This is a genomic window from Sphingopyxis sp. P1IMeth2 (genome assembly GCF_900185685.1).
Lineage (GTDB): Bacteria > Pseudomonadota > Alphaproteobacteria > Sphingomonadales > Sphingomonadaceae > Sphingopyxis > Sphingopyxis terrae_A.
In genome coordinates, this window is sequence record NZ_FYAT01000017.1 from 55,604 (window position 1) to 111,401 (window position 55,798).

At 64.2% G+C, this 55,798-nt stretch carries 53 protein-coding genes and 3 tRNA genes (1 of these 56 only partly in view); 28 read left to right on the forward strand and 28 right to left on the reverse strand.

From position 1 onward, the window contains the following. Nucleotides 1-21 precede the first annotated feature (21 nt). From P1IM2_RS17025 to P1IM2_RS17050, 6 genes are read left to right on the forward strand one after another with little or no spacing between them, the layout of a single operon-like run. Nucleotides 22-1,884, forward strand: coding sequence for a 2-oxoacid:acceptor oxidoreductase subunit alpha (locus tag P1IM2_RS17025; protein WP_186403225.1), 1,863 nt, complete (start codon nt 22-24; stop codon nt 1,882-1,884). Then, entirely contained in the window at nt 1,881-2,918 is a 1,038-nt protein-coding gene (locus P1IM2_RS17030; RefSeq protein ID WP_186403226.1) for a 2-oxoacid:ferredoxin oxidoreductase subunit beta, read from the forward strand. The genes P1IM2_RS17025 and P1IM2_RS17030 overlap by 4 nt, the downstream gene beginning before the upstream one ends. A 40-nt stretch (nt 2,919-2,958) precedes the next feature. Then, nucleotides 2,959-3,906 carry a metal-dependent hydrolase gene (locus tag P1IM2_RS17035; protein WP_186403227.1) on the forward strand — a complete coding sequence of 316 codons (948 nt, stop codon included), beginning with the start codon at nt 2,959-2,961 and terminating at the stop codon, nt 3,904-3,906. Further along, entirely contained in the window at nt 3,906-5,294 is a 1,389-nt protein-coding gene (locus P1IM2_RS17040) for a deoxyribodipyrimidine photo-lyase (protein ID WP_186403228.1), read from the forward strand. The genes P1IM2_RS17035 and P1IM2_RS17040 overlap by 1 nt, the downstream gene beginning before the upstream one ends. Before the next feature lie 35 nt (nt 5,295-5,329). Beyond that, nucleotides 5,330-6,613 (forward strand): SAM-dependent methyltransferase, encoded by a 1,284-nt coding sequence (locus P1IM2_RS17045; RefSeq protein ID WP_186403229.1) that lies wholly within the window; start codon nt 5,330-5,332, stop codon nt 6,611-6,613. Nucleotides 6,614-6,643: 30 nt separating this feature from the next. Then, nucleotides 6,644-7,816, forward strand: a complete 1,173-nt coding sequence (locus P1IM2_RS17050; protein ID WP_186403230.1) for a serine hydrolase — start codon at nt 6,644-6,646, stop codon at nt 7,814-7,816. A gap of 131 nt (nt 7,817-7,947) precedes the next feature. Here the strand turns inward: P1IM2_RS17050 and P1IM2_RS17055 are convergent, their stop codons facing one another. The 3 genes from P1IM2_RS17055 to purF all read right to left on the reverse strand — a co-directional run bounded on the left by P1IM2_RS17055 (nt 7,948) and on the right by purF (nt 10,595). Continuing rightward, nucleotides 7,948-8,334 (reverse strand): hypothetical protein, encoded by a 387-nt coding sequence (locus P1IM2_RS17055; RefSeq protein WP_260834184.1) that lies wholly within the window; start codon nt 8,332-8,334, stop codon nt 7,948-7,950. A gap of 64 nt (nt 8,335-8,398) precedes the next feature. Further along, complete coding sequence (locus tag P1IM2_RS17060; protein WP_186403324.1) at nt 8,399-9,127, reverse strand: SDR family NAD(P)-dependent oxidoreductase; 729 nt, start codon at nt 9,125-9,127, stop codon at nt 8,399-8,401. 10 nt (nt 9,128-9,137) lie between these two features. Continuing rightward, nucleotides 9,138-10,595 (reverse strand): amidophosphoribosyltransferase, encoded by a 1,458-nt coding sequence (gene purF / locus P1IM2_RS17065; RefSeq protein WP_062764792.1) that lies wholly within the window; start codon nt 10,593-10,595, stop codon nt 9,138-9,140. A 144-nt stretch (nt 10,596-10,739) separates the two neighbouring features. Between purF and hisI the strand changes: the two genes are divergently transcribed. The 5 genes from hisI (at nt 10,740) to P1IM2_RS17090 (ending at nt 15,561) form a co-directional block, all read left to right on the forward strand. Further along, a complete protein-coding gene (gene hisI, locus P1IM2_RS17070; RefSeq protein WP_186403232.1) occupies nt 10,740-11,114 on the forward strand; it encodes a phosphoribosyl-AMP cyclohydrolase in 375 nt (124 codons plus the stop codon). After that, the gene (locus tag P1IM2_RS17075; protein WP_186403233.1) at nt 11,107-11,655 is read left to right on the forward strand and encodes a hypothetical protein; all 549 of its coding nucleotides are present in this window, start codon (nt 11,107-11,109) and stop codon (nt 11,653-11,655) included. The genes hisI and P1IM2_RS17075 overlap by 8 nt, the downstream gene beginning before the upstream one ends. A gap of 63 nt (nt 11,656-11,718) precedes the next feature. Then, nucleotides 11,719-12,150 carry a MerR family transcriptional regulator gene (locus P1IM2_RS17080; RefSeq protein WP_003051357.1) on the forward strand — a complete coding sequence of 144 codons (432 nt, stop codon included), beginning with the start codon at nt 11,719-11,721 and terminating at the stop codon, nt 12,148-12,150. A gap of 68 nt (nt 12,151-12,218) precedes the next feature. Continuing rightward, nucleotides 12,219-14,021 carry an acyl-CoA dehydrogenase C-terminal domain-containing protein gene (locus P1IM2_RS17085; RefSeq protein ID WP_186403234.1) on the forward strand — a complete coding sequence of 601 codons (1,803 nt, stop codon included), beginning with the start codon at nt 12,219-12,221 and terminating at the stop codon, nt 14,019-14,021. Between the two features lie 46 nt (nt 14,022-14,067). Beyond that, nucleotides 14,068-15,561 carry a phospholipase D-like domain-containing protein gene (locus P1IM2_RS17090; RefSeq protein WP_186403235.1) on the forward strand — a complete coding sequence of 498 codons (1,494 nt, stop codon included), beginning with the start codon at nt 14,068-14,070 and terminating at the stop codon, nt 15,559-15,561. A 10-nt stretch (nt 15,562-15,571) separates the two neighbouring features. Here P1IM2_RS17090 and P1IM2_RS17095 read toward each other — a convergent pair whose 3' ends face one another. Genes P1IM2_RS17095 through P1IM2_RS17115 form a run of 5 tightly spaced genes read right to left on the reverse strand, consistent with a single transcriptional unit; the run spans nt 15,572 to nt 20,775 of the window. Then, entirely contained in the window at nt 15,572-16,423 is an 852-nt protein-coding gene (locus P1IM2_RS17095) for a CoA ester lyase (RefSeq protein ID WP_186403236.1), read from the reverse strand. Next, nucleotides 16,423-16,875 (reverse strand): MaoC family dehydratase, encoded by a 453-nt coding sequence (locus tag P1IM2_RS17100; protein WP_186403237.1) that lies wholly within the window; start codon nt 16,873-16,875, stop codon nt 16,423-16,425. Before P1IM2_RS17100 ends, P1IM2_RS17095 begins: the two co-directional genes overlap by 1 nt. Before the next feature lie 2 nt (nt 16,876-16,877). Further along, nucleotides 16,878-17,336 carry a GNAT family N-acetyltransferase gene (locus tag P1IM2_RS17105; protein WP_186403238.1) on the reverse strand — a complete coding sequence of 153 codons (459 nt, stop codon included), beginning with the start codon at nt 17,334-17,336 and terminating at the stop codon, nt 16,878-16,880. Continuing rightward, nucleotides 17,333-19,171, reverse strand: a complete 1,839-nt coding sequence (locus tag P1IM2_RS17110) for an acetyl/propionyl/methylcrotonyl-CoA carboxylase subunit alpha (RefSeq protein ID WP_186403239.1) — start codon at nt 19,169-19,171, stop codon at nt 17,333-17,335. Before P1IM2_RS17110 ends, P1IM2_RS17105 begins: the two co-directional genes overlap by 4 nt. A gap of 5 nt (nt 19,172-19,176) precedes the next feature. Then, entirely contained in the window at nt 19,177-20,775 is a 1,599-nt protein-coding gene (locus P1IM2_RS17115; RefSeq protein WP_186403240.1) for a carboxyl transferase domain-containing protein, read from the reverse strand. A gap of 145 nt (nt 20,776-20,920) precedes the next feature. Between P1IM2_RS17115 and P1IM2_RS17120 the strand changes: the two genes are divergently transcribed. After that, nucleotides 20,921-23,005 carry a M13 family metallopeptidase gene (locus P1IM2_RS17120; protein ID WP_186403241.1) on the forward strand — a complete coding sequence of 695 codons (2,085 nt, stop codon included), beginning with the start codon at nt 20,921-20,923 and terminating at the stop codon, nt 23,003-23,005. Between the two features lie 108 nt (nt 23,006-23,113). On the opposite strand, the gene P1IM2_RS17125 is transcribed toward P1IM2_RS17120, so the two are convergent. Genes P1IM2_RS17125 through P1IM2_RS17140 form a run of 4 tightly spaced genes read right to left on the reverse strand, consistent with a single transcriptional unit; the run spans nt 23,114 to nt 25,321 of the window. Continuing rightward, nucleotides 23,114-23,395 (reverse strand): hypothetical protein, encoded by a 282-nt coding sequence (locus tag P1IM2_RS17125; protein ID WP_186403242.1) that lies wholly within the window; start codon nt 23,393-23,395, stop codon nt 23,114-23,116. After that, entirely contained in the window at nt 23,392-23,811 is a 420-nt protein-coding gene (locus tag P1IM2_RS17130; protein ID WP_186403243.1) for a VOC family protein, read from the reverse strand. Before P1IM2_RS17130 ends, P1IM2_RS17125 begins: the two co-directional genes overlap by 4 nt. Next, on the reverse strand, nt 23,808-24,155 hold the full coding sequence (locus tag P1IM2_RS17135; RefSeq protein WP_186403244.1) for a hypothetical protein: 348 nt from the start codon (nt 24,153-24,155) through the stop codon (nt 23,808-23,810). The genes P1IM2_RS17130 and P1IM2_RS17135 overlap by 4 nt, the downstream gene beginning before the upstream one ends. Next, nucleotides 24,152-25,321: an isovaleryl-CoA dehydrogenase gene (locus P1IM2_RS17140; protein WP_186403245.1), complete on the reverse strand. Its 1,170-nt coding sequence runs from the start codon at nt 25,319-25,321 to the stop codon at nt 24,152-24,154. Before P1IM2_RS17140 ends, P1IM2_RS17135 begins: the two co-directional genes overlap by 4 nt. Before the next feature lie 136 nt (nt 25,322-25,457). Between P1IM2_RS17140 and cysD the strand changes: the two genes are divergently transcribed. From cysD to P1IM2_RS17165, 5 genes are all read left to right on the forward strand, one after another. Continuing rightward, nucleotides 25,458-26,363, forward strand: a complete 906-nt coding sequence (gene cysD / locus P1IM2_RS17145) for a sulfate adenylyltransferase subunit CysD (protein ID WP_186403246.1) — start codon at nt 25,458-25,460, stop codon at nt 26,361-26,363. Between the two features lie 117 nt (nt 26,364-26,480). Further along, nucleotides 26,481-28,382, forward strand: coding sequence for a sulfate adenylyltransferase subunit CysN (gene cysN / locus P1IM2_RS17150; protein ID WP_186403247.1), 1,902 nt, complete (start codon nt 26,481-26,483; stop codon nt 28,380-28,382). Between the two features lie 3 nt (nt 28,383-28,385). Next, nucleotides 28,386-28,673 carry a DUF2061 domain-containing protein gene (locus P1IM2_RS17155; protein ID WP_186403248.1) on the forward strand — a complete coding sequence of 96 codons (288 nt, stop codon included), beginning with the start codon at nt 28,386-28,388 and terminating at the stop codon, nt 28,671-28,673. Beyond that, nucleotides 28,670-29,413, forward strand: a complete 744-nt coding sequence (locus P1IM2_RS17160; protein ID WP_186403249.1) for a 3'(2'),5'-bisphosphate nucleotidase CysQ — start codon at nt 28,670-28,672, stop codon at nt 29,411-29,413. The genes P1IM2_RS17155 and P1IM2_RS17160 overlap by 4 nt, the downstream gene beginning before the upstream one ends. Before the next feature lie 80 nt (nt 29,414-29,493). Then, complete coding sequence (locus P1IM2_RS17165) at nt 29,494-30,630, forward strand: zinc-binding dehydrogenase (protein WP_186403250.1); 1,137 nt, start codon at nt 29,494-29,496, stop codon at nt 30,628-30,630. 79 nt (nt 30,631-30,709) lie between these two features. Here P1IM2_RS17165 and P1IM2_RS17170 read toward each other — a convergent pair whose 3' ends face one another. From P1IM2_RS17170 to P1IM2_RS17180, 3 genes are all read right to left on the reverse strand, one after another. Continuing rightward, a complete protein-coding gene (locus tag P1IM2_RS17170; protein WP_234179037.1) occupies nt 30,710-31,795 on the reverse strand; it encodes a cell wall hydrolase in 1,086 nt (361 codons plus the stop codon). A gap of 66 nt (nt 31,796-31,861) precedes the next feature. Beyond that, nucleotides 31,862-32,782: a cysteine synthase A gene (gene cysK, locus P1IM2_RS17175; RefSeq protein WP_186403252.1), complete on the reverse strand. Its 921-nt coding sequence runs from the start codon at nt 32,780-32,782 to the stop codon at nt 31,862-31,864. Next, nucleotides 32,779-34,068, reverse strand: a complete 1,290-nt coding sequence (locus tag P1IM2_RS17180; RefSeq protein ID WP_186403253.1) for an MFS transporter — start codon at nt 34,066-34,068, stop codon at nt 32,779-32,781. Before P1IM2_RS17180 ends, cysK begins: the two co-directional genes overlap by 4 nt. Nucleotides 34,069-34,196: 128 nt before the next feature. Between P1IM2_RS17180 and P1IM2_RS17185 the strand changes: the two genes are divergently transcribed. Together P1IM2_RS17185 and P1IM2_RS17190 are read left to right on the forward strand one after the other, a co-directional pair. Continuing rightward, nucleotides 34,197-35,915: a DUF885 domain-containing protein gene (locus P1IM2_RS17185; protein ID WP_186403254.1), complete on the forward strand. Its 1,719-nt coding sequence runs from the start codon at nt 34,197-34,199 to the stop codon at nt 35,913-35,915. Between the two features lie 182 nt (nt 35,916-36,097). Then, nucleotides 36,098-37,093 carry a glycosyltransferase gene (locus P1IM2_RS17190; RefSeq protein WP_186403255.1) on the forward strand — a complete coding sequence of 332 codons (996 nt, stop codon included), beginning with the start codon at nt 36,098-36,100 and terminating at the stop codon, nt 37,091-37,093. 6 nt (nt 37,094-37,099) lie between these two features. Here the strand turns inward: P1IM2_RS17190 and P1IM2_RS17195 are convergent, their stop codons facing one another. Next, the gene (locus P1IM2_RS17195; RefSeq protein WP_186403256.1) at nt 37,100-38,395 is read right to left on the reverse strand and encodes an RsmB/NOP family class I SAM-dependent RNA methyltransferase; all 1,296 of its coding nucleotides are present in this window, start codon (nt 38,393-38,395) and stop codon (nt 37,100-37,102) included. Nucleotides 38,396-38,450: 55 nt separating this feature from the next. On the opposite strand from P1IM2_RS17195, the gene P1IM2_RS17200 reads away from it, so the two are divergent. Beyond that, entirely contained in the window at nt 38,451-38,660 is a 210-nt protein-coding gene (locus P1IM2_RS17200; RefSeq protein WP_058811901.1) for a DUF1674 domain-containing protein, read from the forward strand. A 21-nt stretch (nt 38,661-38,681) separates the two neighbouring features. Here the strand turns inward: P1IM2_RS17200 and P1IM2_RS17205 are convergent, their stop codons facing one another. The 3 genes from P1IM2_RS17205 to P1IM2_RS17215 form a co-directional block, all read right to left on the reverse strand. After that, complete coding sequence (locus tag P1IM2_RS17205; protein WP_186403257.1) at nt 38,682-39,236, reverse strand: cytochrome b; 555 nt, start codon at nt 39,234-39,236, stop codon at nt 38,682-38,684. A gap of 12 nt (nt 39,237-39,248) precedes the next feature. Further along, nucleotides 39,249-40,025: a SapC family protein gene (locus P1IM2_RS17210; RefSeq protein ID WP_186403258.1), complete on the reverse strand. Its 777-nt coding sequence runs from the start codon at nt 40,023-40,025 to the stop codon at nt 39,249-39,251. A gap of 92 nt (nt 40,026-40,117) precedes the next feature. Beyond that, a complete protein-coding gene (locus P1IM2_RS17215; protein ID WP_186403259.1) occupies nt 40,118-41,560 on the reverse strand; it encodes an FAD-binding oxidoreductase in 1,443 nt (480 codons plus the stop codon). A 177-nt stretch (nt 41,561-41,737) separates the two neighbouring features. Here P1IM2_RS17215 and P1IM2_RS17220 point away from each other — a divergent pair, with 177 nt between their 5' ends. Together P1IM2_RS17220 and P1IM2_RS17225 are read left to right on the forward strand one after the other, a co-directional pair. Beyond that, nucleotides 41,738-42,268 carry a hypothetical protein gene (locus P1IM2_RS17220; RefSeq protein WP_186403260.1) on the forward strand — a complete coding sequence of 177 codons (531 nt, stop codon included), beginning with the start codon at nt 41,738-41,740 and terminating at the stop codon, nt 42,266-42,268. Nucleotides 42,269-42,402: 134 nt separating this feature from the next. After that, nucleotides 42,403-43,764, forward strand: a complete 1,362-nt coding sequence (locus P1IM2_RS17225) for a DEAD/DEAH box helicase (protein ID WP_003051464.1) — start codon at nt 42,403-42,405, stop codon at nt 43,762-43,764. Between the two features lie 30 nt (nt 43,765-43,794). Here the strand turns inward: P1IM2_RS17225 and P1IM2_RS17230 are convergent, their stop codons facing one another. Continuing rightward, nucleotides 43,795-44,811 carry an NADP-dependent oxidoreductase gene (locus P1IM2_RS17230; protein WP_186403261.1) on the reverse strand — a complete coding sequence of 339 codons (1,017 nt, stop codon included), beginning with the start codon at nt 44,809-44,811 and terminating at the stop codon, nt 43,795-43,797. A 90-nt stretch (nt 44,812-44,901) separates the two neighbouring features. Here P1IM2_RS17230 and P1IM2_RS17235 point away from each other — a divergent pair. After that, nucleotides 44,902-44,977: transfer RNA gene (locus P1IM2_RS17235), tRNA-Ala, on the forward strand. Nucleotides 44,978-45,000: 23 nt separating this feature from the next. On the opposite strand, the gene P1IM2_RS17240 is transcribed toward P1IM2_RS17235, so the two are convergent. The 5 genes from P1IM2_RS17240 to cpdR form a co-directional block, all read right to left on the reverse strand. Continuing rightward, nucleotides 45,001-46,053, reverse strand: coding sequence for an aspartyl/asparaginyl beta-hydroxylase domain-containing protein (locus tag P1IM2_RS17240; RefSeq protein WP_186403262.1), 1,053 nt, complete (start codon nt 46,051-46,053; stop codon nt 45,001-45,003). Further along, entirely contained in the window at nt 46,050-48,359 is a 2,310-nt protein-coding gene (locus tag P1IM2_RS17245) for an ATP-dependent helicase (protein WP_186403263.1), read from the reverse strand. The genes P1IM2_RS17240 and P1IM2_RS17245 overlap by 4 nt, the downstream gene beginning before the upstream one ends. Nucleotides 48,360-48,372: 13 nt before the next feature. Beyond that, complete coding sequence (locus P1IM2_RS17250) at nt 48,373-49,263, reverse strand: Rossmann-like and DUF2520 domain-containing protein (protein ID WP_260834185.1); 891 nt, start codon at nt 49,261-49,263, stop codon at nt 48,373-48,375. Nucleotides 49,264-49,338: 75 nt separating this feature from the next. After that, a tRNA-Val gene (locus tag P1IM2_RS17255) sits at nt 49,339-49,413 on the reverse strand. Between the two features lie 73 nt (nt 49,414-49,486). Continuing rightward, complete coding sequence (gene cpdR, locus P1IM2_RS17260) at nt 49,487-49,864, reverse strand: cell cycle two-component system response regulator CpdR (protein ID WP_003051480.1); 378 nt, start codon at nt 49,862-49,864, stop codon at nt 49,487-49,489. A 151-nt stretch (nt 49,865-50,015) separates the two neighbouring features. On the opposite strand from cpdR, the gene P1IM2_RS17265 reads away from it, so the two are divergent. Continuing rightward, nucleotides 50,016-50,891 carry an N-formylglutamate amidohydrolase gene (locus P1IM2_RS17265; protein ID WP_260834186.1) on the forward strand — a complete coding sequence of 292 codons (876 nt, stop codon included), beginning with the start codon at nt 50,016-50,018 and terminating at the stop codon, nt 50,889-50,891. Nucleotides 50,892-51,072: 181 nt separating this feature from the next. Here the strand turns inward: P1IM2_RS17265 and P1IM2_RS17270 are convergent. The 3 genes from P1IM2_RS17270 to P1IM2_RS18995 all read right to left on the reverse strand — a co-directional run bounded on the left by P1IM2_RS17270 (nt 51,073) and on the right by P1IM2_RS18995 (nt 51,684). Next, nucleotides 51,073-51,149: transfer RNA gene (locus tag P1IM2_RS17270), tRNA-Pro, on the reverse strand. 106 nt (nt 51,150-51,255) lie between these two features. Beyond that, nucleotides 51,256-51,450: a JAB domain-containing protein gene (locus P1IM2_RS18990; RefSeq protein WP_313906826.1), complete on the reverse strand. Its 195-nt coding sequence runs from the start codon at nt 51,448-51,450 to the stop codon at nt 51,256-51,258. Nucleotides 51,451-51,456: 6 nt separating this feature from the next. After that, nucleotides 51,457-51,684: a hypothetical protein gene (locus P1IM2_RS18995; RefSeq protein WP_260834187.1), complete on the reverse strand. Its 228-nt coding sequence runs from the start codon at nt 51,682-51,684 to the stop codon at nt 51,457-51,459. 131 nt (nt 51,685-51,815) lie between these two features. Here P1IM2_RS18995 and thyA point away from each other — a divergent pair, with 131 nt between their 5' ends. The 4 genes from thyA to P1IM2_RS17295 all read left to right on the forward strand — a co-directional run. After that, nucleotides 51,816-52,751 (forward strand): thymidylate synthase, encoded by a 936-nt coding sequence (gene thyA / locus P1IM2_RS17280; protein WP_260834188.1) that lies wholly within the window; start codon nt 51,816-51,818, stop codon nt 52,749-52,751. 94 nt (nt 52,752-52,845) lie between these two features. Continuing rightward, a complete protein-coding gene (locus P1IM2_RS17285) occupies nt 52,846-54,141 on the forward strand; it encodes a 3-methyl-2-oxobutanoate dehydrogenase (2-methylpropanoyl-transferring) subunit alpha (RefSeq protein ID WP_186403265.1) in 1,296 nt (431 codons plus the stop codon). 26 nt (nt 54,142-54,167) lie between these two features. After that, the gene (locus P1IM2_RS17290; RefSeq protein WP_003051495.1) at nt 54,168-55,172 is read left to right on the forward strand and encodes an alpha-ketoacid dehydrogenase subunit beta; all 1,005 of its coding nucleotides are present in this window, start codon (nt 54,168-54,170) and stop codon (nt 55,170-55,172) included. Nucleotides 55,173-55,177: 5 nt separating this feature from the next. Continuing rightward, on the forward strand, nt 55,178-55,798 hold the 5' portion of the coding sequence (locus P1IM2_RS17295; protein WP_186403266.1) for a dihydrolipoamide acetyltransferase family protein. It continues 690 nt past the right edge of the window; the window shows 621 of its 1,311 coding nt (coding positions 1-621); its start codon is at nt 55,178-55,180; the stop codon falls past the right edge of the window.

A 55,798-nucleotide genomic window follows, 5' to 3' on the forward strand; every position in this document is an offset into this window, starting at 1 on the left:
ACTCTAAAGGCAGAACAGAAAATGGCGACAGTGGTCGAGGACCGGGCCGAAGATCGGCAGTCCCCCCGTTCCGACGCAGTGGTGGTTCGTTTCGCAGGCGACAGCGGCGACGGGATGCAGCTTACCGGTGGTCAGTTCACGCTTTCGACCGCGCTCGCGGGCAATGACCTGGCGACTTTCCCCGATTTTCCGGCCGAAATCCGAGCGCCGCAGGGGACGTTGTTCGGTGTTTCGGCGTTCCAGATCAATTTCGGGTCGAGCGAGATCACGACCGCGGGCGACGCCCCCGACGTGCTCGTCGCGATGAACCCCGCGGCGCTCAAGACCAATGTCGGCGTGCTCAAGCTGGGCGGCCTGATCATCGCCGACGAAGGCGAATTCAACGACCGCAATCTCGCCAAGGCGAAATATGACGCCAATCCGCTCGAGGATGGCAGCCTTGCGAAATGGCAGCTGCTGAAGCTCAACATCAGTCAGGCGACGATGGATGCCGTCAAGCCGTTCGGGCTCGGCAACAAGGAAGCGCTGCGCTGCAAGAATATGTGGACGCTCGGCCTTGCGCTGTGGATGTTCGACCGCGACCGCCAGCCGCTGACCGAGTGGCTGAAGGCGAAATTCGCCAAGGATCCCAATCTTGCCGAAGCGAATATCGCGGCGCTTAATGCGGGCCATGCCTATGGCGAAACCGCCGAACTCGCGGGACCGCTCAAGCAGCATCATGTCGCGCCGGCGCCCGCCGAACCCGGCCTCTATCGCACGCTGACCGGCGCCGAGGGCATCGCGCTCGGTCTTGTCGCCGGGGCGCAGCTTGCGCATCTGCCGATGTTCTTCGGCGGTTATCCGATCACACCCGCATCGGCGATCCTCCACCATCTGTCGCGGCTCAAGGAATATGACGTCACGACCTTCCAGGCCGAGGATGAAATCGCCGCAATCTGTTCGGCGATCGGTGCGAGCTACGCAGGGTCGCTGGGCGTCACTAGCTCGTCGGGTCCGGGCATCGCGCTGAAGGGCGAGGCAATGGGCCTCGCGATCATGACCGAACTGCCGCTCGTCATCGTCAATTCGCAGCGTGGCGGCCCGTCGACGGGCCTGCCGACCAAGACCGAACAGTCGGATCTCTATCAGGCTGTCTATGGCCGCAACGGCGATGCGCCGATGCCGGTGATCGCCGCGCGCTCGCCTGGTGACGCGTTCGAATGCGCGATCGAGGCGTGCCGGATCGCGGTCCAATATATGACGCCGGTGATGTTGCTGACCGACGGCTATATCGCCAACGCGGCCGAGCCGTGGAAAGTCCCCGACCTGACCGCCTATGAAGCCTTCCCGGTCGAATTTCTGACCCAGGTACCCGAAGGCGGCTTCAAGCCCTATGGCCGCGACGAAAAGCTCGCGCGCCCCTGGGTGAAGCCGGGTACGCCCGACCTGCTGCACCGGATCGGCGGGATCGAGAAAGAGATCGACACCGGTCACATCAATTATGCGCCCGAAAATCACCAGGCGATGACCGACATTCGCAAGGCGAAGATCGACGGGGTCAAGGTTCCCGACCAGATCGTCGAACTCGGCGCCGAAGGCGGCAAGCTTGCCATCGTCGGCTGGGGATCGACCTATGGCCCGATCCATCAGGCGGTGCGCCGCAAGCGCGCCGAAGGGAAGGACGTCAGCCAGATTCACCTGCGCCATATCTGGCCGCTCCCCGCCAATCTGGGCGAATTGCTCAAAAGCTATGACAAGGTGATCGTGCCCGAAATGAACACGGGCCAGCTCAAGACGGTGCTGCGCGACCAGTATCTGGTCGATGCCAAGCCGCTCAACAAGGTGTCGGGCCAGCCCTTCCGGATTGCCGAAATCGAAGCTGCCATCGAGGAGGCGCTCCAGTGAACGAGATGACGACCATCGCCCGCACGACGACGCTCAGGGATTGGGAAACCGATCAGGAAGTGCGCTGGTGCCCCGGCTGCGGCGACTATGCGATCCTGAAGGCGGTGCAGCGCACCCTGCCCGAAATCGGCGCGGTGCCCGAAAGCACCGTGTTCATCAGCGGGATCGGCTGCTCGTCGCGCTTTCCCTATTATGTCGAAAGCTATGGCTTCCATACGATCCACGGCCGTGCGCCGGCGTTCGCGACGGGGCTGAAGCTTGCCAATCCCGAACTCGACGTGTGGATCGTCACCGGCGACGGCGATGGTCTGTCGATCGGCGGCAATCACACGATGCACCTCATCCGGCGCAACCTCGATTGCCAGATCATGCTGTTCAACAACGAGATTTACGGGCTGACCAAGGGCCAATATTCGCCCACCAGCCGCGTCGGCACCAACAGCCCGTCGACCCCGTTCGGCTCGGTCGACCGCCCGGCGCAGCCCTGCGCCTTCGCACTCGGCGCGGGCGCCCGCTTCGTTGCGCGCGGCTTCGATGTATCGAAGGAACTGCCGAATGTTCTGAAAGCGGCCCATGCGCACAAGGGCGCGGCCTTTATCGAAATCTTCCAGAACTGCATCGTCTATAACAAGGACGTGTTCCAGGATTTCGCCGCGCCGAAGGGTGCTGAAGACCGCCAACTCTGGCTCCAGAACGGGGAACCGATGCTGTTTGCCAAGGGCGCGAAGGGCATCGCGCTCGATCAGGAGGCGCTGACGCTTAAGGTCGTCGATGTCGTCGATGGCGACTGGCAGGCAGCGGGCGTGATCGTCCACGACGTCACCAACCGCAGCGTCGCGCACATGCTCGTGGAAATGCGCTTCGGCGAATTCCCGATGGCGCTCGGTGTCCTCTACGACGATCCGCGTCCGACTTTCGAAGCCGACGTATGGCGCCAGAACAAGGCGGCGGCCGAGGGCAAGAAGGCCGATCTGCAGAGCCTGCTCAAGAAAGGGCAGACCTGGACGGTCAGCGAAGGCGGGCCCGATCTCTGATCGCTTGCGGTCGATGCGCGCGTCGGCTTTATAAGGGCGCATGGACAATCTGACCCACAGCCTCGTCGGCGCGGCTCTTGGGCAAATGGGGCTCAAGAAAAAGACCGCGCTGGCGATGCCGACGCTGATCCTCGCCGCGAACCTGCCCGACATCGATGCAAGCTGCGCCTTTTATGGCGTCGAATCGCTCGCGATGCGCCGCGGGATCACCCATGGGCCGATCGCACTGCTTTTGCTGCCGGTCCTGCTCTGGACGGCGATGATCGCCTTCGACCGCTGGCAGACGCGGCGGGGAACGCGGCCCGCTACAAGGCCGCCCTTGCATCGCGGCTGGTTGCTCGCGCTCGCCTATATCGGGTGCCTCAGCCACCCGGCGCTCGACTGGCTCAACAACTATGGCGTGCGACTGCTCGAACCGTTCAGCCACCGCTGGTTCTATGGCGATACGCTGTTCATCATCGACCTGTGGATATGGCTGGCGCTCGGCCTGTCGGTCTGGCTGTCGCTGCGACGCGAACGGCGCGGGGCGCCTGACTGGCAACGACCGGCTTGGATCGGTTTCACCGCCGTTTGCGCCTATATCTTCGCCAACGGTGTCATGACGGGGCAGGCCGAGGCGCAGGCGGCCGACCTGCTGCGCCGGAGCGGACAAGGCGGCGCGCTGGTCGTCGCGAGCCCGCCGCCGATCGCCTTCTGGCGGCGCGATATCTTTTGGCGCGGGGGCGGGCGCTATGGCAGCGGCGCCTACGCGCTGGGGCAGGGGAGCACGGTGGAGCCGGGGGTTCCGACGGGCATGGACGACATGCGTCTTCGCGCGTGGCTGAAGTCCGATCCGCCCGCGCGCGCCTTCCTTTTCTGGGCGCGGATGCCGGTCGCGACGCGCGACGGCGATGCGATCGTCCTGCACGATCAGCGCTACATGCAGCCGCTGGCGCGCGACAACTTTACGGTGCGCGTGACCGCACCCGATACCGCCAGCTATCCCTGATGGCACCGCCGACGATCCTGTGGTTTCGCCGCGATCTGCGGCTCGCCGATCAGGCGGCGCTAGTCGCTGCGGCGGCATCGGGGCCGGTCATTCCCGTCTATATTCTTGACGACGAAACGCCGCGGCATCGCGCGATGGGCGGCGCGTCGCGCTGGTGGCTGCATCACAGCCTCGCGCGGCTCGACGAAAGCCTGCGCGCGCGCGGTTCGCGGTTGATCCTGCGGCGCGGCAAGTGCGAGGACGAACTGGCGAAGATTGCCGAGGAGGGCGGGGCCGGCGCCGTGCATTGCCTCCGTCATTACGAGCCGTGGTGGCGCAATGCCGAGCGCGCGGTCGCGAAGCGCCTCGATCTTAGATGTCACGACGGCAATTACCTCGCGCCACCGGGCTCGGTGAAGACCGGCAGCGGCGGTCTCTATAAAATCTACACGCCTTTCTGGCGCGCGCTGCGCGATCATATGCCGCCGCCTGTGCCCGTGGATGCGCCCGAAGGCCTCGATGCGCCCGACCGCTGGCCCGCGTCGGACCGGCTGGACGATTGGAGACTGCTGCCGTCCCGGCCCAATTGGGCGACTGGGTTCGAAGGCGAATGGACGCCGGGCGAAACGGGCGCGCAGGTGCGACTCGGCGCTTTTGCCGAGATCGCGGCGCGTTATGACGAGCAACGGAACCTGCCCGCGATCGAAGGCAGTTCGCGCCTGTCGCCACATCTTCACTTCGGCGAGGTTTCGCCCGCCGCGATCTGGCATGCCGTCGCAGACGCGGGGGGATCGGTCGATGTGTTCCTCGCCGAGATCGGGTGGCGCGACTATGCGCAGACGGTGATCTTGCAATATCCCGATTACGGCGGCCGCAGTGCCCGCGAAGCCTTCGATACCACGCTGCCCTGGCGGAGCGGCAAGGAGGCCGACGCCGATTTCGCCGCCTGGCAACAGGGACGCACGGGCTATCCGATCGTCGATGCCGGCATGCGGCAGCTCTGGGCAACCGGCTGGATGCACAATCGCGTCCGGATGATCGCCGCGAGCTTCCTCATCAAGCATCTGCTCATCGACTGGCGGCGCGGCGAACAATGGTTTTGGGATACGCTGGTCGATGCCGATTACGCGTCCAATGCGGTGAATTGGCAGTGGGTCGCGGGGTCGGGTGTCGACTCGAACATGTTTCCGCGGATCATGGCGCCGCTCAGTCAGTCGGAGAAATTCGATGCCGCCGCCTATATCCGCCAATGGGTGCCCGAACTGGCCGACATTGGCGAGCCCGCAATCCACGATCCTGACGAATTCGGCCGCCGTCCGCGAAGCTATCCCCCGAAAATCATTGGGCATCGCGAAGCCCGCGCGCGGGCGCTGGCGGCTTATGACGTCATGAAGGCCGACGACAACTGATTGTCATGGCGCAGGTTTTGCGGCAGGGAATGCTAATGAACACCCATGTCAGCCCCCGTCGCGGCAAAGCGCTTCTTCGCGCCGACAGGGCTTTTCGGTCGGGTGGTTTCATCGCGCGCCTCGTCGGTCGCGCGCCGTCGGCGCTGTTCCATCGCCTGCTCGACCGCATCGATGCCGGGCTGGGCAAGGGGACGCTCGAGGGACATCTGCCCGACGGCAGCGTGCGCATCCTGGGCGGGCGGGGCAAGGGGCCGACCGCAATCGTTCATCTGAAAAGCTGGTCGGCGCTGGTGCGTCTGGCGATGTCGGGATCGGTCGGCTGGTACCGGGCCTGGGATCTGGGCGAATGGAGTTCGCCCGATCCGGTCCCGCTGTTCGATCTGTTCATGCGCAACGGTGAAACACTGGGCAATGTCGCGCGCTCGCGCGGGCCGCTGCACTGGATCAATCGCGCCGCCCATATCGTCAACCGCAACAGCCGCAGCGGTTCGAAGCGCAATATTCTGGCGCATTACGATCTGGGCAATGATTTCTACCGGCTGTGGCTCGACAGCGGACTCAATTATTCGAGTGCGTTGTTCACCGACCTTAGCATGACGCTGGAAGAGGCGCAGGAGGTCAAGGTCGATGCGATCCTCGACCGGCTCGACCTGCGGTCGGGGACGCGACTGCTCGAAATCGGCTGCGGCTGGGGCGCGCTCGCCGAACGCGCGGTCGAGCGCCACGATGTTCTCTACACCGGTATCACCCTGTCGCCGTCGCAGGCGGAGGTGGCCGAGGCGCGATTGCAGGCGGTCGATCTTTCGGGGCGCTCGCGTGTCGAAATCTGCGATTATCGCGACGCCAAGGGTCCCTATGACGCGATTGCGAGCGTCGAAATGGTCGAGGCGGTGGGGCAGGCCTATTGGCCAGCCTATCTCGACGCGATCGCGCGGCTGCTCCGCCCCGGCGGCAAGGCGGCGATCCAGTATATCGCGATCAACGACGCGCTGTTCGAACGCTATGCGGCGAGCAGCGACTTCATTCAGGCCTATATTTTCCCCGGCGGTTGCCTGATTTCCGAAAGTCGCTTCCGCGCCTTGGCCGAAGCGCGCGGGCTGGCATGGGGCAATGTGCGTCACTTCGGCGGCGACTATGCCGAAACGCTGCGCCAGTGGCGCGAACGTTTCGACGAGGCGGTGTCGGCGGGGCAACTCCCGTCGGGCTTTGACGAACGCTTCATCCGCCTGTGGCGCTATTATCTGCAATATTGCGAAGGCGGCTTTCGCGGCGGCGGGATCGACGTCGCGCAGGTCACGCTGGAAAAGATCGACGGATAGTCGCCTGTAATCGAGAAGAGGGAGAGGGGAATGCGACGACGATTGGCCGCCTTGCTATTGCCCGTGGCGCTGGCCGGCCTTGCCGCGCCCGCCGCGACACAGACCACCGACGCCATGCCAAAGGATCAGAATGTGCTGTTTTGGAGCCAGGATCAACGCGACGCTGCTTTCCGTACGATGGAATCGGTGCCCAAGGTCGTCGTGCACACCATTGCGGCGGGCGGCCCGGTCTATCCGCTGCCCGAAGGACGGCCGATCGATGTCGGGGTCGACATCGACGCGCATATGGCGCGCCAGCGCAATGCGGGGCTGATCATCGTTCAGGACGGCAAGATCCGGCTCGAAAAATATGCTCTCGGCTATGGTCCTGCGGGGCGGTGGACGAGCTTTTCGGTCGCGAAGAGCTTCACCTCGACGCTCGTCGGCGCGGCGGTCAAGGACGGCTATATCAAAAGCCTCGACGACAAGGTGACGCAATATATCCCCGGACTTCGCGGTTCGGCCTATGACGACGTCAGCGTGCGCCAGCTTCTCACGATGACCTCGGGCGTGCGCTGGAACGAGGATTATACCGATCCCAAATCGGACGTCGCGCAGTTCAATCTGCAAAAGCCCATCGCGGGTGAGGATATTACCATCAGCTATATGAAGACCTTGCCGCGCGAAGCGCCGGCGGGGTCGAAATGGGTCTACAAGACCGGCGAGACCAATTTGATTGGCGTCCTCGTGTCGAGCGCAACGGGCAAGACACTGTCAGCCTATCTGTCCGAAAAAATATGGAAGCCGTTCGGCATGGATCAGGACGCCGTCTGGATGCTCGGGCCGACGGGGCACGAGATCAGTGGTTGCTGCGTATCGGCCAGCCTGCGCGATTATGCCCGCTTCGGTCTGTTCATTCTCGGCGGCGGCGTGGCTGGTGGGGAGAAAGTTCTGCCCGACGACTGGCTCGCCGCCGCGACGACCAAGCAGGCCGCGATCGACCAGCCGGGGCGCGGCTACGGGTATCAATGGTGGACCAACGATGACGGCAGCTTCGCCGCGCAGGGCATCTTCGGGCAGGGCATCTTCATCGACCCCAAACGACGGCTCGTCATCGCATCGAACGGCAACTGGCCGACCGCAACCGACCCCGAAGGCGTGGGCGCGGCGCGCGAGGCCTTTTACAAGGCGGTGCAGGCCGCCGTGGACAAGGAAAGCCACTGATTTTTCGGTGCGTCATTGCGAGCGGCGAAGCCGCGCGGCAATCCAGAGCGGGCGTAACCGCCCTGGATTGTTCGCAGCGCCGGCAATGACGATTTGAAGACCCTTCTCGCCCTCTTTCGCTACAATGACGTTCAGGCGATCGGTGCGGCTGTCGCGCGCTGGGCGAGCCAGGCGGCGGCAACCGGGATCAGGACGCCTAGCGCCATCACCCACCAGGCATCAGCCAGGCTGATCGAACGATAGATGGCTGCGCCCAGAATCGCTCCGGCAACAACCCAGCCGGCGCCGGTGCCGTCCGAAATGCGCATCGCGAGCCAGCTTCCGGCGAAGGTGCCAACGAACCAGCCGACGAGCAACGCAATTGTCGCGCCGAGCGGGATCAGGATTTCGCCAGTGTCGAGGTCATAGACTTCGGGAGCGAATTCGCCGCCCGCATATTGGGCGATCCACAACAGGCCGAAGGCGACCGCAATGCCGATAACCGCCGCGACCGCGGAACGTAGAATATTGCCGCCCATTTTCATGCCCTTGCTTCTCGAAACGCTTGAGAGCGCGTGATAGCCCGGGAAAGCAAATATCGCGTTAAGCCTCTGCCATCACCTTCGGCAGCGCGTGATAAGCGGTGCTGTCGAAGCCATCGACCATCATCCTGGCGACGAATTCGCCGACGACTGCCGGATCCTTGATGCTCTGCGGGTCTTCGCCGGGATAGGCGCGTGCGCGCATCTGGGTGCGCGTGCCGCCGGGGTCGAGAATTGCGGTGCGGACGTTCGAGATATTGCGCATTTCGGCGCCATAGCTCGACACCAGTACCTCGAACGCCGCTTTTGAGGCGGCGTAGGCGCCCCAATAGGCGCGCGGCGTCCGCGCGACGCTGGTCGACAATGCGACGAGGCGCCCCGCGGGCGCGCGGCGCAGCAGCGGATCGAAATTGGCGATCAGCGCCTGCTGCGCGACAAGATTGAGCGTCAGCAGCTTGTTGAATTCCTTGCTGTCGATCGCGCCAACCGGGGTCAACGTGCCGAGCATCGCGGCATTGAGTACCAGCATGTCGAGTTGCTGCCACCGTTCGGCGATCGCGCTCGCCAGCCGGGCGATGCTGTCGCCGTCGGTCAGGTCGAGCGGCGCAATGGTCGCGCTGCCGCCCGCATCGTGGATGCGGTCTTCCAGTTCCTCGAGCCCGCCCGCGGTGCGGGCGGTGATCACGACATGCGCGCCGCGTCGTGCGAGCGATTCGGCGATCGCAGCGCCGATGCCGCGGCTCGCGCCGGTGACGAGCGCCGTCTGTCCTGCCAGTTCTTCAGAATTCATCGTCATTTCGTCAGACAACCCGTTCGGCAAGCAGCGAAAACTGATCTTCCAGGCTGTTCTCGTCGAAATCGGTCAGCGTGGTCGGATAATCGCCCGTGAAGCAGGCGTCGCAATATTGCGGACAATCATCGGTGCGCCGCGCCTCGCCCAGCGCGCGGTACAGGCCGTCGATGGTCAGGAAGGACAGGCTGTCGGCATTAATGAAATTGGCCATCTGGCCGACCGTCATCTGCGCCGCGAGCAGCTTGGCGCGTTCGGGCGTGTCGACGCCGTAGAAGCAGCTATGCGACGTCGGCGGGCTGGCGATGCGCATATGCACTTCGGCGGCCCCCGCGTCGCGCATCATCTGCACGATCTTGAGGCTGGTCGTGCCGCGCACGATCGAATCGTCGATCAGCACGATCCGCTTGCCGGCGATCAGCGCGCGATTGGCATTGTGCTTCAGCTTGACGCCGAGATGGCGAACCTTGTCGCCCGGTTGGATGAAGGTGCGGCCGACATAGTGCGAACGGATGATGCCGAGCTCGAAGGGAATGCCAGATTCCTGCGCATAGCCGATTGCCGCCGGGGTTCCCGAATCGGGGACCGGGATGACGAGATCGGCATCGACCGGATTTTCGCGCGCCAGTTCGGCGCCGATCGCCTTGCGCACCGAATAGACGCTGGTGCCGTCGACGATCGAATCGGGGCGCGAGAAATAGACATATTCGAAGATGCACGGCCGTGCCGCGCGGTCGGCGAAGGGGCGGTGCGACGAAAGCTGGCCGTCGCGAATGATCACAAGTTCGCCGGGATCGACCGAGCGGACGAATTCGGCGCCGACGACGTCTAGCGCCACGGTTTCGGACGCGAGGATATACGCATCGCCCAGCTTGCCGATGACCAGCGGACGAATGCCGAGCGGATCGCGGCAGCCGATCATGCCTTCCGCGGTCAGGCAGATCAGCGAATAGGCGCCCTCGACCTGTTTCAGCGCGTCGATGAAGCGATCGAGCAGGGTGCGATAGTTGGACGTGGCGACCAGGTGGATGATGACCTCGGTATCGCTCGTCGACTGAAAGATGGATCCGCGGCGCACCAATATCTTGCGCAGCGCCATCGCGTTGGAAATATTGCCGTTATGCGCGACCGCAAAGCCGCCGGTGGCCAGGTCGGCGAACAGCGGCTGGACATTGCGCAGCGCCGTCTCGCCGGTGGTCGAATAGCGGACATGGCCGATCGCCGACGCGCCTGCGAGCTGGCGGATGATGTCGTCGCGGTCGAAATTGCCCGCAACATGCCCCATCGCGCGGTGGGTATGGAAATCCTTGCCATCGAAGGCGGTGATGCCCGCGGCTTCCTGACCGCGGTGCTGCAGGGCGTGAAGCCCCAGCGCCGCGACCGCAGCGGCACTTTCGGCGCCGTGAATACCAAAGACGCCGCACTCCTCGCGGAGCTTGTCGTCGTCAAAAGGATGGGTCGTCAGCATGTCAATCCAGGGGCAGGGGGCTGGGACTGCCGCGCATATAGGAGTGCCGAACCCAAATGTCGCCCCCCATATTTGACCTTTTGATGTCAACCGGACCCGCGCGGGGGGTGACAGCCGCTCTCGACCTGCTCTAAGGCGCGGACCATGGATGCTTCGCGCGACACCACCGACAGTTTCCTGCCGCGTTTCGACGCCGCCGGGCTGGTGACCGCCATCGTGACCGACGTCGACAGCGGAGTGCTGCTGATGGTCGCGCATATGAATGCCGACGCGATCGCGCTGACGCAGGAGACGGGGCAGGCGCATTTCTGGTCGCGGTCGCGGGCCGCGCTGTGGCGCAAAGGCGAAACCTCGGGCAACGAGCTGGCGGTCGTCGAGATGCGCGTCGATTGCGATCAGGATGCGCTGCACTTGCGCGTGAAGCCTGCCGGTCCGGCCTGTCACACCGGGCGCCGGTCCTGCTTTTATCGCCGGATCGAGCGCGACGGCAGCCTGACCTTCCTAGATACCGATGCCTAGCCCACGCGTCGCGGGCCTTCTCGTCGCGGTTCTGCTGCTCGTCGGCGGCTGCGACCGGGCGAAGCGCGATGGCGCCGATGCCGCGATCGATACGCGCAATCCGTTGGAAATCGCCGCGCGCGAACGCGGGGTGGTACGCGCCGATGCAAGCGATCCGACCGGCCTGTTCGAACGCACGCACGAGCTTGGCCGCGATGCGATGTGCGTTGTCCCCGATGGCGCCGGGCAGTGGCGCTTTGCGGTGAGCGCGTCTTTCGGACCCGGCCTGTCGTGCAATGCGCGCGGCACCATCGTCCGCGACGGGGATGACTGGCGGATGCGCTTCGCCGGGGTCGAGGGATGCGAGGCACTTGTCCACGAAGAGGATGACGAACTGCGCCTGCCCGGACGCCTGCCGTCGCAATGCGACAGCCTGTGCCCGTCGCGCGCCTCGCTCTCGGGTCTGCGCCTGCCGCGGGCGAGCTGGTCGGCGGACGATGCAAAGGGCTTGCAGTTGCGCGATGGACGCGGCAATATGGTCCGGCCTTGCGGATCGCCGTAAGCGGCGCTTTTCCTTATCTCCGACGGCCTTGACGTTCACGTCAACGGAAACTAGTCTTTCGGGATGACCGAAGAATACGGCCACGCCCATATCGACACGCCCGATCATCTGGGGCGCGAGCAATATAGCATCACCGATCTGTCGACCGAATTCGGCGTCACCGCGCGCGCGCTTCGGTTCTACGAGGACGAAGGGCTGATCAGCCCCTCGCGCAAGGGGCTGTCGCGTATCTATTCGAAACGCGACCGCGCCCGGCTGGCCTGGATTCTGCGTGCCAAGCGCACCGGATTTAGCCTGGCCGACATTCGCGAGATGATCGACCTTTACGACGTCGGCGATGGCCGCAAGCTCCAGCGCCAGGTCACGGTCGAAAAATGCGAGGAGCGCATCGCGCTGCTCCAGCGTCAGCGCGATGACATCGACAGCGCCGTCGAGGAACTGACACGTTTCATCGATATGGTGAAAAAGGTCGACGCTGGCGAAAAAGTCGGCTGAGCTTCGGCAACCAGAACCTCCCCGGGCAAGTTTGATTGCCAACACCTGATTTATCGGAAAGATTTCGCATGCCTGTCTACCGCGCCCCGATCCAAGATACGCTGTTCCAGCTCAATGATGTCCTCGGTATCGATCGCTACGCCGACCTGCCGGGCTTCGCCAATGCGTCGCCCGATATGGTCGAAGCGGTGCTGACCGAGGCCGGCAAATTCTGCGAAGAGGTGCTGTTCCCGATCAACCGATCGGGCGACCTCGAAGGCTGCACGCGGCAGGAAGATGGTTCGGTCACCACGCCCGAGGGGTTCAAGGAAGCGTATAAGGCCTATTGCGAGGCGGGCTGGACGCTGCTCAACCAGCCCGAAGAATTCGGCGGCCAGGGATTGCCCCATGTCCTCGGCTTTCCGGTCGAGGAATATCGCATGGCGGCGAACCAGGCCTTTGCCATGTATCCGGGGCTGACGCAGGCCGCGGTCTCGGCGTTGCTGGTCAAGGGGTCCGACGAGCAGAAGAGGCTCTATGTCCCCAAGATGGTGTCGGGCGAATGGGGCGGCACGATGAACCTGACCGAACCGCAGTGCGGCACCGATCTTGGCCTGATCCGCACCCGCGCGGTGCCGAACGGCGACGGCAGCTCTTCGATTACGGGGACGAAGATTTTCATCTCGTCGGGCGAGCATGACCTCACCGACAATATTATCCACCTTGTGCTGGCAAAGACCCCCGACGCGCCCGACAGCGTCAAGGGAATCTCGCTGTTCATCGTCCCCAAGTATCTGGTGAACGACGACGGTTCGCTCGGTGAGCGCAACACGCTGTCGTGCGGGTCGATTGAGCACAAGATGGGCATCCACGCCAATGCGACCTGCGTGATGAACTATGACGGCGCAAAAGGCTGGATGGTCGGCGAGGAGAACAAGGGCCTTGCCGCGATGTTCGTGATGATGAACGCCGCGCGCCTCGGCGTCGGCATACAGGGGTTGGGTCAGGCCGACATAGCCTATCAGAATGCCGTGCAATATGCGCAGGACCGCCGGCAGGGCCGGGCGCTGACCGGGCCGCAGGATCCCGCCCAGAAGGCCGACCCGCTTTTGGTCCATCCAGACGTGCGCCGCATGCTGATGGATGGCAAGGCGGTGGTTGAGGGGCTGCGCGGCCTGTGTCTCTGGGGCGCGCTGCAGGTCGATCTGGCGCATGGCGCCGCGTCCGAAGAGGAGCGGCAGCAGGCCGACGATCTCGTCAGCCTGCTGACCCCGGTGATCAAGGGCTATGGCACCGACAAGGGCTATGACGTCGCGACCAACGCGCAGCAGGTGTTCGGCGGCCACGGCTACATCGAAGAGCAGGGCATGAGCCAATATGTCCGCGATGCCCGCATCACGATGATCTACGAAGGCGCCAACGGCGTGCAGGCGATGGACCTCGTCGGCCGCAAGCTCGCGCAGAATGGCGGCCGTGCCATCCAGGCCTTTTTCGCGATCGTCGACGCCGAATGTGCGACGGCGAAGGACAAGCCGGCCTTCGCCGATTTTGCGGGGCAACTCGAAAAGGCCAATGGCGAACTCAAGGCCGCGACGATGTGGTTCATGGCCAATGGCATGACCGACCCCAATAATGTCGGCGCGGGCGCGCATCATTATATGCACATCATGGGTATCGTCGCGCTGGGCCTCATGTGGCTGCGCATGGCCGAAGCGGCACAGAAGGCGCTCGACGAAGGGCGCGGGAACAAGGCGTTCCTCGAAGCCAAGCTTGTTACCGCGCGTCATTTCGGCGAACGCTTCATCCCCGATGCGGGCGCGTTGCGTCGCAAGATCGAGGCCGGCAGCGAGGCGATGATGGCGCTGACGCCCGATCAATTCTTCGCCGCCTGACGTGCAGGCTCGCAACCATCGCCGCCGCCCGTGCGTGTAGGCGGCGATGAGCGAGGATGCGCTGACCCCGATCGTTGAGGAAGGCCGCAATTGCTGGCGGATCGAACGCGCCAACAAGGCGCGGATGATCGTCGATGCGGCCGACTATTACGCGCTGCTCGTCCGGCTGATGGAGCGCGCGAAAGAGCGCATCCTGCTGATCGGCTGGGACTTCGACCCGCGGATTGCCCTGACGCCCGACGAGGCGGGCAAGGGCGAATCGCTGGGGCATTTTCTGCTGCGTCTGGCCCATGCGAAGCCCGACCGCGATATCGACATTCTTCGTTGGAATTTCGGCGGGCTCAAACAGTTCCTCATGCCGCGCATCGTCTCGATGGTGCTGCGCTGGAAGGTGACGCGCTCGATCAGCTTCCGGCTCGACAGCGCACACCCGACCGGGTGCAGCCATCACCAGAAGGTCGCGGTGTTCGACGATCATCTGGCGGTGTGCGGCGGCATCGACGTGTCTTCGTCGCGCTGGGACACGCGGGGCCATTGCGACGGCGATCCGCGGCGCACCAACCCCGACGGCAAGCCCTATATGCCGTGGCACGATTCGACGATGATCCTCGCCGGGCCGGTGGGCGAAGCGCTTGCCGATCTGGGCAACGAACGGTGGCAGCGCGCAACGAACAAGCAATTGCGCGACGTAAAGGGCGACGGCGAAAACTGGCCCGAAAATCTCGAACCCGATTTTACGAACGTCGATGTCGCGATATCGCGCACGCGCGCCGAATATGACGGCTATCCCGAAATTCGCGAGATCGAGCAGCTCTATCTCGACATGATCGCTGCGGCGAAGCGCTTCATCTATTTCGAGAATCAATATTTTACCTCGGCCAAGATCGCAGCGGCGATTGCCGAGCGGCTGGACGAGGACGATCCGCCCGAATTTGTCATGGTGATGCCGCGTACCGCCGACGGCTGGCTCGAACAGATGGCGATGGACGCGGCGCGCGTGAAGCTGGTGCGCGCGATCGCCAAGGCGCGGCACGGCGACCGCCTGCGCGTCTATGTCCCGCACACCGCGGGCGGCGACCCGATCTATGTTCATGCAAAGACTGCGGTCGTCGACGATCGCCTGCTGCGTATCGGATCGTCGAACATGAACAATCGCTCGCTGGGGCTCGACAGCGAATGCGATGTGACGATCGATGCCGCTTTGCCCGCGAACCGCGGCGTGGAGCCGACGATCCGGGCACTGCGCGAATCGCTGATCGGCGAGCATCTGGACGTCGATCCGGCCGATGTCGGCCGACTTTATGAAACAACGGGGTCGCTCATCGATGCGATCGAGGCGCTGCGCGGACCGGGCCGCTCGCTCGAGTTACTCGATCTCGTCGAGCCCGGGCCGTTTGACGATTACATCGCCGAGCATGAACTGCTCGATCCCGAAAATCCCGACGCGATGTTCGAAGGGATCGCCGAGCGCGGGCTGCGCCGGAACTGGCACCGCGGCAAAGCCTGGATGAAGCGTCACCGCCCGTTCCGGCGGAGATGATAGCGCGGCGTCAGTCCGCCAGCGACAGGATATGCCGCGCCTGTTTGAGGTGCGGGGCATCGACCATTTTGCCGTCCACCTGAAGCACCCCCGAGCCCGGATTGGCGGCGAAGGCATCGACGATCGCCTGCGCACGCTGAACCTCGTCGGCGGACGGGGTGAAGGCAGCATTGATCGGCGCGACCTGTGACGGGTGGATTGCCATCATGCCGGTAAAGCCATCGCGCCGCGCGCGCGCAGCATAGGCGGCAAGGCCCGTCTCGTCCTTGATCGCGGGAAATACCGTATCGATCGCCGCGACGCCCGCACCATGTGCGGCGAACAAGGTTAGCGCGCGGGCGACCTGATAGGGTTCGGTGTAGCGCCCGTCGGCCTCGCGGCTCGTCGCCGCGCCGATGGCGGCGGGCAAATCCTCTGCGCCCCAGGTGAGGCCGACCAGCCGGGCCTTCGCCTCGCGATAGCTGCCCAGCGTAAAGATCGCCGCCGGGGTTTCGGTCGCGATCGGCAGCACCGGCGGCAACGACGCATCGGCGGCCCCCTCGCTACGAAGGATCGTATCGAGCTGGGCGATGCTCGGCGCGCCTTCGGCCTTGGGCAGCATGATCGCATCGGGGCGCCCGCCGACAATGGCAGCAACGTCGTCGGCGGTCATATGCCCGTCGAGCGGATTGACACGGACCATCGTAAAGACTTCGCGCGTTCCGGCGAGATAGGCGGCGACCGCTTCGCGCGCGGCCTCCTTGTTTGCAGGGGACACCGAATCTTCGAGGTCGAGGATGATCGCATCGGCGCCCGACGCCGCGGCCTTCGCGAATCGTTCGGGGCGGTCGCCGGGGACGAAGAGGAGCGAGCGGAGGCGCATCAGACGTTCTTCCTGTTGATCAGCGCTGACCGTTCGCACTGGCAGACGATTTCGTCGCGCTGGTTGATGCAGCGATGGAGGAAGGTCACGATGCCCGCATTCGGCCGCGATTTCGATTCCTTGAGGCCGATCACCTCGCTCGTCGCGCGCAACGTGTCGCCGATGAACACCGGCTTGGGCATCACCAGCCTGTCATAGCCGAGGTTCGCGACGAGGGTGCCGAGCGTCGTATCGCCGACCGACAGCCCGACCATCAGGCTGAAGGTGAAAGTGCCGTTGACGAGGATCTGTCCGAATTCCGATGCTTTAGCAGCCTCGATGTCGAGATGCAGCGGCTGCGGATTGTGCGTCATTGTCGTGAACAGCAGATTGTCGGTCTCGGTCACGGTGCGGCGGATCTCGTGCACGATCGTGTCGCCGATCTGCCATTCGTCGAAAAACTTGCCTGCCATCGTCAGTCCCTCAAATGCAATTTCATGCCGACATGGCTCTGCACGAAACCGAGCCGGGCGTAGAAGCGGTGCGCGGCAGTCCGTGTCGCCGATGATGTGAGCTGGACGAGTTTGCAATCGCGCGCGCGGCACTGTTCCACCGCCCAAAGGATCATCTGCTCGCCCAGCCTTTGGCCGCGCAGGTCGGCGGCGATCCGCACCGCCTCGATCAAGCCGCGCCAGCTTCCGATAAAGGAAAGCCCCGGCAGGAAACTGAGTTGCATCGTTCCGACAACGCGGCCATCGAGTTCCGCCGCAATCAGCCGCTGGTTCGGGTCGGCGTCGATCGCCTCGAACGCGGCAAGGTAACGTGGGTCCGAGGGATCGGCCTCGCGCGCCGGCGGGATCGTGTCCTCGGCGAGCATGGCGAGGATGGCGGGAAGATCCGCCGCCGTCGCATCGCGAAGGATCAGGCCGCTCACTCGGCGGCCTCGATCTTCGCGAGCAGCGCCTCGACCTGCACCTGCGCCCCGGCCGCAGCGTTGAGTTCCGCAACGATGCCGTCGAAGGGCGCGGTCAGGCTATGCTCCATCTTCATCGCCTCGAGCGTCAGCAGCTTCTGACCCTTGGTCACCTTGTCGCCCGCGGCGACGTCGACCGCTATGATCTTGCCGGGCATCGGCGACAGGATCGCCCCGTCGCCCGCTGCGCCGCCGGCGCCGCCCGCGGCGCGCCAGGGCGTAAGCTGCCACACCGCGCCGCTTTCGGCGACGAGCATGGCGGGGGCGGGCTCCTCGGCGCCGGGGCCGTGCAGCGTCACGTCGACGCGCTTGCCGTCGAGCAGGAAGGGCGCGGTGCGCACGTCCGGCGCGTTGAGACGGAAGCCCGACTGCAGCGAGCGGGGAACTATCGCCATAGCGGCGTTTGTCAGCGCCTGATCCGACGGCATCGGCTCGGCCTTCATGCTGTCGCCATCGCGGCCGATCAGCCCGGTATCGACCGTGCCCGCAACGAAATCGGGATGGCTGAGCGCGGCAATCAGAAAGGCCGAATTGGTCTTTACCGGCCAGATCGCGCTGTCCTCCAGCATTTCGGCTAGCATTTCGCGGGCTTCATCGCGGTCGTCGCCATAGGCGATCACCTTCGCGATCATCGGGTCATAGAAGGGCGACACCTCGGCGCCTTCATAGACGCCGGTGTCGATGCGACCGAGATGCTCTGGAAGCTGGAACAGTTCGAGCGTGCCGATAGAGGGCAGGAAGCCCTTGGCCGGATCTTCGGCATAGAGGCGCGCTTCCATCGCCCAGCCGTTGATCGCCAGTTCGCCCTGCGTCAGCGGGATCGGCTCGCCCGACGCCACGCGCAGCTGCCATTCGACCAGATCGACGCCGGTGATCTCCTCGGTGACGGGATGCTCGACCTGCAATCGCGTGTTCATTTCCATGAACCAGATGCGGTCGGCGCGAAGGCCTTCCGACGCGTCGGCGATGAACTCGATCGTGCCCGCGCCGACGTAATCGACCGCCTTGGCGGCGCGCACGGCGGCGGCGCAAAGCTCGGCGCGCGTCGCTTCGTCCATGCCGGGGGCAGGGGCTTCCTCGATCACCTTCTGGTGGCGCCGCTGCAGCGAGCAGTCGCGCTCGAACAGATGGACGACATTGCCGTGGGTGTCGCCGAACACCTGCACCTCGATATGGCGCGGAGTGAGGATATATTTCTCGATCAGCACATGATCGTTGCCGAACGACGCCGCCGCCTCGCGCTGGCACGAAGCGAGCGCGTCGGCAAAGTCCGCCGCCGCATCGACCTTGCGCATCCCCTTGCCGCCGCCGCCCGCGACCGCCTTGATGAGAACGGGATAGCCGATCTGCGCGGCTTGCTCGGCGAGGAAGGCAGGGTCCTGATTTTCGCCCATATAGCCCGGCGTCACGGGCACGCCGGCCTCGGCCATCAGCTTCTTGGCGGCGTCCTTCAGGCCCATCGCGGTGATCGACGAGGGTTTCGGCCCGACCCAGACGAGCCCGGCGTCGGCGACCGCCTGTGCGAATTCGGCATTCTCGGAGAGGAAGCCGTAACCCGGATGGATCGCCTCGGCGCCGGTCGCCTTCGCGGCGGCGATGATCTTCTCGCCCACCAGATAGGATTCCCGCGCCGGCGACGGCCCGATATGCACAGCTTCGTCGGCCTCGCGCACATGCAGCGCCTTCGCGTCGGCGTCCGAATAGACCGCAACGGTGCGAATGCCCATCTCGCGCGCGGTGCGGATGATGCGGCAAGCGATTTCGCCGCGATTGGCGATGAGGAGGGATTGGATCATCTCGATTACATCCTGAACACGCCGAAGCCACGCTCTTCGATCGGGGCATTCAGCGTTGCGGAAAAGGCGAGACCGAGCACATCGCGCGTCTGTGCGGGGTCGATGATGCCGTCGTCCCACAGCCGCGCGGTCGCGTGGTATGGATTGCCTTCGTCCTCATATTTCTGGCGGATCGGCGCTTTGAAGGCTTCGGCCTCCTCAGGCGTCCATTTGTCGGCATCGCGGTGGACCGTCGCGAGAACGCTCGCCGCCTGTTCGCCGCCCATCACGCTGATCCGGCTGTTCGGCCAGCTGAACAGGAAGCGCGGGCTATAGGCCCGCCCGCACATGCCGTAATTGCCCGCGCCGAAGCTGCCGCCGATCAGCACCGTGATCTTCGGCACCGTCGCGGTTGCGACCGCGGTGACCAGCTTCGCGCCATGCTTCGCGATCCCCTCGGCCTCATATTTGCCGCCGACCATGAAGCCGCTGATGTTCTGGAGGAAGAGCAGGGGGATGCGCCGCTGCTGCGCCAGTTCGATGAAATGCGCACCCTTCACCGCGCTCTCGCTGAACAGCACGCCGTTGTTGGCGAGGATCGCTACGGGCAAGCCCCAGATATGCGCGAAGCCGCAGACGAGCGTGCTGCCGTAGTTCGCCTTGAACTCGTGGAACTCGCTGGCATCGACGATGCGCGCGATCACCTCGTGCACATCATAGGGTGCGCGGACATCCTCGGGGATGATGCCATAGAGCTCCTCTGCATCATATTTCGGCGGACGCGGCTCTTTCATCGCGACGTCGAAGCCATCGTCGAAACCGAAGGTCGAGACGATGTCGCGTACGATGGTCAGCGCATGTTCGTCATTCTCGGCTAGATGATCGACCACGCCCGACTTCTTCGCGTGCAGGTCGCCGCCGCCAAGGTCTTCGGCGCTGATTTCTTCGCCCGTCGCGGCCTTCACCAGCGGCGGGCCGGCGAGGAAGATCGTACCTTGGTTGCGCACGATCACGGTCTCGTCGCTCATCGCGGGCACGTAGGCCCCACCCGCGGTGCAGCTCCCCATCACGCACGCGATCTGCGGGATGCGCTTTGCCGACATGTTCGCCTGATTGAAGAAGATGCGCCCGAAATGGTCTCGGTCGGGAAACACCTGGTCCTGATGCGGCAGGTTCGCGCCGCCGCTGTCGACGAGGTAGATGCACGGCAGGCGGTTCGCCTCGGCAATCTCCTGCGCGCGCAGATGCTTCTTGACGGTCATCGGATAATAGGTGCCGCCCTTCACCGTCGCGTCGTTGCACACGATCATCGCCTGCCGCCCCGATACACGGCCGATGCCCGCGATCATGCCCGCGCCGGGAACCTCGCCCTCATACATGTCGCCTGCTGCGAGCTGGCCGATTTCGAGGAAAGGCGAACCCGGATCGAGCAACCGTTCGACCCGTTCGCGCGGAAGCAGCTTGCCGCGGCTCGTGTGGCGTTCGCGCGACTTTTCGTTGCCGCCCAGCGCCGCTTCGGCAACGCGCGCATAGAGCGCGTCGCGCAGGCCGCGGTTGTATGCGGCGCGGGCCTGGGTCTGCGGATCGTCGGGATTATATTGCGTCGAAAGGACGGGGGCGCTCACGGTTCACTCTCTCCCTGAAACTGTCTGCGCCCTAGCCGGTCGCTCGTCGATTGGAAAGCACCGCAGGCCGAAAATGGTTGGTATTGAAACGAGATTGTCACAGGCGTATCGCCGTCCGACACCCCCCAGAAAGCAAGGCAACGCCATGAAAAAGACCGTCCTCGCCATCCTCCTGTCCACCGCGACGATCATTGCCGGGCCGATCGCCTGCACCAGCGCCAACGGCGACAAGGCTGCTTACACGCTCGGCACCGACCTTGGCATCAGCAAGGAAGCGATGGACACCAGCGTCAAGCCGGGCGACGATTTTTACGCCTATGCGAACGGCAATTGGCAAAAGGTGACCCAGATCCCCGCCGACCGCTCGTCGATTGGCGCCTTCTACACCGCCTTCCTTGAAACAGAGAAGCGGACGCGCGAGCTCGTCGATGCGATCGTCAAGAGCGGCGGCGATGCGGGCACCGACGACGGCCGCATTGCTGCCTTCTACAACGCCTATATGAACACCAAGGCGATCGACGCCGCCGGGATGAAGCCGGTCGAGGCCGATCTGGCGCGCTTCGACACCATTGCCGACAAGGCGGCGCTGTCGACCATCCTGGGCGAACAGACGCGCGCCGATGTCGATCCGCTCAACGCCACCGACTTCAACACCGAGAATCTCTTCGGCATCTTCGTTTCGCAGGGACTGGCGACGCCCGGCGAGGTTATTCCCTATATGCTGCAGGGCGGCCTCGGCCTTCCCGAGCGCGAATATTATCTGTCGGCCGATCCGAAGATGGCGGGCATCCGCGACGCCTACAAAGCCTATATCGCCAAACTGCTGACTCAGGCGGGGGTCGCCGATGCCGATGCCAAGGCGCAGCGTATCTTCGATCTCGAAACGAAGATCGCCCGCGCGCATGCGACGCGCGAGGAGAGCGAGGATTTCACCAAATCGGCCGACGTCTGGACCAAGGCCGATTTTGCCAAAAAGGCACCCGGGATCGACTGGGACGCCTATTTTGCCGCCGCCGGGCTCGACAAGGCGGCGAAGTTCGGCGCCTATCATGCGCGGGCGATCACGGGCCTGTCGGCGCTCGTCGCATCGCAGCCGCTCGAGGCGTGGAAGGACTGGCTCGTCTTCCATCAGATCAACAGCCATACCGATGTGCTGCCAAGCGCGCTCGACGATGCGCATTTCGCCTTTTACGGCACCACCCTCTCGGGCACGCCGCAGCAGCGCAGCCGTGACAAGCGCGCGCTCGACGCGCTCAACACCTATCTCGGCGATGCGGTCGGCCGCGTCTATGCCGAGAAATATTTCCCGGCGTCGGCCAAGGCCGAAGTCGGTGACATGGTGAAGGGGATCAAGGCCGCCTTTGCGAAGCGCGTCAACACGATCGACTGGATGGCTCCCGAAACGAAGAAGGAAGCGATCAAGAAGGTCGAAACGATCGTCGTCGGCGTCGGCTATCCCGAAAACTGGCGCGACTATGGCAGCTACACGATCAGCGCCGACGACGCCTATGCGAACGAAGTCGCCGGCGAGAAGGCGGAATATGCGCACCAGCTCGCCAAGATCGGCAAGCCCTTCGACAAGGGGGAATGGTGGATGACCCCGCAGACGGTCAATGCCGTCAACCTGCCGGTGCAGAATGCGCTGAATTTCCCCGCCGCGATCCTGCAGCCGCCCTTCTTCGACGCCAAGGCCGATCCCGCCTATAATTACGGCGCGATCGGCGCCGTCATCGGCCACGAGATCAGCCACAGCTTCGACAATAATGGCGCCGCCTTCGATTCGACCGGCGCGCTGCGCAACTGGTGGACGGCCGAGGATCTCAAGAAGTTCGAGGCGGCGGGGGCGGCGCTGGCCGCGCAATATGACAGCTACAAGCCGTTCCCCGATCTTGCGGTCAACGGCAAGCTGACGCTGGGCGAGAATATTGCCGACGTCGCGGGCCTGCAGGCGGCTTATGACGCCTATCGTGCGTCGCTGAACGGCAAGGAAGCGCCGGTGATCGACGGCTTCACGGGCGATCAGCGTTTCTTCATCGCCTATGCGCAGACCTGGGCGACCAAGATGCGCGACGAGGCGTTGCGAGCGCGGATCGCGACCGACGGCCATGCGCCGGGCAACTACCGCGCACTCACCGTCCGCAACCTCGACGCGTGGTACAAGGCGTTCAACGTTCAGCCGACCGACAAGCTGTATCTCGCCCCCGATCAGCGCGTCCGCGTCTGGGGGTAATGTCCGCTTCTCGTCGTTGCGAGGAGCGGAGCGACGAAGCAATCTCCAGTCATCGGCCCGAGGTTGACTCGGGACGCTGGAGATTGCTTCGCTGCGCTCGCAAAGACGCTATATTTCTGATGCCTGCGGCGTCCCCGGCTTTTCCTTGAGGATCAGGTACCGGTAAACGCCGACGCAGTTGATGCACAGCAGCGCGATATTCTGCCAGCCGATGCCTTCGCTGTCGCTTTGCAGAAAGCCCCACGCGACGAGCGCGATGCTGCTGGTCACGAAAATGACGAAGGCCCAGCCGGTCGGGCGTCGCCCGAGATTGAGCGACACGATCAGCGCCGCGAGCGTTCCGGCCCCGGCGCCATAATATTGCAGCGCGTCGAGCAGCGTATCGCTCATCCGCCGGTCGCCCCGAACACGAACTCGAGCTTCAACCCGTCAGGGTCGGCAAAGAAGAGCGCATAATAGGTCGGTCCGTAGCGCGGATAATCGGCGGGGGCATCGAGGATCTTCGCGCCTATGCTGCGCAGAAAATCATGCAGCGCATCGACGTCGGCGCGGCTTTCGGCAGTCCAGGCAAGATGATGCAGTCCGGGCGAAAAGCGGTCGTGGCTCCGTAGCGCGCCGGGGCCATGCGCTTCGACGATCCCGATCGAATGGAACGGTTCGCCGTCGCGGTCCCAATCGCTGCCATGATCATAATCGGCGGCGCGCCGGTAGCCGAGAAAGCCCAGCACCGCATCATAGAAAATCCGCGACCGCGCCGCGTCGCGAACCGTCAGGTCGATATGGTGGACAAGGCCGCGCGCGCTCATAAGGCCCCGGCAATCGCGAGCAGTCCGGATGCGGTCAGAAACGGCCAGCCGATATGTCGGCCGCGCGTATATACGGCATCGAACAGGCCGGTCGCGGTCCACGCGGCCCCGATCAGCAGGATCAGACCGCGCGGCGTTCCGGGCCACAGGATCGACGCGGCGGACACCAGCATCAGGAGCGAGAGCGCATGCCATGCCAGACGAAACACCCGCCGCGCCAAGTCGATCCCCATGATTCCGCTGTCGAGCGACATCAACGGCCTGACAAGTCGCCTTTCGCCCAGCAAGCCGTGCACCAGGGCGGTCGCCACCATCAAGGTGGCCGACAGCCCCAGCCAGATCACGCGCCTGCGCCGATCAGTTCGCGGCCGATCAGCATGCGGCGGATTTCGTTGGTGCCCGCCCCGATGTCGAGCAGTTTGGCATCGCGCCAATAGCGCTCGACCGGCCAGTCCTTGGTGTAGCCCGCGCCGCCAAGCGCCTGGATCGCTTCGCCCGCGACCTTCACCGCGCTTTCGCTGGCCAGCAGGATGGCGCCCGCGGCGTCAAACCGCGTCGTCAGCCCGGCGTCGCATGCCTTGGCGACATTATAGACATAGGAGCGCGCCGACTGGAGCGCCACATACATGTCGGCGACCTTGGCCTGCATGAGCTGGAACGAGCCGATTGGCTTGCCGAACTGCTTGCGCTCGCGAAGATAGGGGATGACCGTGTCGAGGCAGCCCTGCATGATGCCGAGCTGAAGCCCGGCGAGCACGACGCGCTCATAGTCAAGGCCCGACATCAGGACGCCGACGCCGCCGTTGACCGGCCCCATCACCTGGTCCTCGCTGACCTCGCAATCGGTGAAGACGAGTTCGGCGGTCGGGGATCCGCGCATGCCGACCTTGTCGATCTTTTGCCCGATGCTGAAGCCCGGCATATCCTTTTCGATCAGGAAGGCGGTGATGCCGCGTGATCCCGCTTCGGGCGTCGTCTTGGCATAGACGACCAGCGTATCCGCACAGGTGGCGTTGGTGATCCAGAATTTGGTGCCGTTGAGGACATAGCCGCCCTGAACCGGCTCGGCCTTCAGCTTCATCGAGACGACGTCACTCCCGGCGCCGGCTTCCGACATCGCAAGGCTGCCGACATGCTCGCCCGAGATCAGCTTCGGCAGATATTTCGCCTTTTGCTCTTCATTGCCCCAGCGGCGGATCTGGTTGACGCACAGATTCGAATGGGCGCCATAGGACAGGCCGATCGCGCCGCTCGCGCGACTGACCTCCTCGACCGCGAGAACATGTTCGAGATAGCCGAGGCCGAGACCGCCCCATTCTTCCTCGACGGTGATGCCGTGCAGGCCCAGCGCGCCCATCTGCGTCCACAACTCGTCGCGAGGGAACCAGTCCTCGCGGTCGGCCCTGTCGGCCAGCGGCGCAATCTGCTCGTCGGCGAAGCGGGCGGTGGTGTCGCGGATCATCTCGGCGGTCTCGCCAAGGGCAAAATCGAAATCGGGTGTGGCGCGCATATCGTCCTCTGTTTCTGGTTTCGGATGCGACTAGCAGGAAGCGGGCGCGGTTTGAAGCGCAGCGGACAAGTCTGGCTTGCAAGGCGAAAAGGCCATACAGCTTGCGTGCCGCCATGGGGGTCGGCAAGGGCGGGGCATGATCGACACGCTTACCCATCTGGACCGTCTCGAGGCCGAAAGTATCCACATCATGCGCGAAGTGATGGCCGACGCCGTCAACCCCGTGATGCTCTATTCGGTCGGCAAGGACAGCGCGGTGATGCTGCATCTCGCGCGCAAGGCCTTCTATCCCTCGCCGCCGCCTTTTCCGCTGCTCCACGTCGATACGACGTGGAAATTCCGCGCGATGTACGAACTGCGCGACCGCATGGCCGCGGAATCGGGCATGGACCTGATCGTCCATCAGAACCCCGAGGCGAAGGCGCGGGGGATCAATCCGTTCGACCATGGGCCGCTGCACACCGACATGTGGAAGACCGAAGGGCTCAAGCAGGCGCTCGACCTTCACGGATTCGACGTCGCCTTCGGCGGTGCTCGGCGCGACGAGGAAAAGAGCCGCGCGAAGGAGCGCATCTTTTCCTTCCGCACCGCGAGCCACGGCTGGGATCCCAAGCAGCAGCGCCCCGAGCTCTGGAACCTCTACAACGCGCGCAAGGCGAAGGGGGAAAGTATCCGGGTCTTCCCGATCTCGAACTGGACCGAACTCGACATCTGGCAATATATCGCGCGCGAGAATATTCCGATCGTGCCGCTCTATTTCGCGGCGCCCCGACCGACGGTGATACGCGACGGGCTGTTGCTGATGGTCGATGACGACCGCTTCCCGCTACGCGACGGTGAAGAGCCCGTGATGCGCTCGGTGCGTTTCCGCACCCTCGGCTGCTATCCGCTCACCGGGGCGGTCGAAAGCGAGGCGACGACGCTCAGCCAAGTCATCCAGGAAATGCTGTTGACGACGACCAGCGAACGCCAGGGACGTATCATCGACAAGGATGGCGGCGATGCGTCGATGGAGAAGAAGAAGCAGGAGGGGTATTTTTGACCCGCCGCGTCAATCTTCAGATTGACGAAGGGTCAACCCCCGCGAAGGCGGGGGTCTCTTTCTGTATCAACGGACGAAGCGGGATTCCCGCTTTCGCGGGAATGACGAAGTAAGAATATGACCGACCCCATCTACGTCACCGACGCCCTGATCGCCGAAGACATCGACGCCTATCTCGCGAGTCACGAGCGGAAGTCGCTGCTGCGCTTCATCACCTGCGGCAGCGTCGATGATGGCAAATCGACGCTGATCGGGCGGCTGCTCTACGACAGCAAGATGATCTTCGAGGATCAACTCGCTGCGCTCGAGGCCGACAGCAAGAGGGTCGGCACGCAAGGCGGCGAAATCGATTTCGCGCTGCTCGTCGACGGTCTTGCCGCCGAGCGCGAGCAGGGAATCACGATCGACGTCGCTTATCGCTTTTTCACGACCGAAAAGCGCAAGTTCATCGTCGCCGACACCCCGGGACATGAGCAATATACGCGCAACATGGTCACCGGCGCGTCGACCGCCGACCTTGCCGTGATCCTTGTCGATGCGCGCAAGGGCGTGCTGACGCAGACGCGCCGCCACAGCTTTCTCGCGCATCTGCTCGGCATCCGGCATATCGTGCTTGCGGTGAACAAGATGGACCTTGTCGGCTATGACAAGACGGTCTTCGATCGCATCACGCTCGCCTATCGGGCCTTCGCGAGCGAGATCGGCATTACCAATTTCACCGCCATCCCCATCTCGGGCTTCAAGGGCGACAATATCACCGCGTTGTCGGCGAACACGCCCTGGTTCAGGGGCCCGGCGCTGATCGAGCATCTCGAAACGGTCGAGATCGGCGGCACCGCCGACGAGGCGAAGCCCCTCCGGATGCCCGTTCAATGGGTCAATCGCCCGAACCTCGATTTTCGGGGTTTTGCTGGGCAGCTTGCAAGCGGCAAGGTCAAGCCGGGCGACGCCGTCCGCATCCTGCCGAGCGGGAAGACGACGACGATCGACCGAATCGCTACGCTCGATGGCGATCTGGACGAGGCAGTGGCGGGCCAGTCGGTGACGCTGACGCTGACGGACGAGGTCGATTGTTCGCGCGGCGATGTCATCGCAGCCGCCGATGCGCCCCCCGAAGCCGCCGACCAGTTCGAAGCGACGCTCGTCTGGATGGCGGACGAGGCGATGATTGCGGGCCGCGCCTATTGGCTGAAGCTTGCGACGCAGAGCGTTTCGGCAACCGTGCAGGCCCCGAAGTACGAGATCAACGTCAACACGCTCGACCGGCTGGCCGCAAAGACGCTGGACTTGAACGGGATCGGGGTGGTCGAGGTGTCGACCGACAAGCCGATCACCTTCGAAGCCTATGCCGACAACAAAACGCTCGGCGGCTTCATCCTGATCGACAAACTGACCAACGCGACGGTGGCCGCCGGGATGCTGCACTTCAGCCTGCGCCGCGCACAGAATGTCCATTGGCAGGCCGGCGACATCGATCGCGACATGCGCGCGAACCTGAAGAACCAGCGCCCGGCGCTGCTGTGGTTTACCGGCCTGTCGGGGTCGGGCAAATCGACGATCGCGAACCTTGTCGAGAAGAAGCTGCACCGGATGAACAGGCACAGCTTCCTGCTCGACGGCGATAACGTCCGCCACGGGCTCAACAAGGATCTGGGTTTCACCGAAGCCGACCGGATCGAGAATATCCGCCGCGTCGGCGAGGTTGCCAAGCTGATGACCGACGCCGGGCTGGTCGTCATCACCGCCTTCATCTCGCCCTTCCGCGCCGAGCGCGAAATGGTGCGCGCGATGCTGCCCGAGGGCGAGTTTCTCGAAATATTCATCGACACCCCGCTGGCCGAGGCGGAACGGCGCGACGTCAAGGGCCTCTACAAGAAGGCACGGGCGGGTCAGCTCAAGAATTTCACCGGCATCGACAGCCCTTATGAGGCGCCCGAGGCACCTGAAATTCGCATCGACACGACCGCGATGACGGCAGAGGAGGCCGCCGACCTCATCGTCGAACGGCTACTGGGCTAGCCGGTGCTGCTGTTCCGGGGCCGCGAGGCGCACAGCCGGTCTTTCGCCAAGGCGGTCAGCTGGCGCGCTCTGGGCAGCATCGACACCTTCATCCTCAGCTACATCTTCACCGCCAATGTGAAGGCCGCCGGCGCGATTGCGAGCACCGAGGTGCTGACCAAGATGCTGCTCTATTATGTGCACGAACGCGCGTGGAGCCGCGTGACCTGGGGCATGGACAAGACGCCGCGCGAGTCAGAAACCGAAAGGCTTGACGAACGCGGCGACGAAGGCTCTGGCACGCAGCCATGACCGAGAATGACGAACAATTGGCGGCGCGGCTCGCCGACGCCGCCGGCCGTATCCTGCTCGATCTGCGCGCGGCGGGCGATCTTGCGGGCAAGGCGCTGGGGCAGGCGGGTGACGAGGCCGCCAACGCGATGCTCTGCCGCGAACTTCGCGCGGCGCGTCCCGACGATGCGCTCTTGTCTGAAGAGGAAAAGGACAATCCGGCGCGCCTTGCCAGTCGCCGCGTGTGGATCGTCGATCCGCTCGACGGCACGCGCGAATATGGCGAGGGCCGGTCCGACTGGGCGGTGCATGTTGCGCTCGCGGTCGATGGCGTCGCCAGCGTCGGCGCGGTCGCGTTGCCGGGGCTCGGGCTGACGCTGACCTCGGGCGCGCCGACCGCATTGGCGCCTGCCAACGATCCGCTGCGGATGCTTGTCAGCCGCACCCGCCCCGCTGCGGAGGCGGTTCAGGTCGCCGAACGGATGGGCGCAGAACTGCTTGCGATGGGCTCGGCCGGAGCGAAGGCCATGGCCGTGGTGCGCGGGGAGGCCGACATCTATCTGCACACCGGCGGCCAATATGAATGGGACAATTGCGCGCCCGTTGCGGTTGCGCAGGCTGCGGGGCTGCACGTCAGCCGCGTCGATGGCTCGCCGCTGCGCTACAACAATGCCGATACCTATCTGCCCGACCTGCTCATCTGCCGCCGCGAACTGGCGGATGAGGTGCTGCGCCTCGCGTCGGAATATTCGCCCGGCTGAACCGGGCGGCATTGCCAGCGGCGGCCCTTCGCCCTAACCCGTTGCATCGAGAAACCAAATCACGCCAAGGGAGACGTGCGATGACCGATTTGCCCGAAACCAATCTGACGATGCTGACGCTCGCCAAGCCGGAGGGCGAGCTCGAAGTCTATTTCGAACGCCGCCCGATGCCCGAGCCCAAGCCGCACGAGGTGCTGGTGAAGGTTCTCACCACGCCGATCAACCCGTCCGACCTTGGCCTGCTGTTCGGCGGTGCCGACATGACAAGCGCGCGCGCCGGCACCCGCGATGGCTTGCCGATGATCACCGCCGATATTCCGCCGCCCGGCATGCGCGCGATGGCGAGCCGGATCGGCGATGCGCTCCCGATCGGCAACGAAGGGTGCGGCATCGTCGTTAAGGCGGGGTCCTCGCCCGAGGCGCAGGCTCTGATGGGCAAGACCGTTGCACTGCTTGGCGGCGAGATGTATGCTGAATATCGCTGCCTTCCCGTTCAGATGACAATGCCGTTGCCCGACGGCACCGATCCGGTCGATGGGGCATCCTGCTTCGTCAATCCGCTCACCAGCCTTGCTTTCACCGAAACCATGCGGATGGAGGGTCATAACGCGATCGTCCACACAGCGGCGGCGTCGAACCTCGGCCAGATGCTCGTCAAGATCTGTGCCAAGGACAATATCCCGCTCGTCAACATCGTGCGCAGCGCGGCGCAGGTTGAATTGCTGAAGGGGATCGGCGCGACGCATATCGTGAACAGCAGCGACGATGATTTCGTCGACCAGCTCGTCGCCGCGATCACCGAAACCGGCGCCACGATCGGCTTCGATGCGATCGGCGGCGGCAAGCTTGCGGGGCAAATTCTCGCGGCGATGGAAGCGGCGGCGGTCAAGCGCATGACCAGCTACAGCCGCTATGGCTCGGACACCTTCAAACAGGTCTATATCTACGGCGCGCTCGACCTCGGCCCGACGCTGCTCAACCGCAGCTTCGGCTTCAGCTGGTCGCTCTCGGGCTTCCTGCTCACGCCCTTCCTGCAAAAGGCGGGGATGGAGACGGCTATGCGGATGCGTCAGCGTGTCGTCGACGAACTGACGACGACCTTCAAGAGCCATTACAGCCACCAGATTTCGCTGGCCGACGCGCTCAACCTCGACGTCGCGCACGCCTATAATGCGAAGCGCACGGGCGAGAAATATTTGATCCGTCCGCACGGCTGAGCGCTGGAGCCTTCAAACGGGCTGCAGCTTTGCGAGCGAAGCGATCCGGGGTTGCTTAAACCAGGCTGGATTGCTTCGCTCAGCGTTTCATGCACTGCCGCGTATCGTCGCGCGCATATTCGCTGCAGTTCCACAGTGCCTTTTCAAAGCCCGATTTTTCGTCGCGCAGATAGGAAAAGCTCATCGCCGCGCGCTGCATGTCGTTCATCGCGTCGCTGTCAGGCTTCATGATCGGGTTGGTCCAGCCCATGAACTTGCAATAGGCGCGCTCGCCGCACAGCCGCAGCGCAAGCGCAACGAAGCTTTCGGGCGTCGCGCGGCGGTCGAGTTGGACATAGATGGCATCGCGCCCCACCGCGTCTCCGGCGCCCGTCACCAGCTTGACCGGGCCAATGCTGGCGGCGCCTTCGGCAAGATCGCTTGGCGGCGCGAGGGCAAGCGCATGGGCGGGCGACAGGGCCGCCATCTTCGCAATGGGCGCGTCATTCGCCGACACCGCGCCGCGGAATGCGCCGGGCGTTCCCCAGAAACCGGGCCAGCGGAAAAACAGATGCGTGCCTTCGCTCGCGATCTTTTCCAGACTGTCGCTCCAATAGGGGCGCACCCAGTCGGTGTGATAATGCGTCGCCAGCCCGACTTTCGGATCGATCAGTCCGGAGAGCATGCGGTCGGCATTGCTGCGCGCGCGCGTCCATGCGGCATCCGAATAGCGGCGATTGAGCGCGCCGTCGCAGGTGAAAGTGAACTGGCAGCCGGTGGTGCGTTCCGATCCCTGGAAAACCACCCCGCAGATCGTCTTGGGGAAGGCAGGGTGCCGGACGCGGTTGATGACCACCTGACCGACCGCAAGCTGCCCCTTGCCATCGTCGCCGGCCTCGTAAAGCATCGCCGCTGCCATGCAGTCGCGGGCACGGTCGCGCGCCTCGCCCGCGCCGGGATAGACGAACGGGCGCGCTGCGACGAAACCCTTGGTCACAAAGGGTATGCGGTCATTTTCGGCGCGCGCATCCTGCTCGGTAACCGGGGCGAACTCCATCGGCTGGACGTCGGGCACGACGTTGGCGGGCGGCGCAACGGGGTGCGGCATCACCGGCAGCGGGCGGCTCGCCTGTCCGCTGAAATGCAGCACCGCGGCAATCGCCGCGAAGCTAAAATGCGCGAACAACCAGCCGCGCCATTCGCGCGGGCTATACGCCTTATCCGGATGCTCCGCGGGGAGCATGGCTGCTGCTCAGATCTCCGGCAGGAAGTCAGGCACCGACAGATAGCGCTCGCCGGTGTCATAGTTGAAGCCGAGGACGCGGCTGCCCGCCGGAAGCTCGGCGAGCTTCTGCTTGATCGCCGCCAGCGTCGCGCCCGACGAGATGCCGACGAGCATTCCTTCCTCGGTCGCCGAGCGCCGCGCCATCTCCTTCGCATCGGCCGCATCGACCTGGATTACGCCGTCGAGCAGGTCGGTATGCAGGTTACGCGGGATGAAGCCGGCGCCGATGCCCTGGATGGGGTGCGGGGCAGGCTGGCCGCCCGAGATGACCGGCGAAGCGACGGGCTCGACGGCATAGACCTTCAGATTGGGCCAATGCTGTTTCAGGAACTGCGCAACGCCGGTGATGTGGCCGCCGGTGCCGACGCCGGTAATCAGCGCGTCGATCGGCGTGTCCTTGAAATCGTTCAGGATTTCGGGGCCGGTGGTCCGGACATGGATGTCGATGTTCGCCTCGTTCTCGAACTGCTGCGGCATCCAGGCACCGGGGGTGGTTTCGACCAGCTCGATCGCCCGCTCGATGGCGCCCTTCATGCCTTTTTCGCGCGGCGTCAGATCGAAGGTCGCGCCATAGGCCAGCATGAGGCGGCGGCGTTCGAGCGACATGCTTTCGGGCATGACGAGGATCAGCTTATACCCTTTGACCGCAGCCGCCATCGCGAGGCCGATGCCGGTGTTGCCCGACGTCGGCTCGACGATGACGCCGCCCGATTTCAGGCTGCCGTCGCGCTCGGCCGCTTCGATCATCGCCAGCCCGATACGGTCCTTGATCGACCCGCCCGGATTGGCGCGTTCGGACTTCACCCAGACTTCGGCATCGGGAAACAGCCTCGCGACGCGAATGTGCGGCGTGTTGCCGATGGTTTCGAGGATCGAATTGGCTTTCATCGAGGGTCTGCCTTGAATTGGGGTTCAAATGTTCGCGCGTGGCGCAGTTCGGGGAACAGGCGCGACCATAGCGCCGTCACACCGACCGCCGCAAGACCGCCAACGACCACCGCGCTCACCGGGCCAAGCACCGCCGCCATCGCGCCGGCGCGCATTTCGCCCAATTCGTTCGACGCGGAGATGGCGAGACCCGACGCCGCGCTGACGCGGCCGCGCATATGGTCGGGTGTGTTGAGCTGGATCAGCGTCCCGCGCACGAACACCGAGAACATGTCGGCAGCGCCCATGGCCACGAGCAGCGCGAGCGACAGCAGGAAGTTGGTCGACAGGCCGAAAGCGACCGTCCCGGCGCCGAATGCCGCGACCGCCCACAGCATCTTGACCCCGACGTTGCGCTCGATCGGCCGCCACGCGAGGCCCAGTGCGATGATCGCCGCGCCGACCGCGGGGGCCGCGCGCAGGAAGCCGAGCCCTTCGGAACCGGTATGCAATATGTCGCGGGCATAGACGGGAAGCATCGCCGTCGCGCCCGACAGGATCACCGCGAACAGGTCGAGCGTGATGGTGCCGAGCAGGAAGCGCTCGGTCCAGACGAATTGCAGCCCGTCGACCATCTCGCGCAGCGGATGCCGGCGCACTTCGGGAGGCGGCGGCAGCACCGGGCGGACCCTGCTGACCGTGAAGGCTGAAAGGACCAGCAAGGCGGCTGCGAAGATATACACCGACGTCGGGTGAACGGCGTAGATCAGGCCGCCCGCCGCCGGCCCGATCACCGACGCCGATTGCCAGGCGATACTGCTCATCGCGATCGCGCGCGGCAGCACCGTTGGCGGCACGATATTGGGCGCGATCGCGCTCATCGCCGGTCCCGAAAAGACGCGGGCGACGCCGTGCAGCGCCGCGAGGGTGAAGAGCAGCGGAAGCGTCAGCCCATCGGTCCAGGTGAACCAGCCGAGCGACGCGGCGATCGTCAGGTCGATCATGTTGGAAAAGATCGCGACGCGCCGCCGCTCGAACCGGTCGGCGGCCCAACCCGCGACGGGGGTCAGCAGGGCAAGCGGAATGAACTGGACGAGGCCGAGCAAGCCGAGCTGGAACGACGCTTCCTTGATCGACATGCCATAGCTGGAGCGCGCCGTATCATAGAGCTGATAGCCGATGACGACGACCATCGCGATCGTCGCCATGACCGCGGTGAAGCGCGCGAACCAGTAATAGCGATAATCGGCGAAACTGAGCGGGGAGGGGGGCTTCGACGGGCCGTCGATGGAGGAGGAAGTGGCCATTGCGATTTGCCCTAACCGTCTTTTGGCGCCTGTCCAGCATGCTTTGTCGCCGCCGTTCGTCGATTATCGGGTGCGGCCCGTTGGACGCGGTGGCAGACAGTCGCCATCGATCAAGGGAGACGCATCGAATGACACGTAAATTTGCCCGCTTCGGCGGCGCGGCGATGGCCGGCGCGCTGCTCGTGCTTGCCGCATGCAGCGCCGAAAAGGCGCCGCAGTCCGCCGGATCCGCCGCCAATTGGACCGAATTTCGCGACCAGTTTCTTGCCGGCTATTTCCCGTTGAATCCCAATTTCGCGGTCTATCAGGGCAAGCATGAGTTCGACGGTCAGCTTCCCGACTGGTCGGCGGAGGGATTGCAGAAGCAGATTGCTTTCCTCGAAAAGACGATCGCCGATGCCCAGGCATTCAACGGCAAGATGAGCGATGCCGAGAAATTCGAGCGCGATTATCTCGTCCATGTCGCGCAGGGGCAGCTCTTCTTTCTGAAGGACGCCGATTTCCCGCATAAAAACCCGGCCTTCTACGTCGGGCAGCTCGACCCCAACGTCTATATCTCGCGTCCCTATGCCGATCCGGCAACGCGGATGAAGGCGTTCATTTCCTACGCCGAAAAGGTTCCGGCGGCCGCTGCGCAGATCAAAGCGAATCTGAAACTGCCGATGCCCGCGACCTTCGTCAAATATGGCAGCGCCGGCTTTGGCGGCTTCGCGGACTATTACACGGGTGATGCCAAGGCCGCCTTTGCCGATGTGAAGGACCCTGCGCTGCAAAAGCAGTTCGACGAGGTTGCGGCCAAGGCGGCCGCGGCGATGAAGGATCTCGCCGCCTATGTGGCGTCGCAGCCGGGCAGCGCCGACGGCTGGGCGCTCGGCGCCGACAAATTTTCGAAGATGCTGCTCACGAACGAAGCGGTGGACACGCCGCTCGACGAACTCGAGCGGATCGGCCAGGCCGACCTCAAGCGCAATCAGGATGCATTGAAGGCGGCGTGCGCGACCTATGCCGCCGGTATGACGATCGCCGATTGCATGAAGAAGATGGGGTCCGACAAGCCCGCCGATGGTCCGGTGGCCGAGGCGCGGCGCCAGCTTCCGATGCTGCGCGCTTTCCTTGTCGAAAAGGATCTCGTGTCGATCCCGGGAACGGAACAGGCGCAGGTCGAGGAATCGCCGCCCTACAACCGCCAGAACAGCGCCTATATCGATATCCCCGGACCCTATGAGAAGGGCCTGCCGTCGGTCTATTACATCTCGCCGCCGGACCCGAGCTGGGACAAGCAGACGCAGCTCGACTTCGTACCGGGGAAGAAGGATCTGCTCTTCACCTCGGTCCATGAGGTCTGGCCGGGTCACTTCCTCAATTTCCTGCATTCGAACCGGGCGGAAAGCATCTTCGGCAAGCTGTTCGTCGGCTATGCCTTCGCCGAGGGCTGGGCACATTATACCGAGGAAATGATGTGGGACGCGGGGCTCGGCGATGGCGACCCCGAAACGCACATCGGCCAGCTTTCGAACGCGCTTCTGCGCAACTGCCGCTACCTGTCGGCGATCGGTCTTCACACCAAGGGAATGACGGTCGCGGATTCGGAAAAGCTGTTCAAGGAGCAATGCTATCAGGACGAGGGCAACGCGCGGCAGCAGGCGGCGCGCGGCACCTATGATCCGCTCTATCTCAACTACACGATGGGCAAGCTCATGATTCGCAAGCTGCGCGAGGATTGGACCAAGGGGGACAAGACGAAGTGGAAGGCCTTCCACGACGAATTCCTTTCCTACGGCGGTCCGCCGATCCCGATGGTGCGCGCGGCGATGATGAAGGAAGCGAGCCCGAAGGCGGTTTTCTGATCGCATTCAGCGCGCAAGGTGCCGGCTGACCGTTGGTTGGCCGGCACCGACCTGCCCCATTTTGGGGCTGCTCGGACATGGTTAAGCCAAATTGACGGTCTTGCTGGCCGCGGATAATGGCAAAACGATATCGTCCCAGCAGTTGCCCCATCAGCTGACTGGCTTTTTGAAAGTCGGTCCACATGTCTGCATCGCGGCTCAGTGTCGTCATGCCCATGTATAATGCGGCGCGCTTTGTCGAGGCGGCGATCGACAGTATCCTGGCCCAGACGATGGGCGATTTCGTCTTTTACATCGTCGATGACGGTTCGACCGACGCGTCGGGGGACATCGCCGCACGCAAGGCGGCAGCCGATCGGCGGATCAGGCTGATCCGTCAGTCCAATCAGGGCATCGTTGCGAGCATGAACCGCATGCTTGGGCTGGTCGAAACGCCCTTCGTGGCGCGTATGGATGCCGACGACATCTCGCTGCCCGACCGCTTCGCGCTGCAACTGGCGCATTTCGACCGGACGCCGACGCTCGGCGCGCTCGGTGGGCAATATGTCGAGATCGACAATGGCGGGCGCCGGCGGAGCGGCCATTTCCGGCAACCGGTGGGCTGCGATGACGTGCGCGCCGAACTCGAACTGCGACCCGCGGTCGCCAATCCGACTGTGATGTTCCGCACCGATGCGTTGCGAAAGGCCGGGCTCTACCGTCCAGCGTTCGGCTATTGTGAGGATTACGACCTCTTCCTGCGTCTTTCCGAGATTGCCGACATCGACAATCTGCCGGAAACGCTGCTGCTCTATCGCCGATCGCCGGAACAGATGAGTGTCGCCAACAACGCGCAGCAGACCGAACAGGCCGCCTATGCCCGGCTCGCGCATCTGGTGCGCAAGACGGGCGCCGCCGATCCCTTTCGCGATATGGAGCGGTTGCCGCCGCTCGCCGATCTCGATGCGCTGCTCAAAAAGCCCGGCATCGGACGCATGGTGGAGACCGATATCATCGCCGCGCGCCGCTATGCTGTCGCCAGCATGGCCGACAGCGAGTTCGTCGACTATTGCAAGCGGCTGGCGAGCGGCGTGCGGCTGGAGGCCGCGACCCGTACGGTCGTGCGCTGCCTCGTCAATCGGCGCGTCGATCGGGCGTTCCGCTTGGCGAGTTCGCTCGTCGCCGGGGTTTTCGTCTGACGCGGGTCAGGTTGACGGCGCGCGCAGCCGCGCAACGAAAAAGCCGTCGAGCCCGCCCACATTGGCCAGCATTCCCGGTAATGTGCGAACGCAGCCCATGGCATCCGGTGACACGCCCTGCGGCAATTCGTCAGGCCGTACGGGGGCGATCTGCCATGCCGGATGGGCGTCCAGAAACGCCTTGATCTGCTCCTCACCCTCGGCGCGCTCCAGCGAGCAGGTCGCATATACGAGCGACCCGCCCGGCTTGACCCAACCGGCGGCGCGCGCGAGCAACTCGCCTTGCAGCGCGGCAAGCTCGTCGATCTGCCGGTCTTCGATGCGGTGCAGCACATCGGGATGGCGGCGGAAAATGCCGGTTGCCGAACAGGGGGCGTCGAGCAGCACGGCATCGGCCTGTGCGTCCGGCTCCCAGCGCCGGATGTCGGCCTGAACGATCTCCGCGGTCTGCTGCGTCCGGCGCAGATTGTCGGTCAGTCGTTCGAGCCGGCGCGCGCTGGTGTCGACGGCCGTCACCGCCCAGCCCGCCGCGGCGAGCTGCATCGTCTTTCCGCCCGGCGCGGCGCACAAGTCGAACACCGACCGGCCATTGCCCTGACCAAGCAGACGGGCCGGGATGCTGGCGGCAAGATCCTGCACCCACCAGCCGCCATCGCGGAAGCCGGGCAGGTCTTCGACCGCGCTGCCCCGCGCCAGCCGATAATGGCGCGGCGCGAGCGATCGGGCTTCGGCCCATCCCGCGGCGTCGGGCTCGGCTGCAAAGCTCAGGTCGATCGGCGGCGGTGCGCTCCAGCCATGTTCGGCCGCGGCAACCGTCTCGGCGCCCCAGGCATCGTGCCAGCGCGCCGCCGTCGCGGGCGGCAGGCTCGCGCGCTCGGGTAGTTTCCACGCGTCTTGTTGTGCGCGCGACAGAAGCGCGTGAACCAGTCGCCGCGGCCCACCCGGTACGAGCGGCAGCGCGGTGGCAACCACCGCATGCGGCGGGCTGCCGAGCGCGAGCAATTGGGCGAGCGCGAGCCGCAGCACGGCGCGCGACTTCACGTCCTCGGGTAGCGGCTGGGGCGTTGCGCTATCTATCAGCGCGTCGATGTCGACCATCCAGCGCAGCGTTTCCGATGCGATGGCAATGGCGAAGGCCCGATCGGACGGCGGGAGGCCCTGCGTGGCGGCATGCGCCGCGATGTCGAGCGCTTCACCGCGGCGCAGCACTGCGTCGAGCAGGCGCAGCGCGGCGCGGCGTGGCGCGGTGCCGGCGGGCTCACTTTCGCCGCCTCGTGACCGGCGCCCGCGGCGCTCGGGCATTTTCCGTCGGCTATCATTGGCGTTCTTCATCACTAAGTCCTATATCGGATTCATCATGGCGCACGACCCTCAATCCGACCACATCGGCGGCACCCCCCGCGCGACCAAGCGTCCGGGCGATGTCAAACCGCCCGCAAACTGGACCAACGAACCGCTGCCCAAGCCGCAACCGATTGTCGAAGATGCCGCGGAGGCGCAGCCCGGCGGCCGCAACCCGGTACGCTATGGCGACTGGGAATTGAAGGGTCTGGCGATCGACTTCTGATCGACCGCCAAGCGGCATGGATCAGAAGGGGTTCATCCGGCCCATCAGGCGCGTGCGGTCGACATATTGATGCTTCAGCACCGCCAATATGTGGATGACGACGAGCACGAGCATGGTGATGCCCAGCAGTTCGTGTCGTTCGTGCAGCGTGTCGGCGAGCGCCTTTGACGGCGCGGCGATCGACGGAACGGTGAACAATCCGAAGAAGTCGATCGGCCGATCGGCGGCGGACATCCAGACCCAGCCCGACAGCGGCAGCAGGATCAGCAGCAGATAGAACAGGAAATGCAGGATATTGCTGACCGGACGCTGCCATGCGGGCGTTCCGGCGGGAAGCGGCGGAGGCTTGTGCCCGAGGCGCCACAATAGGCGCAGCGCGGTCAGCACGAGGATCGTTATCCCCAGCGCCTTGTGGATGTTCATCGCTTCACGATGCGCTTCGCGCGGAAGACCTTCGGTCAGCATTGCAAGGCCGATATTGATGATGACCGAAAGGCCGATCAGCCAATGCAGCCATATGGCCACCTTCGTATAGCGCGGGTCGGCGGTCGATCCGGCATCGGCGAGGGTGGCCATATCGCGTTCTCCTTAGGCGACGGGGGCGTCCGTCATTGCCGGCACCTTGCCAGCTTTTACCTGTTCGGCAAAGATGTCGCGCATCAGCTGGAGCGAAAGCAGGTGCGCATAGATGAGCGGCAACGTGCCGTTCTGCATCAGCTTGCGCAGCACATCGCCGCGCAGTTCGCGCAGCTTGTTTTCATCGACCATCTGGAAACCGCGATAGACGAAGGGCTTGTCCGAACCGTCGGGCTGGATGGCGACTTCGCCGTCCATCAGAAGGTCGGCTTTTTTGAGTTCGTCGACCAACATGCCGGTGCGCTGCCCGGCTTCTTCGAAGTTGCGGCAGAAATCGAGTACGGCTTTGGTCTGCTCGCTCGGCTGGCCGTCAGCGAACAGGGCGTCGCCCTCGTCGAACTTGCCGACCGCGCCAGAGGTCGGGTCGAAGCAGAGCGACAATTCTTCGCTGCCCGGGTTGAGGCGCGCGAGAAGGAAGGGGTAGCGGCGAATATAGGCCGGAACATAAACCGGATTCTTCAGCTTGCCTTCGTCGTCGACGAAGACGTTGACGCCTTCGTTGAGGCCCATGAGCGCCAGCGGAACCGGATTGTCGCCAGCCGAAAAGATGATCGGAAAGAAGCGGCAAGCCGAGGTGAATTCGTCGGCGGTCAGCGGAATCGCATGCTGGCCGACGAGAAACTTCGCTTCGGCGAGCGGGCGGGCACGGAAATCGGCATGGTCGACGCTCGAAAGCGGGACGATGTCGCCATAGAAAAGCGGCAGGTTGTTGGCGGGCGCAGTGGCCATGGTGAAACTCCGGATTGGCGCCCCCAAAGGGATCGAGGACGAAAGGAATAATCGCGCGCCTTATTGGCAGGCGCGGCGCGGCGCAAGGGGCGTTAGGCCAAGGGCGCCTTCTGGGCGACCAACTTGCCGGGATTGAATAGCCCCAGCGGATCGAGTCCGTCTTTGACCGCACGCAGCGCGGCGAGGCGGGCGGGGCTGTCGAGTTCGGCGAGCATCTCGCGCTTCATCTGCCCGATACCATGTTCGGCCGAGATCGAGCCGCCGAGTTCGAGAACGTGGGTGTAGACGATCCGGCTTGCGTCCTCGCCGTGCGCCGCGAGCCATGCACGCCCATCGACGCCGGCTGGTGGTTGAACATGATGGTGGACGTTTCCGTCGCCGAGATGGCCGAAGGACAATGCCCGCGTGCCCGGAAATGCGGCATCGAGGCGCGCGGGGTTTTCCGCAATGAACTGCGGCATCCGGTCGACGGGAACGCTGACGTCATGCTGGAGGGCGGGGCCTTCGGCGCGCTCGGCCTCCGAGATCGAATCGCGCAGGCGCCAGAATTGCTCGCTTTCGCTTCCGTTCTTGGCAATCGTGACGTCACGGATCAGCCCGTCTTCAAGCGCCTTTGCAAGCGATGATTCCAGCGCCTCGGTCAACGCATCGCCATCGTCACCGGCCAGCTCGACGAGCGCATACCAGGGATCGGAGGCAGCGAGCGGCGCGCGGGTCTGCGGAATATGGCGCAGCACCGCTTGCAGGCAGGCGTCGGGGATGAGTTCAAAGCCTTCGAGCGTGCGACCGAGCGCGGCGTCGAGCCGGCGCAGGAGGCGCAGCGCATCGTCGGGCGAAGCAAGGCCGATCCACGCGGTGCCGCGCGCGGCGGCGGCGGGGACGAGGCGCAGCGTCGCGGCGGTGACGACGCCGATCGTGCCCTCGGCGCCGCAGAACAGATGCCGCAGGTCATAGCCTCGATTATCCTTCTTGAGCGGGGCCAGCGCGTCGAGAAGCTCGCCGTCGGGCAGAACGGCCTCGACGCCTTCGACCAGCGCCCGCATCGTTCCGAACCGCAACACCTGCGTTCCGCCGGCATTGGTCGAAACCAGCCCGCCGACCGTCGCCGACCCCTTGCCGCCGAGGGTCAAGGGAAAGCGCAGTCCGTGCGCAAGGGCTGCGCCATGCAGGTGTTCTAGCACGACCCCCGCTTCGACGATCGCCAATCCGGCGGCGACGTCGATATCACGGATCCGGTTCATGCGCCGCAGGCTGAGCAGAAGCTGGTTGCCCGTCGCGTCGGGTGTTGCGCCGCCGACCATGCCGCTGTTTCCGCCTTGCGGGACGATGGCAACCTGCTCCGCGGCGCAGAGCCTGACGACTGCGGCGACCTCGTCACGATTGGCCGGGGAAAGCATGGCGGCCGCTTGGCCTCGATAACGGCCGCGCCAATCCGTGAGCCAGGGTGCCATATCATCGGGATCGCGGGTGAACCCCTTGGGGCCCAGCAGATCGGCGAGGCGGTTGAGCAGGTCGGCGGAGGGCGGTTGGGTCATGCAGGGCGTCTCGTTGGGGCGCGGGCGCGCAATAGGAGTCGACATCAATTCATTTGCTGTTCAATCATGGTCGTTAAAGGGTTGGCATATGAATTGCCACCTTGTGGGGCTTTGCAGCGAACGGGAGTATCGGGTGAACGCCATGGCCTGGCACAGTGATGCGGAGCGCGCGCATCCATGGTGACGGCGCTGGCCCTGCTGGTCGCGGCGGCTGCGCCCGCGTCGGACGTGCACATCGCGGCAACGTTGCCGCCGGTCGAGGCGTCGTTGCCCGCCATTGCCCCCCCTGATGCCGGCTTTTTCCAGGTGGTGATCGAGCAGCAGATCATCATCCGTGTTCCGGCACAGCGTAGTCCAATCAATAATTTCTCAGCCCCCGCGCCGCCGCCACCGCCCGTTCGTCCGCGCGAAGCGCAGGTGATCTGGAAGGAAAAGAAGGGGCCGCGCTGCGTCGCGATGAAGAACATCGTGCGGATGGAGGCGGTGCAGCGCGACAGCATCGATCTGATCACCCGCCAGAAGCAGTTGCTGCGTGCCCAGTTGAACCGCGGCTGCCGGGCGCTCGACTTCTATGCCGGCTTCTACATGAAGGGAAACAAGGACGGGCAGCTGTGCAAAGGCCGTGACGAAATCCATGCGCGGACCGGCGCAAAGTGCGAGGTAGACGAGTTTCGCTTGCTCGTCCCGGTGGCGCGCGACGACGACTGAGCGGGGCGGCGCGCGATTTTTCGGCCAGATCGGTCGGCTTTTCTTGACTTTTCACCGCCACTTCCCCTAGGGGCGCGGCAGCAACGGCTGGCGTGGGAAGCCGTGCTACAACATTTTCCGGACATGATGACCTTATGAAATTTGCCGACATCGGCCTTTCCGACGAACTTTTGCGCGCTGTGACCGAAGCGGGCTATGACGAACCGACACCGATCCAGGCGGGCGCCATCCCTTCGGTTCTGATGATGCGCGACATTATCGGCATCGCGCAAACGGGCACCGGCAAGACCGCGTCCTTCGTGCTGCCGATGATCGACATTCTGGCGCATGGCCGCGCCCGCGCGCTGATGCCGCGCTCGCTGATCCTCGAACCGACGCGCGAACTTGCGGCGCAGGTGGCCGAGAATTTCGAAAAATACGGCAAATATCACAAGCTTTCGATGGCGTTGCTCATCGGCGGCGTCCAGATGGGCGATCAGATCAAGGCGCTCGAACGGGGCGTCGATGTGCTGATCGCGACGCCGGGCCGCCTGATGGACCTGTTCGAGCGCGGGAAGATATTGCTCACCGGCTGCGACCTCCTCGTCATCGACGAGGCCGACCGGATGCTCGACATGGGCTTCATTCCGGACATCGAAAATATCTGCACCAAGCTGCCGGCGAATCGCCAGACCTTGCTCTTTTCGGCGACGATGCCGCCGCCGATCAAGAAGCTCGCCGACAAATTCCTGTCGAATCCCAAGACGATCGAAGTCGCGCGGCCTGCGAGCACCAACGTCAATATTACCGAGTTCCTTGTCAAGACCAGCGAGCGCGGCAAGCGCGAAACGCTGCGCGGGCTGCTCGAGGAAGAGGATATCAGCACCGCGATCATCTTCTGCAATCGCAAGACGACCGTGCGTGAGCTAGCCAAATCGCTCCAGCGCTACCGCTATCGCGCGGGCGAGATCCATGGTGACATGGATCAGTCGAGCCGCATTGCCGAACTCGATCGCTTCAAAAAAGGCGACATCAACATCCTCGTCGCGTCCGACGTCGCGGCGCGCGGTCTCGATGTGAAGGGCGTCAGCCACGTGTTCAACTTCGACGCGCCTTGGCATCCCGACGACTATGTCCACCGCATCGGACGTACAGGGCGGGCAGGGGCGAAGGGCCGGGCCTTCACGCTCGTCAGCCCATCCGATGCGGAGGCGGTTGACAACATCCAGAAGCTGACCGGCCACAAGATCGATATCTTTGCGGGCGGCGAGCGTCAGGAACCCACCGAAGAGATTGAGGAAAAGCAACCGCCGCAAGCGAAGAAGAGCCGGCGCGGCGGTGCGAAGCCGAAATCGAAGGACGATGCGCCCCGCGCGGAATCCAAAAGCAGCGCATCCAGGCGCCCCGAACGCAAGACGCCCGATGCGCCGCGCCAGAAGCCGGTTCGCGACGACGAACCCGACGACGGCTGGAACGGCCCGATGCCGGGCTTCCTTTCGGTCGGTTTCGGTAGCTAAAACCGGGCCCGGATCGGCAGTGCGTTCGCGTCAGACGCGGACGAGCATCTTTCCGATATTCTCGCCGGAAAACAAACCAAGGAACGCGTCGGGCGCGGCTTCGACCCCGTCGCGCACCGTTTCGCGCATCGTCACCGCGCCGCTCGCGATCAGCCCTGCCATGTCGGCGTAGAATTCTTCCATGCAGTCGAAGAACTGGTCGGTATAGATAAAGCCCTCCATGCGGATACGCGCCGGGATCGTCCGGATCAGGTGGCGCATTTCCTGGGGCTTTCCGTCATTATAGACGTCGATCATGCCGCAGATGGCAAAGCGGGCGAAATCATTGGCGACCGCGAAGGCCGCGTCGAGATGATCGCCGCCGACATTGTCGAAATAGACGTCGACGCCGCTTTTGCCGAGACCGTCCAGCGCTTCGGTGAGCGCGGGGACAAGCGGGCCCGCCTTGTAATCCACAACGGCATCGGCTCCCATATCCTTGACCCAGGCACATTTTTCTGCGCCGCCGGCGGAGCCGATAACCGTCATCTCGCGCGCCTTGGCGATCTGGACCACCGCCGAGCCAACGGCGCCTGCGGCGGCGGACACGAAAACCGTGTCGCCGGGCTTTGCCGCTGCAATGCGGAGAAGGCCGATCCACGCGGTGCCCCCGGTCAGCCCCATATTGTGAAGAAAAGTCTGGGGCGGCATGCCAGCGGCAAGCAGATCGGCAGGCAGCTTGGTCGGCGTCATCTCCAGCCCGATGGTTCCGCCGTCGCGCCAGCCGCCCATGTGCAGGATGATGTCGCCTGGCGCAAAGCCGTCCATTGCACTTTCGACGACTTCGCCGATCGCCCCGCCGGTCATCGGCTGGTCTAGCTGGAAGGAGGCGGCGTAGCTTTTGGCATCGTTCATCCGGCCGCGCATATAGGGGTCGACCGACAGCCAGTGATTGCGCACGCGAAGCTGATCGGTTTCTAGCGGCAGATCGGGAAGCGCGTGCAGCGCAAAATCGTCGATCGTCGGCAATCCTTGCGGACGACGCACCAGATGCCATGCCTTCGCCATCGATTGTTCCCCCAATTATCCGAAGATATTTCCTATCGTCAGAAAAGCCGTTGCCAGTGTCAACCAGTCCCGTTAAGAGCGCCCCGTCGCGGGGCCGTAGCTCAGATGGGAGAGCGCTGCAATCGCACTGCAGAGGTCAGGGGTTCGATTCCCCTCGGCTCCACCAGCGACCTTTCTTTAATTTCTGGATCAGTGGCCGTCGCCATAAGCGTCGATGGCGGCAAACAGCGTCGTCAACTGCTCGCGTTCATTGGCATCGATGTCGGGACGCCATATCTCGAATAACAGCACGGTGCGGTCGCTGGTGCCGCGATTCCATGCTTCATGTTCAAAGCTGTCATCGAAGATCATCAGTTCACCTTCGCGCCATGCGCGCGTTTCGGCGCCGACGCGGATGCCGCAGCCATCGGGCACTACGAGTGGCAGATGGCAAATAAGCCGAGTATTAAGCAGCCCGTGATGTGGCGCAATGTGGGTTCCGGGTTTGAGACGGGAAAACAACGCTATGGGTGCACGTCCCGGAATCACTGGCTGCGGGGCGAGCGCCAGCGTCGCGAGCGTTTGCGGGCACAAGCGATCCATGTCGCTTGCAATCTCACCACTTTGCCACAGCCAGGCCGCTCCCCAGTCCGGCTTGTCCAGCAATGGATTGTTAGGCGGAGGTCGATCGGGGTTGGCCGCGACATAGGGCGAAAAATGCTCGCCCGGATCGTTCAACAAGGCTTGCAGTTCGTCGCGGATGGCGGCGGTGGACGCCTCCACTTCGGGAACCCAATCAAATTCCGACCGATCAAAAAATGCCCGCTGCGCAAGGCCGGGGAAGTAGAACATATTAGGCTGCTGTTGATACAGCGGTTGTTCGCCCGATAATAGTCGCAGAGCCTCGGCTACACGCGGGGTCGCGGTGCGTTGGTCGAGTCCGGCGGCGCGAAGGCGGTTGAACAGGTGGTCGGCCAGAACATTGTCGACATCGGACAAATATTGCTCCGCTCTTTGCAACGAAGGGTGCAGCGCAGGATGCACGTCCCGAGCCTGGGCCGCGGTTGCCAGCGCCAAGCGGTAGAAGCTGCTGGCGGCACGCTCGTCATTGAGCCGACGCTTGAGTTCCGCCATCGCGATCAGCGCCGCGATGTTGGTCCGATCCGCTCGAATGAGCGCGTCGAGCGCCGCTGCTTCGGCGGCTGAATCGCCCCTGCCATGGGCTTCGCGTGCTTTGCGCAGCCATTCATCCTTGGTTGTCATGCCGCCCTCACAAAGCCGTCGAGCACCCGCTTCGCGCCCGCCTGCTCGAATTCGACCTCCAGCTTGTTGCCGTCGATGTCGATGATTTCGCCATAGCCGAATTTTTCGTGGAACACGCGCATACCGATGGCGAGGTCGGCGCGCGGCTTGGCCCCTACCGACGCAGCGGGCGCTCGCTCGGAGGGCGCCGGCGCGCGGGTGACAGTCGATGATTGCGCGATCGCGCGCTGCCACGCCGGGCCGCGCGTCATGGTGCGGGCCGGCTGGCGCTCGGCAACATGCGCAAAAGGATCGCCCTGTGCCGACCAGTTGGCCCGCCAAAGGCTCTGGCCGCCGCCGAAGCTGTTCTCGCTTGCCACATGCTCGGGCGGGATTTCGCCGATAAAGCGGCTGGGGATGCTGCTCATCCACTGTCCGTAGATGCGCCGGTTCGCGGCATGATAGATGCTGGCGCGCTGACGGGCGCGGGTGATCGCGACATAGGCCAGCCGGCGCTCTTCCTCCAGACTCGCTGTCCCGCCTTCGTCCATCGCGCGTTGCGACGGAAAGACCCCGTCCTCCCATCCGGCGAGGAAGACATGATCGAATTCGAGGCCCTTGGCGGCATGGATCGTCATGATCGTCACCGTTTCGGTCTGGTCGTCATTGTCGCGGTCCATCACCAGGCTGACATGCTCGAGAAAGGCTTCGAGCGAGTCATATTCTTCCATCGCGCGAACGAGTTCGGAGAGGTTTTCAAGCCGCCCCGCCGCCTCGGCGCTGCGATCGGCCTGAAGCATCGCGGTATAGCCCGATTCGTCTAGGATGAGCTGCGTCAGCTCGGGGTGCGACAGCTCGCCCGCCTTCGATCGCCAGCCGCGCATCATCGCAACGAAATTGGCGAGCTGGCGCCGCGCCTGCGGAGTCAGCTCGTCGGTTTCGGTAATCCGTGACGCCGCATGAAACAGCGGGGTCCGGTCGATCCGCGCGAACTGGTGGATCCGCGCCACCGCCTTGTCGCCCAATCCGCGCTTCGGGACATTGACGATCCGCTCGAACGCCAGATCGTCGGCGGGCGACTGGACGAGGCGCAAATAGGCGAGCGCATCGCGAATTTCGGCGCGCTCATAGAAGCGGAAGCCGCCGACGATGCGATAGGGCATGCCGATCGCGATGAAGCGATCCTCGAATTCGCGGGTCTGGAACTGCGCGCGGACGAGGATGGCGGCGCGGTCGAGCGAGACACGCCGGCGTTGCAAATCTTCCAGTTCCTCGCCGATCCGCCGCGCTTCTTCGGGGCCGTCCCACACGCCGACGACGCGCACCTTGTCGCCCGCATCGAGTTCGGTCCACAGCGTCTTGCCGAGGCGGTCGCTGTTCTGCGCAATCAGCGCCGACGCGGCCGCCAATATCTGCGGGGTCGATCGGTAATTCTGCTCGAGCCGGATTACCGTCGCGCCGGGAAAGTCCTTTTCGAAGCGCAGGATGTTCGCGACCTCGGCGCCGCGCCACGAATAGATCGACTGGTCGTCGTCGCCGACGCAGCAGATATTCTTGCGCGCCTGGGCCAGCAGCCGCAGCCAGAGATACTGGCTGGCGTTGGTATCCTGATATTCATCGACGAGGATATATTTGAAGCGCTGCTGATAATATTCGAGCACATCGCGGCGATTTTTCAGGATCACCAGCATGTGTAGCAGCAGGTCGCCGAAATCGCAGGCGTTGAGCGTCTTCAGCCGCGCCTGATACAGCGCATAGAAATGGCCGCCCTTGCCGTCAGCATAGGCTTCCTTGTCGCCTGCATCGAGGTCGGGCGGCGTCAGGCCGCGGTTTTTCCACTTGTCGATCAGCGCCGCGAGCTGGCGCGCCGGCCAGCGCTTTTCATCGAGTCCCTCGGCCAAGATGATCTGCTTGAGCACGCGAAGCTGGTCGTCGGTGTCGAGGATGGTGAAATTGCTTTGCAGGCCGACGAGTTCGGCGTGACGGCGCAGCATTTTCGCGCAGATGCTGTGAAAGGTGCCCAGCCAGGGCATGCCCTCGACCGCGTCGCCGATCATCCGCCCGATGCGTTCGCGCATCTCGCGCGCCGCCCTGTTGGTGAAGGTGACGGCCAGGATTTCCGACGGCCAGGCGCGCCGCGTCGCGATGATATGCGCCAGCCGCGCCGTCAGTGCGGCGGTCTTGCCCGTGCCGGCTCCGGCGAGCATCAGCACCGGCCCTTCGGTGGTGAGAACGGCCTGCCGCTGCGGGCCGTTCAGGCCGTGCAGATAGGGCGGGTCCGACGGCGAGGGCGGTGGCAATTCGGGGAGGGATGAGGGGGTATCCATTATGCGCGAACGATTAGGGAACAGCGCCGCTGCTGTCCAGTGCGCGGCGCAGCGCTGCGTCGGGCCGTGCGCCCTCGTGTTCGAGCCGGTCTATCGTGGCAACCGCCATGGCCCGATATGCGGCGACAAGGTCGGGATCATGCGCGGCAAGCGCCGCAACATGATCACGGATCGTCTGAACGTCGCCGCGCAGCAACGGTCCCGAAAGGGCACCGAACCCGCGGTCGCGGCTGTTGTCCAGAGCAGCCTGCACCAGCGGCGCGAGCAGCGCGCGCGGCGCGTCGACTCCCGCGCGTTCAAGAGCCTGCGCGGCATCGGCAATCAGTGTCACGAGATGGTTCGACGCGTGGCAGAGCGCCGCGTGATAAAGCGCGCGGCGCTCTTCGGGAATTTCGACCGCAACACCGCCGAGCAGGCCGACGACCCGCTTGGCATGCACGGCTGCGTTGGCACTCGATCCGGTGATCGCAAAACGGGCGCCCGCCATCCGCGCGACTTCGCCCGGCGGGTTGCCGGTGAAGGTCATCGCCGGATGGATAGCGGCCGTCAGCCAACCCGCATCGCGCAGCGGCGCCAGAGGCGCGGCTCCGCTGCGGCCGCTGACGTGGAAAACGAAATGCGAGGGCGGCGTCTTGGATGCTTCGGCCGCCAACGTGGCCACGATGCCGGAAAGGGCGTCATCGGCAACGGCGATCGCAATCGCATCGCATGTTTGGACGAGTGCCCCAAGGGTGGGGGTGGTTTCGATGCCATCGACTTGCCGCTCCGCTTCGGCCAGTTGCGCGGGCGAACGTCCCCATAGCAAGGGCGGTTCGTGCGACGCGGGCTTCAGTCCGAGCGCCAAGGCGCGCGCCACGCGGCCCGAGCCTACGATTCCGATCCGCCGAAATATGTCGATGTTCATGATGTCTACGATACGGCAGATCATGGTCTGCCACCACCCGGCGAAGGGATCAGGGCCAATCGAAAGGGAGGAAAATGGTGGGCGTGGCAAGGATTGAACTTGCGACCCCTGCGATGTCAACACAGTGCTCTACCACTGAGCTACACGCCCACACGTTTTGGGGTGACGCGCCCCTTAAAGGGCTCGGCGCAGGCTGGCAAGCCCTTCGCGCGCAAAGTTGAAATTATTGTTGGTTGCTGCGATCGGCACGGCCGAAAAGCATGTCGACCTCGCGCACCAGATCCTTGAGGTGAAAGGGCTTGGACAGCAGCTTGGCTTGCGGGACATTCTCTTCGGCGCGCAGCGATACCGCCGCGAATCCGGTGATGAACATCACCTGCGTTTGCGGCGCCGCCTTTGCGGTGTGCTGCGCCAGCTCGATACCATCCATTTCGGGCATCACGATATCGGAGAGGAGCAGGTCGAAGGTGCCCGAATCGATATAGGGGACCGCTTCGGTCCCGCGGTCGACCGCGGTCACATGATAACCCGCGCCGGTCAGCGCCCGCGCCAGATATTCGCGCATCACATCATCATCTTCGGCGAGCAAGATGCGGATCATCGTAAAATTCTGCCCCTGTCTTCCGGCTGCGCCCGATCGCGTAATCGCGCGTACCGCACCCCTCGAATGAAACTGTGTCATAGCGGGAGAGATTTAACAAATTCCCGCGTCGCTGGATTCGTCGGCGCTTTTTTGCCACCCTCTCTCATCGATGCCGCACCGCACCCTTCCGCCCGCCGCAATCGCGGTCCAACGTCCCGACGCGCCAGGCTCCGTCGTGGTGTCGATCCCGCATGCCGGGCGCCTCTATCCCCCTGAAATACTTGCAGCGGCGCGCGTGCCGATCGCCGATCTCGAGCGGCTGGAGGATCGCTGGTGCGATGTCATCGCGGCGGGTGCGGTCGAGGCCGGCGCGACGGTGGTGCAGGCGCTGTGGGCGCGCGCAGTCGCCGATTGCAATCGCGGCGAGGGGCAGATGGCGCCCGCCGAGGTCGCAGTGCCGCTTCGCGCACAATTTTCGGCGCCGGGCCGCAAGGAGCGCGCCGGGCTGGGCGTCGTGCCGACGCGGCTCGCCGACTGCGGGACATTGTGGAAACGTCCGATCGACCGGGCCGCGCTGCACTGGCGTCTCGAATCGCTGCATCGGCCCTATCATGCAGCAATTGCCGAAGAACTCGCTGCGGCGCGTGATCGCTTCGGCCACGCCATTCTGATCGACCTGCACAGCATGCCTTCGATTCCGTCCGGACAGCCAGGTCATGGGGCGCGCATCGTGATCGGCGATCGCTTCGGCACATCGGCGGGCGAGTGGCTATCCGACCTGCTTCTCGACAGTGCCGCACGGCTCGGCGTCGCCGTGACGCGCAACCAGCCCTATGCGGGTGGGCATATCGTGCGCACGCACGGGCGACCGCTGGCGGGCATCCATGCGGTTCAGATCGAAATCGACCGGAGCCTCTATCTGCACCCCGACAAGAGCGTCGATGCGGCCCGTTCGGGCGCGCTTGCACGCTGGTTCGCCGGCCTGATCGATGCGGCGGGGCAGATGCGTCCCGATGGCGACATGCTGCCGCTGGCCGCCGAATAAAAAACCACCTCGTACCGGAGTACGAGGTGGCCAGGGTCCAGGGAGGACGCACCCACGTCCGCTAGGACGAGGCGCTCGCCGCGATGGAAAGGGGGAAAACCATGGCGGCGTAGGATCAATTTAGGATGGGTCGCGACGCGTTACAAGACGCGTCTGTGCAAAATCTGCAGCAATGCGAAACTGGTCGGGGAGAGAGGATTCGAACCTCCGGCCCCTGCCTCCCGAAGACAGTGCTCTACCAGGCTGAGCTACTCCCCGACCGATCTCTGGCGCCGGCGGACCGGCGCGAGGGCAGGGCGGTCCTCTAGACGCGCCTTTTCGGAACTTCAAGCGCCAATCGGCAGCTTTGGCGAGATTCGCCGATTTAGAGCAATTGCGCGCGGCGAAAGCTGAAATGGCCATGATCGACGAAGATCAGATGATCGGTCAAATCGACGGCGATTCGGCGGAGAAAATCCATCGCCTCGCCGGTTGCGGCCAGATCGGCTTCGCTCGGGTAGGCGCAGCCCGACGGGTGATTATGCGCCATCAGCACGGTCGCGGCGCCCCGGCCGATCAGCCGGTGTCAGCAGGCGGGTGCTATCGTGCAGCGGCGGTCGATACCGCCTTCGCAGCATTCGATCCGCATCAGGCGTCCGAAGCCGTCGAATCCGGCGAGGATCAACCGCTCGCGGTCGGCGGGAAACTCGGCGCGCAGCAGATCGCGGGCAACCGCATCCTCCGCGTCGCGATCGACGAAGCCGCTCAGCGTCGGGCCGTCGAAAGGGCGGGCAGGAGGGAAAGCGAGCGCCATTGCCGAAATCTGCGCTCCAGGGCCGTGCGCGCCAAGCCGGGACTGGGCCGAAACGATGCGAGGTCGGGCGGGGCGCTTGCGGGCCGCGTCGCTGCCGCCTAGCAAAGAGGCCGCAATGCCGGGAGCGAGTCTTGTCCGAATCCATCCATTATGAACTTCAATATCTCGACCTTATGCGTCGGATATGGACCGAAGGCGACGAACGCGTCGACCGCACCGGGGTCGGGACGCGCTCGCTATTCGGCGAGACGATGCGCTTTTCGCTGCGCGACGATGCCATTCCCTTGCTCACAACCAAGCGCGTCTACTGGAAAACGGCACTACGCGAGCTGTTGTGGTTCCTGACCGGCGACACCAATATCCGACCGCTCGTTGCGCAGGGCGTCCGCATCTGGACCGACTGGCCGCTCGAGAAATATCGCCGCGCGACGGGCGAGGAGATCGACGCCGAAGCGTTCGAGGCGCGGATCGTCGCCGATCCTGATTTCGCGGCGGCGTGGGGCGATTTGGGGCCGGTCTACGGTCATCAGTGGGTCAATTGGCCGCGCTATGAGCCGGCGGGCGAGGGCCTGTTCCGCCGCGCGGAACAGGGGCACAACCAGATCGCCGCGCTGATCGACTCGCTCCGCAACAACCCCGGATCGCGCCGGCATATCTTCACCGGCTGGAATGTCGCCGATCTCGACCGCATGGCGCTGCCGCCCTGTCACATGACCTATCAGTTTCATGTGCGGCGCGACGGCGGACTGTCGTGCCTTCTGTTCCAGCGGTCGTGCGACCTCGGCCTGGGTTTTGCCTTCAACATATTCGAAGCCGCGCTGCTGACGCGGATGGTTGCGGCGCAATGCGGCCTTCATGCCCATGAACTGGTGTGGACCGGCGGCGACGTCCATCTTTACCTCAATCACGCAGAGCTTGTGGAGCAGCAGCTTCGGCGCGTTCCATCGGGCGCACCGCGATTGCGCATCCTTCGGCAGGCTTCGAGCATTTTCGATTATGCGTTCGACGATTTCGCGGTCGAGAATTACGCCCCGCAGGCGCACATTTCCGCGCCCGTCGCGGTCTGAGAGGCCGACATTGCATTGCTATGCAGGAAGTAATAATATGTCGTCCAATTGAAATATAACGGCGCGGCGATTCGCGCCCTGAAGGGACGAAGATATGCCCGAAACGCATCGGCGCCCGGCGAGCAATTTGCCGCCGCTGTCGCTCCATATTCCCGAACCCCGCTATCGCCCCGGCGACACGCCCGACTTTGGCGATATCGACGTTCCGGCGGTCGAAGCGACCCCGCGTCCGGGCGAAGCGACCAAGCCCGATGCGATGCGCGACATGTGCTACGGCCTCGTCCGCGTGCTCGATTTCGACGGGCAGGCGAAGGGCGCGTGGGATCCGAAGCTCAGCGCCGAACGGCTGCGCGCGATGCTGCGCTACATGATGCTCGTCCGCGCCTTCGACGATCGCATGTTCCGGGCCCAGCGCCAGGGCAAGACCAGCTTTTACATGAAATGCACGGGCGAGGAGGCCACCTCGGTTGCCTCGACGATGGCGATCGACCGCGCCGACATGTGCTTCCCGAGCTACCGCCAGCAAGGCATATTGATCGCACGCGATTACCCGCTGATTCAGATGATGAACCAGATCTATTCGAACCGCGGCGACCATCTGCTCGGGCGGCAGTTGCCGATCATGTATTCGGCGCCCGAGCACGGATTTTTCAGCGTTTCTGGCAATCTCGCGACGCAATATCCCCAGGCGGTGGGCTGGGCGATGGCGTCGGCCTCGAAGGGCGACAACCGCATCGCCACCGTCTGGTGCGGCGAAGGGTCGTCGGCCGAAGGCGATTTCCATTCGGCGCTGACCTTTGCGACCGTCTATAATGCGCCGGTCATCTTCAACGTCGTCAACAATCAGTGGGCGATTTCCAGCTTTTCGGGCTTTGCCGGCGGCGAGCGGACGACCTTTGCGGCGCGCGCGGTCGGTTATGGCATCGCCGGCCTGCGCGTCGACGGCAACGACCCGCTTGCCGTCTATGCCGCGACCTTATGGGCCGCCGACCGGGCACGGACGAATAATGGTCCGACGCTGATCGAACATTTTACCTATCGCGCCGAAGGCCACAGCACCTCCGACGACCCGAGCGCCTATCGCGCCGCGCAGGAAGCGAGCGCATGGCCGTTCGGCGACCCGATCGCGCGTCTGAAGCAGCATCTGATTGCGCTCGGCGAATGGGACGATGCCCAGCATGATGCGCTGCGCGCCGAGCTCGATGATTTGGTAAAGACGACGCAGAAGCAGTCGGAAAAGCTCGGGATACTGGGCCACGGCATGCACCAGCCGTTCGAAACGATGTTTGAGGATGTCTTCGAGGAAATGCCCTGGCATCTCAAGGAGCAGTGCGATCAGATGCTGGCCGAACAGGAAAAGAAGTTCGGCCCCAATTGGAAGCCCGAATGATGGCCGGCGAAACCCAGACCAAGACGATGAACATGATCGAGGCGATCAACAGCGCCATGGATATCATGCTCGAACGCGATCCCAACACCGTCGTGATGGGTGAGGACGTCGGCTTTTTCGGCGGCGTCTTTCGCGCCACCGCGGGCCTTCAGAAAAAGCACGGCAAGACGCGCGTTTTCGATACCCCCATCAACGAATGCGGCATCATCGGCGTCGCCGTCGGCATGGGCGCCTATGGCCTGCGACCCGTCCCCGAAATCCAGTTCGCCGACTATATCTATCCCGGGCTCGACCAACTCGTGAGCGAGGCGGCACGGCTGCGCTATCGTTCAGCGAACGATTTTATCTGCCCGATGACGGTGCGCACGCCGTTCGGTGGCGGCATTTTTGGCGGCCAGACGCACAGCCAGTCGCCCGAAAGCATCATGACGCATATCTGCGGCGTGAAGACGGTCATTCCGTCGAACCCCTATGATGCGAAGGGCCTGTTGATCGCCGCGATCGAGGATAATGACCCTGTGGTCTTCCTCGAACCCAAGCGCATCTATAACGGTCCGTTCAGCGGCTATTACGACCGCCCGGTCGAACCTTGGTCGAAGCATGATGCGAGCGCGGTCCCCGAAGATTATTACCGCATCGAACTGGGCAAGGCGGCCACTGTGCGCGCCGGCGAGGCGGTGACGGTGCTGGCCTATGGCACGATGGTCCATGTCGCCAAGACGGTGATCGAGGAGATGGGCGTCGACGCCGAAATCCTCGACCTGCGGACGCTGCTGCCGCTCGACATCGATGCGATCGAAACCTCGGTAAAGAAGACCGGGCGCTGCCTCATCATCCATGAAGCGACGCGCACCTCGGGCTTTGGCGCCGAACTGGCGGCCCTCGTCCAGGAACGCTGCTTCTATCATCTCGAGGCGCCGGTCGAGCGCGTGACGGGTTTCGACACGCCTTATCCCCACAGCCTCGAATGGGCTTATTTCCCCGGGCCCGTGCGCATCGCGACCGCGCTCGAAAAGATCATGAAGGATTGACCGCCATGGCTCGCTATTCGTTTCGCCTGCCCGACATTGGCGAGGGCATCGCCGAGGCCGAGATCGTCGCCTGGCACGTCAAGATCGGCGAGCGCGTCGAGGAAGACGCCCAGCTGGCCGACATGATGACCGACAAAGCGACGGTCGAAATGGAATCGCCCGTGTCCGGCGTCGTGGTCGAACTCGCCGGCGAAGTCGGCGACATGGTTTCGATCGGCTCGACGTTAGCGGTGATCGAAACCGATGGCGAAGCCGCGGTCGAGGATGTGATCGCCGAAGAGGAATTCGAAGAGGACATCGCGGCCGAAACGCCGGGCGTAGAAGAGGCCGCACCTGCGGAAACGCCTACGTCTCGCCAAGCCGTTCGCCCTGAGCCTGTCGAAGGGCCGCCCTTGTCTTCTACCGCTGAAACGAAGGACGGGGCTTCGACTGGCTCTGCCCGGACGGAACAGGGTAGAGCCATCCTCGCATCACCCGCCGTTCGTGCCCGCGCGAAGGATTTGGGCATCGATCTGGGGCAGGTCCATTCCGACGGCGACCGCATTCGCCATGCCGATCTCGACGCATTCCTCCGTTACAGCGGCGGGCAGGGCTATCATGCCCCCGGCGCCAGTCGCGCCCGCGCC

Excerpts from the sequence above, each read along its gene's own strand:
- P1IM2_RS17025 (WP_186403225.1), top strand. The coding sequence starts at position 22 with ATGGCGACAGTGGTCGAGGACCGGGCCGAAGATCGGCAGTCCCCCCGT.
- P1IM2_RS17035 (WP_186403227.1), top strand. The coding sequence starts at position 2,959 with ATGGACAATCTGACCCACAGCCTCGTCGGCGCGGCTCTTGGGCAAATG.
- P1IM2_RS17040 (WP_186403228.1), top strand. The coding sequence starts at position 3,906 with ATGGCACCGCCGACGATCCTGTGGTTTCGCCGCGATCTGCGGCTCGCC.
- P1IM2_RS17045 (WP_186403229.1), top strand. The coding sequence starts at position 5,330 with ATGAACACCCATGTCAGCCCCCGTCGCGGCAAAGCGCTTCTTCGCGCC.
- P1IM2_RS17050 (WP_186403230.1), top strand. The coding sequence starts at position 6,644 with ATGCGACGACGATTGGCCGCCTTGCTATTGCCCGTGGCGCTGGCCGGC.
- P1IM2_RS17055 (WP_260834184.1), bottom strand. The coding sequence starts at position 8,334 with ATGGGCGGCAATATTCTACGTTCCGCGGTCGCGGCGGTTATCGGCATT.
- P1IM2_RS17060 (WP_186403324.1), bottom strand. The coding sequence starts at position 9,127 with ATGAATTCTGAAGAACTGGCAGGACAGACGGCGCTCGTCACCGGCGCG.
- purF (WP_062764792.1), bottom strand. The coding sequence starts at position 10,595 with ATGCTGACGACCCATCCTTTTGACGACGACAAGCTCCGCGAGGAGTGC.
- hisI (WP_186403232.1), top strand. The coding sequence starts at position 10,740 with ATGGATGCTTCGCGCGACACCACCGACAGTTTCCTGCCGCGTTTCGAC.
- P1IM2_RS17075 (WP_186403233.1), top strand. The coding sequence starts at position 11,107 with ATGCCTAGCCCACGCGTCGCGGGCCTTCTCGTCGCGGTTCTGCTGCTC.
- P1IM2_RS17080 (WP_003051357.1), top strand. The coding sequence starts at position 11,719 with ATGACCGAAGAATACGGCCACGCCCATATCGACACGCCCGATCATCTG.
- P1IM2_RS17085 (WP_186403234.1), top strand. The coding sequence starts at position 12,219 with ATGCCTGTCTACCGCGCCCCGATCCAAGATACGCTGTTCCAGCTCAAT.
- P1IM2_RS17090 (WP_186403235.1), top strand. The coding sequence starts at position 14,068 with ATGAGCGAGGATGCGCTGACCCCGATCGTTGAGGAAGGCCGCAATTGC.
- P1IM2_RS17095 (WP_186403236.1), bottom strand. The coding sequence starts at position 16,423 with ATGCGCCTCCGCTCGCTCCTCTTCGTCCCCGGCGACCGCCCCGAACGA.
- P1IM2_RS17100 (WP_186403237.1), bottom strand. The coding sequence starts at position 16,875 with ATGGCAGGCAAGTTTTTCGACGAATGGCAGATCGGCGACACGATCGTG.
- P1IM2_RS17110 (WP_186403239.1), bottom strand. The coding sequence starts at position 19,171 with ATGATCCAATCCCTCCTCATCGCCAATCGCGGCGAAATCGCTTGCCGC.
- P1IM2_RS17120 (WP_186403241.1), top strand. The coding sequence starts at position 20,921 with ATGAAAAAGACCGTCCTCGCCATCCTCCTGTCCACCGCGACGATCATT.
- P1IM2_RS17125 (WP_186403242.1), bottom strand. The coding sequence starts at position 23,395 with ATGAGCGATACGCTGCTCGACGCGCTGCAATATTATGGCGCCGGGGCC.
- P1IM2_RS17130 (WP_186403243.1), bottom strand. The coding sequence starts at position 23,811 with ATGAGCGCGCGCGGCCTTGTCCACCATATCGACCTGACGGTTCGCGAC.
- P1IM2_RS17140 (WP_186403245.1), bottom strand. The coding sequence starts at position 25,321 with ATGCGCGCCACACCCGATTTCGATTTTGCCCTTGGCGAGACCGCCGAG.
- cysD (WP_186403246.1), top strand. The coding sequence starts at position 25,458 with ATGATCGACACGCTTACCCATCTGGACCGTCTCGAGGCCGAAAGTATC.
- cysN (WP_186403247.1), top strand. The coding sequence starts at position 26,481 with ATGACCGACCCCATCTACGTCACCGACGCCCTGATCGCCGAAGACATC.
- P1IM2_RS17160 (WP_186403249.1), top strand. The coding sequence starts at position 28,670 with ATGACCGAGAATGACGAACAATTGGCGGCGCGGCTCGCCGACGCCGCC.
- P1IM2_RS17165 (WP_186403250.1), top strand. The coding sequence starts at position 29,494 with ATGACCGATTTGCCCGAAACCAATCTGACGATGCTGACGCTCGCCAAG.
- cysK (WP_186403252.1), bottom strand. The coding sequence starts at position 32,782 with ATGAAAGCCAATTCGATCCTCGAAACCATCGGCAACACGCCGCACATT.
- P1IM2_RS17180 (WP_186403253.1), bottom strand. The coding sequence starts at position 34,068 with ATGGCCACTTCCTCCTCCATCGACGGCCCGTCGAAGCCCCCCTCCCCG.
- P1IM2_RS17185 (WP_186403254.1), top strand. The coding sequence starts at position 34,197 with ATGACACGTAAATTTGCCCGCTTCGGCGGCGCGGCGATGGCCGGCGCG.
- P1IM2_RS17190 (WP_186403255.1), top strand. The coding sequence starts at position 36,098 with ATGTCTGCATCGCGGCTCAGTGTCGTCATGCCCATGTATAATGCGGCG.
- P1IM2_RS17195 (WP_186403256.1), bottom strand. The coding sequence starts at position 38,395 with ATGCCCGAGCGCCGCGGGCGCCGGTCACGAGGCGGCGAAAGTGAGCCC.
- P1IM2_RS17200 (WP_058811901.1), top strand. The coding sequence starts at position 38,451 with ATGGCGCACGACCCTCAATCCGACCACATCGGCGGCACCCCCCGCGCG.
- P1IM2_RS17205 (WP_186403257.1), bottom strand. The coding sequence starts at position 39,236 with ATGGCCACCCTCGCCGATGCCGGATCGACCGCCGACCCGCGCTATACG.
- P1IM2_RS17210 (WP_186403258.1), bottom strand. The coding sequence starts at position 40,025 with ATGGCCACTGCGCCCGCCAACAACCTGCCGCTTTTCTATGGCGACATC.
- P1IM2_RS17215 (WP_186403259.1), bottom strand. The coding sequence starts at position 41,560 with ATGACCCAACCGCCCTCCGCCGACCTGCTCAACCGCCTCGCCGATCTG.
- P1IM2_RS17220 (WP_186403260.1), top strand. The coding sequence starts at position 41,738 with ATGGTGACGGCGCTGGCCCTGCTGGTCGCGGCGGCTGCGCCCGCGTCG.
- P1IM2_RS17225 (WP_003051464.1), top strand. The coding sequence starts at position 42,403 with ATGAAATTTGCCGACATCGGCCTTTCCGACGAACTTTTGCGCGCTGTG.
- P1IM2_RS17230 (WP_186403261.1), bottom strand. The coding sequence starts at position 44,811 with ATGGCGAAGGCATGGCATCTGGTGCGTCGTCCGCAAGGATTGCCGACG.
- P1IM2_RS17240 (WP_186403262.1), bottom strand. The coding sequence starts at position 46,053 with ATGACAACCAAGGATGAATGGCTGCGCAAAGCACGCGAAGCCCATGGC.
- P1IM2_RS17245 (WP_186403263.1), bottom strand. The coding sequence starts at position 48,359 with ATGGATACCCCCTCATCCCTCCCCGAATTGCCACCGCCCTCGCCGTCG.
- P1IM2_RS17250 (WP_260834185.1), bottom strand. The coding sequence starts at position 49,263 with ATGAACATCGACATATTTCGGCGGATCGGAATCGTAGGCTCGGGCCGC.
- cpdR (WP_003051480.1), bottom strand. The coding sequence starts at position 49,864 with ATGATCCGCATCTTGCTCGCCGAAGATGATGATGTGATGCGCGAATAT.
- P1IM2_RS17265 (WP_260834186.1), top strand. The coding sequence starts at position 50,016 with ATGCCGCACCGCACCCTTCCGCCCGCCGCAATCGCGGTCCAACGTCCC.
- P1IM2_RS18995 (WP_260834187.1), bottom strand. The coding sequence starts at position 51,684 with ATGGCGCTCGCTTTCCCTCCTGCCCGCCCTTTCGACGGCCCGACGCTG.
- P1IM2_RS17285 (WP_186403265.1), top strand. The coding sequence starts at position 52,846 with ATGCCCGAAACGCATCGGCGCCCGGCGAGCAATTTGCCGCCGCTGTCG.
- P1IM2_RS17290 (WP_003051495.1), top strand. The coding sequence starts at position 54,168 with ATGAACATGATCGAGGCGATCAACAGCGCCATGGATATCATGCTCGAA.